This is a genomic window from Trinickia mobilis (assembly GCF_017315705.1).
GTDB lineage: Bacteria > Pseudomonadota > Gammaproteobacteria > Burkholderiales > Burkholderiaceae > Trinickia_A > Trinickia_A mobilis.
Genome location: NZ_JAFLRF010000017.1, coordinates 1 through 57671, shown reverse-complemented (window position 1 = coordinate 57671; position 57671 = coordinate 1). Strand labels below are relative to the sequence as shown.

Here is a 57671-nt window from a genome sequence, read left to right as displayed (position 1 = left end):
ACGATCATCCCTACCTGTTCTACCAGGCTCCGCGCCATTTCTTCATCTGGCGCCACGCACTCTCGCGCGGCCCGCCAGTACTCGACTGATGTGTGACGCCCGCCGGCGGGCATCGAATTTCCATTTTCATCGGCAAGCACCGCGGTCGACCGCGCCCGTGCATGGGCAGCGCCGCGCGCCGAAAACATCAATCTATCGAGTACTCCTATCATGTCGAAGAACCAACACCTCATTCGCCGCACCACGATCAGCCTCGCCGCAATCGCGGCCCTCGCCGCCGCCCTGCTCTCGTCGCCCGCGCACGCGCACGACGAACCCGGCGTCGGCCTCACGCCCGACAGCCACGCGCCCGCCGGCATGATGTACGACCACATGCACAAGAAGGGCGAGTGGATGTTCGGCTACAACTTCTCGACGAGCAGCACGGGCGGCGACGTCATGAACGGCGGCAACGCCGTCAGCGACGAGGCGCTCGCGGCGGCCGGCTACATGATGAAGCCGACCAGCATGAGGATGAACATGCACATGCTGCATCTCATGTATGCGCCGACCGACTGGTTCAACGTCATGCTGATGCCGATGTACATGGACATGCCGATGACCATGAAGATGGTGCCCGGCGCCGGCGGCGGCCACGGCGGCGGCGGCGGCGGCCATGGTGGCGGCCACGGCCCGATGCTTGCGGGCGGCATGGGCGGCATGGGCGGCGGAGAAATGTCGCACAGCACGTCGGGCATCGGCGACACCGTCGCGGCGGGCCTGTTCCAGCTTTACGACGACGGCCGCCATCACGTCCACGCGGGGCTCGGCATCAGCATTCCGACCGGCTCGGTCTCGCTCAAGAATCCGAACGGCAGCTTCGTGCACTACGGCATGCAGTTGGGCACCGGGACATGGGATGTGATTCCGAGCGTCACGTACACCGGCCACGCGAATCGCTGGAGCTGGGGTGCGCAGGCGCTCGCGCAGGTGGCGATGCAAAGCCGCAACAAATCCGGCTTCCGGTTCGGCAACAAGTTCGAGGCGAACGCCTGGGGCGGCTATCGCCTAACCAACTGGCTGAGCGCATCGGCCCGGCTGAATTACACCGCGCAAGGCACGATTCAGGGCGCCTACAACGGACCGAGCCATCAGATGAGCCCCGACGACGTGCAAAGCAATTACGGCGGCCGCGTGCTGAAGGCCGGCGTCGGCCTCAATGCCGTGGTCGGCTCGGGTCCGCTGAAGGGCAATCGCGTCGGCGTCGAGTATGTGAAGCCGATCACGCAGAGCCTCAACGGCTATCAGCTCGAGCAGCAGGATGCGTTGTACGTGAACTGGTCGATGGCGTTCTGACGCGCGGCAAGCTCATGCCTCCCGGCACTCTCCGGGAGCGATTCCCCCTTGGCCGGCGTACGGAACGATCTATCGTCCGGCGCCGGCCTTCCCCGCTTTGCTTTGCCGCGCTCTGTTTCGCCCTGTTGACGTCTGCCGTTCGCGCCGACACCCTCACCGACGAAGGCACCGCTGCCGGGCTCCAATGTACCGGCAGCGCAGTCAACGACAGCGGCATCGTCGCGGGCAGCTGTCTCAATTCCTCTGGTGTACGAAGCGTATTCGTCTCGCTCACGCCCGGCAGCGAAACGGTCTTGCCGCCGTTGGTTGCCGGACGGAATTGCGCGACGATCGCCATCACCCATGCGGGGCTCGTGATCGGCTCCTGCCAGGATGCGACCGGGCGCAATCAGGCCGTCATCTGGCAAGCGACTCAGCCTTCCGCCGCCCCCCGCGTGCTGAATCCATCGGGCGGGGTCGAGATGAATGCGTCCGGTGGCATCGTCGGCCAGTATCTGAGCGCGGACGACGTGTCGCTGCCGTTCTATTGGAACCCGGATGCGAACGATGTGCAGGCGATTCCCGCTTTAGGCAGCGGAGCGCCGGGCGCAGTAACAGGGATCAGCGATACCGCGGTGGTGATGGGCAACAGCGAAACCGATACCGGCGCGATCCACGCGTTCAAATGGACAGAGGCCGGCGGTATGACGGACCTGGGAACGCTGGCCGGAGGCAGCAGTAGTTCAATCTCGATGCTGTCAAGCAATGGGTGTTTTGCTGCGGGTACCAGCGAGATTGCCGGTCACGCCGATCATGCGTTTACCGATACGCTTTGCACCTCCAGTTCAGCTAAACGCTCAATCTCCTCGCTTGCCCCCTCTACAACTGGACTTGCAACCGATTTGAAGCCGATTCGGATAATCGGCGTCAAGCAGTTAGAGGAATGGCTGCGGCTACTGTCGGCCAATATCTGAGTACGGGCGAGGTGTCGCTGCCGTTCTATTGGTGACCTTGCCCCCGAAGAACGAATCCCTCGCCGAGCGCTAAAACTCAAGCACCGGATCTCGGTCACGCACTCGACATCGTCCGTGCGCCCGGAACGACGGCCGTCTTCCCAATGGACCACATCTACCGCTTTTACGGGCCGCTGATGCAGGCGCTGGGCGGCGCATCCAGCCTCACGATCGACGTGCTGTTTCCGCCGCACATCATGACCGGCGTGCTCGGCCCCGAGATGGCCCAAAACGGCCGCACGATCCTCCCGGTATCGAGCCAACAACATCACACTCAATGCGATCAGCATCGCCCGGCGCCAGCGATCCGCCGCGCGCGACCCTACGACCATCGGCATTCCGTTCTCTTTCATGTTCCGTTCGTCTCCTTCCTCGTGGCAACCGAACCGGCTCGGCAACGTCGCCGGGCGCCTGGATCGAGAACGAAGATGGTCGGAGAATGGAATCGGTTTCGTACATAGGACTCCTCCCTGCCTTCCGAGCGGATGACTCCGATAGTGAAATGCCGCCTCGAGGCGCCGCATCGTCTCGGCATAAGAAAAAGCGGCGCATCCTCTTATCGGGATGCGCCGCTCGTCATGCCGGCACGCGCCGGATCACCGGCAACGCCACTACCAGCGATAGCCTGCGCCGGCCCCCACCGCTACCGTGCCGCGGCTGTTGGTCGAACCGGAGCCCTTCAACACCCACTTGCCGTCGCGCGTGGCGGTCGACAGGCCGAACGCGACCGCCGATTGACCGCCGTACGTCCCGCCGGCGATCGATACCATGCTTTCGCCCGCAAGCGCTGCCTGCGGCAGGTTCGCAATGGCGATCGCCGAAGCGACGCCGCCGAACGAATCGCGCTTGCTGCTCTGCATCTCCCCGCGCAAGCTGTTGAGCTGCCGGACGTTGACGGCATCGGTGGCCTCGGTGCCGTCGGCGACGTTGGTAATCTGGCGTTCGTTGCCTGCGGAGCCGACCGACACGGTGTTGTCCCGGCTCGCGCTCGACCCTTCGCCGAGCGCGACCGAGTTATTCCCGCTCGCGTTCGCGCCTGAGCCGATCGCCGTGCTGTTCTCGCCGCTCGCCACCGAACCGTTGCCCAGCGCCGTGCCGTTGGCGCCGCTCACGCTCGCGCCGCTGCCCAGCGCCGTGCCGTTGGCCGCCGTCACCGACGCGCCCGAGCCCAGCGCCGTGCCGTTGTCGGCCGTCACCTTCGAACCGGAACCCACCGCCGTGCCGTTGTTCACCGCCGCGCCGTCCGGGCCCGCCACCGTCGCGCCGTTGCCCAGCGCCGTGCCGTTGTCGCCCACCACCGACGAGCCTTCGCCCACCGCCGCGCTGCCCGAGCCTGACGTGCTGCCTTCCTGAGCACCGCCGTTGCCGCCGCCGTTGCCCTGGCCAATCTCGTCGACCTTGCCTTCCAGCGCGTCGACCTTGTCGTTCAGCTGGTTATAGCGGTTCTCGAAGTCCTGCTGCATCGCGTACATCTGTCCGCCGTTCACCGCTTCCATGCTGCCCGACGCGATCAGGCCGTTCGCCAGGTTGCCGATCACGGTGCCATCCGTGCCGCCCAGCGTCGCCCGCGACAGCGACACGTCGTCGTACTGCAGCGCGCTCATCATCCGGCCTTCGATGTCGGTTGCGATCGTCGACCTCATCTGCGCGAGCGTCACCGCGTCGTGGTCGTCCACGCCGTTCGCCAGGCCGGTCAGCACGCGCCCGCCCGCCTCGCCGGAGAAGTCCACCAGCGCCCCACCCAGGCCCTTGGCCACCGTAATGTTGCCGGTAGCTTCGTCCTGCTTGACGAGACCGATCGAACCGCTGTTCAGGTCGTTGCCGATCTGCGTCAGCGTCGCCCTGTTGGTGCTCACCGCCGTGTCCAGCTTCGTCAGCGCGCCGCCGACCGTCTTGATGTCGCTCTCGCCCTGGATCGTGTAGTTCGGGCCCGTCACCGCGCCGGTCGTCGCGTCGATTTTGGCGCTGCCGCCCAGTGCGTCCACTGTAGGCTTCAGCTGGGCCACGTTCACGCCGTCGTCGTCTTCCGTACCCTTCGCCATGTTGACCAATTGGCGCTTTTTAGTTAGGGAACCGATCGACACCGTGTTATCTCGGGCAGCAGTGCTGTTGTGACCGATTGCCACGCTTTCCACTGCCGAAACACTTGCATTAGTACCTACCGCAACGCTGCCTTGGCCAGTGACCTTAGAAAACCCGCCGAAAGCATCTCCATTAAACCCACTTGGCACGTCCACTGTCGCTTGATATCCAATTGCAGTGCCGACGGAATTGGATTTGGTATCAACTTTTGCTTGATAACCGATCGCCACCGCACCGGTCGAAGACGCACTAGCTTCCTTGCCCATCGCGACAGCAAGTCTTCCGGTGGCTATCGCAAGCCCTCCCAGTGCCAATGAATCGTCAGCGGACACCGAAGCCCCATATCCCAACGCAACGCCATAGGTGGCAGTTACCTTGGCCGCATTGCCGACGGCAACTGCATTCATCCCGGTTTTGGGATTGCCATCCGTAGCAACGGCTCCCATCCCGAGTGCGACCGCCCCGCCGCCAGCGCTCGCGCTGTACCCCATCGCTAGCGCATAGGCTTGAACATCGGTGCCTCCAGGAGCGGCGGAAGAATCTGCTTTCGCACTGCGTCCGATTGCAATATCGCTAATACCCGTCGCCGATGCACCCGCGCCAATCACCACTTTGTTATCGTCCAAGCCAGACGCGATCGGTGCAATACCGAAACCTCGCGTGGAGGTCGAGGGCCGGCAAGCCCCATTTTCATCGATCTTTCCCGATTTCCCGTCCGCCGTCGTGCAGGCTTCCGTCGCGCCGTCCACAGGCTGCGCCAGCACTTCGCCACCCGCTCCAAGACCGATCAGTGCAGCGGTTATCACGACACCGCCCGACGCCTTCTTCCCCCGGCTCTTCGCCAGCTCAGACGCCACCACATAGCGCCCGGCCAGCGCATTCCAGACATTCCGATAAACCTTGTTCATTTGTTTCCAACCCATTGGATTTCCGCAACCGGAGGCAGGACTCTTCCTGCTCTCCGTGCATGCGTATCGGAGGACGGCGGCTGCCGCCGCCGCTCCGCTTCAAAGCATCGAAAGATTTACCGCTCGATCCATGCGTCGTCCCACGCCGAACCGACGCCCGGCTCATAGTGCGTCGGCGACTGGCTGCACCAGCCCGTGTACGGCCACGGCTTGCACTCGTACGACTTACCGTTGTTGCTGACGATGTCGCCGGCCTGGTACGCCGTGCCCGCGCTGTATTGCGGATGCGCCGAGCCATCACCGCCATTGCCGCCGCTATTGCCGCCACCGCCGTTATTACCGCCATCGGTCGGCGGCGTAACCTTGGCAGTCACCGTCACGCGCTGCTCGAGCTTCATCGTCTTCTCGCCGTCCGTCACCGTCACGGTGATCCGGCCGGACGTGTCCTGGTCGACGTCCGCGACCGCGTACTTGCCCGACGCCTTATTGCCGACCGCGCCGCTGAACGGCGGCGACGAGCGCGTCCACGTGTACTTCAGCGGCTTGCCGCTCGCGAACTTCGCCTCGACCGTCACGGGCAGTTCGCCGCCGGCCTCGACCGTCGCCGGCACCGTCAGCGTGCCTTGCGGCTGCCCAACGGCCTTGACCTTGACCTTCTGCGACAGATCGATTTCCTTCGCGCCGTCCGACACCTTCACGCTGATCGTGCCGGTCTTGTCCGCATCGACGTTGGCCACCGCGTAGCTGCCCGACGCCTTGTTGCCGACCGATCCGCCGAACAGCGACTCCGGTCGCGTCCATTTGTACGTCAGCTTCTTGCCGTCCTTGTGCACGGCGTTCACGCTCACGGCGAGCTGACCGCCCGACATCACTTCCGGCGCGATCGTCAGCGTGCCCGTGATCGGCTCGACGATTTCCTCCGGCGGCGGCTCGACCTGGGTCGCGGGTTTCGCGGTGATCACGACGTTGTCGGCCTTCGACAGGCCTTGCGGGTCCGTCACCGTCAACTGGAAGCGATAGACGGTTTCGGCACTCGCCTTCGGCACCGCGACGCTCGCTTTCGCGCGATCGGCGTTGACGATCTGCAATGCCGGTCCCGCCGTCTGCTTCCACGCATACGTCAGCAGCTCGCCTTCCGGATCGCGCGACGCGCTGCCGTCGAGTTCCACGGTCTGTGCGCTCGTGATCGTCACGTCCTTCCCGGCGCTCGCGATCGGCGGCTGGTTGACCGGCCTGCCGCCGGCGCCGAGATGGCCGAGGCCTTCGTGCATCGCATTCAGGATGTCGCCGTTGTCGGCGTCGATTTCCCACGAGAACACGCCGCCCAGGTTCTTTTCGCGCACGTAGTTGCCCTTCGCGATCGTCGAGCGCGCGTCGTCGTAGGTGATCAGGTCGCCCGTCGAGCTCTTGTAGAGATACGGCGCTTCCGCTGCGGCGTCATAGCCGTACTGGTAACCGTTGATGCCGGTGCCGTCCTTGCCGGCCATTTCCTTGACGATCTTCTTGTAATCGAGGATGCCCGGCTCCCAGCCGCCCGCGATCGGTCCTTTCGCCGTGCCCGTGAACGGATTCGCCGGGTCCTTCAGGTTCGACACGCCGGTCCAGCCGCGGCCATATGCGGCCACGCCGACCACCAGCTTCTTCGGGTCGACGCCCTGCGCGATGAGCGCCTGCATCGACTTGTCCGTCGTATGCGCGCCCGGCTTCCATTGGGTGCCGAACAGCGCCGTCTGGTGGCCCAGATCGGTCGTGCTCCACGCGCCGTAGAAGTCGTAGGTCATGTCGAAGATGTAGTCCATGTACTGCGTGGCCTGCTTGTAGTCGACCATCGAGATCTTCTCGGTGCTCGCGCCGATCGCCGACGTCAGCTGGTACGTCTTGCCGGTGTCCTTGCCGACGCGATCCATCATCTGGCGCAGCTCCTTCATCAGCGTGACGTAGGTCGCGCCGTCCTTCCTCGCATCGCCGAGCCGCGGATTCGCGCCGCCGCCGCCCGGGAATTCCCAGTCGATGTCGATGCCGTCGAAGAACTTCCAGGTGCGCAGGAACTGCTCCATCGAATCGACGAATACCTTGCGCTTCGCCGCGTCGCCGAAGTGGAAGAACGGATCGGACAGCGTCCAGCCGCCGACCGACGGCAGGATCTTCAGATTCGGATTGCGCTTCTTCGCGGCCATCATCTGGCCGAGCACGCCCTTGAGCGGCGACGCCTGGGTCTGGCCCGGCAGCGTCAGCGCGATTTCGGCCCACGGGTCGTGAATCGCGACGCTGAAATCGGGCAACCCCTTGCAAGCCGTCTGCAGCGCCTGGTACGGCGAGCCGGCGTCCTTCAGCGAATCGTTGATGCCGCTGCCGCCGCAGATCGGCACGAAGCCGTAGAGAATGTGCGTGAGATTTTCGACCGGCACGTTGTCGACCTTGAACTGGCGGCCGTACACCGACCAGGTCGCGAAATACGTGCCGACGACGTCGCCGGACGCGTTGTCGTATTTCTTGTGGTTCTTGTCCGCGTTGTCCGGCAGGTCGTCGGCGAACTCCGGCAACGTGTCGAATACCTTGACGTCGAGCGAGGGGCCGGTCGTGCATTCGCCGGCCGCATCGCAAGCGCGCACCGCCATTTTGCGGACGCCGGCCTTGCGAACGTTGGCGTTGACGGTGGCCTTGCTTCCCGACACCGTGATTGCGGACGCTTCGTCGACCACGCCGTCGACCACCGCATAGGCCTTGGCGGCAGCCGACCCGCTCCAGATATTGAACGTCAGCGGCACGACCACCTTGTCGTTCAGCTTGACGATATCTTTATAGGGCGCGGCCGAACCAGCAGCCTGCAGATCGATCTGCACAAAGCCGTGCGGCTTCGACGTGACTTCATAGGCGGAGATCTGCGGCGCGCCCGGCGCCGCGAAGGCCGGTGCCTGAAGCGCAATGAAGGCGGCGCTCGCGAGAGCGGTTCGCGCAAGGATGAATGAATTTCGTTTCGAAGGAATGTGTCGCATCGTCTATATCGGTATAAAGTTAAGTTCTACTATCCACATTGAATGGATCGTCGATTTGAATCCTTATGCGATTCTATGAATCGCCATTTCCGGATCAATGTTTCAAAACCGAATCTGAATTCGTGTCGTTATCCTGATTACAGGATCATTCATGAGCTGCGGGGGCGATCCATACGGACGCCGCCGTGCAAATCGCCTTCACAGCCCACGAGCCGATCGCGGCATGCCTTGACCGGCGCCGTTCAACTGCCCATCCGGCGCCTAGTTGACATACGCGGGCACCTTGACTTTCTGGCTGCGCTTCAGTTCCCGCACGCCGTCCGATACCGTGACGGAAATGGTTGCCGTCGTGTCCTTTTCGACCTTCTTCACGGTGTAGGCCCCGCTTGCGTTGTTTCCGACCGAGCCGCTGAACATCGAATCGGGGCGCCCCCATTTATAGGTCAACGGCAACCCATTCGCCGACCGTGCATCGGCGCGGACTTCGAGCCGCCCGCCCGGCACTGCGCTGTCCGCGACGCTCAACTCCGCCTCCAGCACCGGCTTGACGGTCACATACTTCATCTCAGTGACTTCGTTCTTGCCGTCGGAAACGCGCACCGTGATCCTGCCCTCCGTCTCCTTGTCGACCTCACCGACCGCATAGCTGCCGGCCGCGCTGTTGCCCACCGTCCCGACGAACAGCGGTTGCGTTCTCGACCAGCTGTATTTCAGCGCCTTGCCCGTCGGCGAACGGGTTTCCGCACGCACCTGCAAGCTGTCGCCGGAGTAGACCGTCGCCGGCACGTGTAACGAAACTTCCGGCAGCGCCGCCTTGACCGTCACCGAATGCTTGGCGGTCGACGATTTGGCGCCGTCATCCACCTTCACCTCGAACGGGTACGACTTGTCTTCGACGAGCGCCGGTGCGGTGAACGTCGCCTTGGCGCCGTCGGACTCGAGCACGACGCCTTCCGGCGCCGTCCACGTGTAGTTGAGCGCGTCGCCCTCGGGGTCGAACGATTGCGACGCATCCAGCGCGACGCTTGCATTCGGCCGGGCTTCTGTCGGCCCCGTCAACCGCGCTGTTGGCGCTTGGTTGACGGGCGCCACCACCTCGACATCGATGCTCTTGCGCACTTGATTCTTGCCGTCCGACACCATGACCTCGATCTTGGCTTTCGTGTCCTCCTTGACCGAGGGCGCGACCAGCGTCAGCGTGGGCGAATTCGACGGCGTGCCCTTGAACCCGGCCGGAACGGTCCATTCGTAGGCGAGCGTGTCCTTCTCCGGATCGGTGAAGCTCGCGTCCACCTGGAACGACTCACCGGCTTTCACGCTCGCCGGCGCCTTCAACTGCCCGTCCGGCGCCTGGTTGACATACGCGGGCACCGTGACTTTCTGGCTGCGCTTCACGCTCCGCACCCCGTCCGATACCGTGACGGAAATGGTTGACGTCGTGTCCTCTTCGAGCCTCTTCACGGTGTAGGTCCCGCTTGGGTTGTTTCCGACGGTGCCGCTGAAAGCCGAATTGGAGTACGACCATTTATAGGTCAACGGCAGCCCCAACTGTGACTGCGCATCGACACCGACTTCGAGTCGCCCGCCCGGGACTGCGCTGTCTGCGACGCTCAACGCTGCCACTACCCCCGGCTTGACGGTCACATACTTCTCCGCCTTGACTTGGTTCTTGCCGTCGGAAACGGTCGCCGTGATCCTGCCCTGCGTGTCCTCGTCGACCTGATCGACCGCATAGCTGCCGGCCGCGCTGTCGCCCACACTCCCGCTGAACAGCGGATTCGTTCTCGTCCAGGTGTATTTCAGCGTCGCGCCTGCCGGCGAATGGGCTTTCGCACTCACGTCCAAGCTTTCGCCGGAGTAGACCGTCTCCGGCACGTTTAACGAGACTGTCGGCAGCGCCGCCTTGACCTTCACCGTATGCTTGGCGGTCGCAAATTTGCCGCCGTCGCCCACTTTGACCTCGAATGTCAGCGGGGTGTCTTCGATTGCGGCGGGGGCGGTGAACGTCGCCCTGGGGCCGTCGGAAGCGAGCACGACGCCTTGCGGCGCCCTCCACTCATAGCTGAGCGCGTCGCCTTCGGGGTCGAACGATTGCGACGCATCCAGCGTGACGCGCGCATTCGGCTGCGCTTCGGACGGCCCCGTCAGCTTCGCGGTCGGTGCATGGTTCGTCGCGATTTGATAGGCGTGAGCGATGGCAGCTTTGTCCAGTTCGCTGAAGCCTCTCCGCTGCCCGATCTCGATTCCTTTCGGCGCGTCGATCGTCGGTTTGTTGTTTTTTGAAAACGCGTATCGCCCGTAGTGAAGTATCGAGCCGTAGTCGTAGTCGCCGTGCAACACGCTCGATGCATTCGACACGATGGCGAAGTTATTCTCATGACCTCCGGAAACGTTATCCAAATTCACCGTAACGTGGTTGTCGCGGTCCGGACGTTTCTGCTCGTGCATGAAGCCAACGGCATGCATCATCTCGTGCATGACCGTGCCCTTGACTGCGCAGCCTTGTGCGAGATGGATGTCCTGCCTGCCGCCTACCATGCCAAGACTCGACCAGCATCCCTTTGCCGCCCTGAAACGGAAATAGACGAAGTTCTCGTCCGACGACGTGCGCGGTACGAAGCGAATCGGCGTCTCGGCGTTGAATTCGAGAATCGCCGCCTTGATGATCGCCACGGCTTGTGCGGGAAATTCCGGGTCGAGCTCATACGGCACCACGCCATTCGGCCAAAACTGCGCGTTGACCCGCTGAGCCGCTCGTTCGTTGGCCTTCTCGCCGTCGGCCAGCACGATATCGCCGTCGAGCATCACTTTGCCGTTTTCCTGAAGCGCCTGGACGGACTGGCGCTCGCCGCTGACGGGATCGAACAGCGACAGCGAGACGACTTTGGGACGCACCGCGTTCGTTCGCTTCAGCACCGTTCCCGTCAGCTGCGAAGCGGCATCGGGATTCGCGCCATTCTCGATGGCGGCGAACGCTGCGTTGCCGATCACGTCGCTCGACATCTCGACGGACTGCGAACCATCGGAAATTTCGACTTTGACGGTTCCCGTCGCATCGTACGTCGCATCGGGCGCCCAGATCGTCAGCGAAGCGCCGTCGAGCGCGCCGTGCGCCCAGCCCTCCGGCACGCTCCAGGTGTATTTCACGGCGGCAGGGTCCATGCCCGCGGGCAGCGACGACGCGGCGTCGAACTTCAGTGCGGCGAGGCCGGAAAAGCTCGCGGGAATGCTGGTGTCCCATTGCTGGGCGTGGACGCCCGCATTGAGCAGTGCGGTTCCGGACAGCATCAACGCGGCAATCGCACTCAAGCGTTTCATTTTCATCATAGGTGGTGATCAACAGGGTTGGTCTGATTGACACGCGAACAGCGCGCACACAATTTCGTGGCACCGATTCTTACGCAAGCACCTGCCTGCACCTATGAATTTCAAGAGTATTTGAAACCGCCGGCGGGACATTGAGCGTCGCCGCCAGCATCCCCCGGCCCGGAAACCCGCCCCCGACGGCCGCGAAAGCCCATTTCGCATAAAAAATAAGAATCTGCGCCCGGAAATATCTCCCAATATCCTATTTTCAGGCCACCTTCGAGCAGCAAAAATAGCTGCGCGTCCATTGCAGATATGGAACACGACTTCGGCTTATCTTCACCATCGCCGAGCCGCGTGAATCGCCGGGACGCACGACGTCAATCTCTTACCTGAAATAGGATAAATCCATGAACAAGCAGTCTGTACTCCTGCCGATTGCACTGCTGACCGGTACCTTGTCCGCATCGGCATTCGCAGCCAACGGAACGGTCAACTTCAATGGCGAGGTGACCAACGCCACGTGCTCGATCGCCCCGCAGAGCCAGAACCAGCAGGTCTCGATGGGCTCGGTGAACGCCCGTTCGTTCAAGAACAAGGGCGATATCTCCGCGCCGGTTCCGTTCGAAATCAATCTTGCGGACTGCATCCTGTCCGGCAAGGACGCATCCGGCAAGGACTTCAGCTTCTCGACCGCCACCGTGACCTTCAACGGCGCGGCCGACACGACCGACAATACGGCGCTCGGGCTGACGAACGCGTCCAGCAACACTTCGGCGAAGGGCGTCGCCATTCAGCTGCGCGACCAGCAGGGCAAGGTCGTCGCGATCAACGGCAACAGCGATTTCGAGCTCGTTCCCGGCAGCAATTCGATCAAGCTGCAGGCGGCCTACGTGGCCACCGGAGACCAGAGCGGCGCCACCGCGGTGCAGGCCGGCCAGGCCAACGGCACGGCCGAGTTCAACCTGCAGTACAAGTAACTCGCGTCGGCACCGACGCGTCTTCGTCTCGCACCCGGCAAGCGGGACCCGGCCGGTCCCGCTCTTGCCGGCCTCGCGGCCGAATGCGGCCCTTCGCGTTCGTTTCGTCTCCGTCGCGCCTTCGTCAAGCATCCGGCTACGGGCCGCCTCGCAGCGCGCCCGGCGGATGCGCTCGTTCCGGTCCAGGCGATGCGTCGGCCTCGACCTCATCAAGGATACCGAACCACCATGTTGACTTCCCTCCTCCCGAGGCGCGCCCGGCTGCGTCCCGCGATCTGCGCGCTCACCGCCGTCGCGGCCGTCGCCACGGCGGCCGACGCGAACGCCGGCGCCGTGCTCGGCGGCACGCGCGTCGTTTTCCCCGGCGACGCGCGCGAGGCGTCGCTGTCCGTCAAGAACACGGGCGACGCGCCGTTCCTGATCCAGTCGTGGGTGGACAACCAACCCAGCGGCAAGCCGGCCTTCTTCGTCACGCCGCCGCTCGCGCGCCTCGACGCCGGCAAGGAAACGTTGCTGCGCATCCTGCCTGCCGGCGTCGACCTGCCTAAGGATCGCGAATCCGTGACGCGGCTCAACGTCAAGGAAATTCCCGCCAAGCCGAACACCGACGAAAACGTGCTGCAGTTCGCGGTGCGCTCCCAGATCAAGCTGTTCTACCGGCCGGCCGGCCTGAAGGGCAGCGCCGATCAGGCACCGGCGCAGCTCGTCTGGTCGATCGTGCCCGCGCAAGGCGGCGGCAACGCATTGCGCGTCGACAACCCGACGCCGTACCACGTGACATTCGCGCGGCTGACCGTCGAAGGCGCGCAACCGGCGGAAATCAAGGATGCCGACATGGTGCCGCCGCTCGACCACGTCAGCCTCCCGCTGAACGTGCGCGCATCGGGCACGCCGCTGACGGTCTCGTATACGACCGTCAACGACTACGGCGGCATTTCCGAACCCGTGTCGAAACCGGCCGCCGGCGCACCCGCCGTTCAGGTCCGTATGGGCAGTGCCGATACGAACGGCGCGCCCGCGATCACGCCTCGACGCTAAGCCGATGCCGCGTCGCCCCCGAATCGCGCGCTTCGGCCGCCGCCTGCTGCAAGTCGCGCTCTACGGCGCGCTGGCGCCGGCTCGCGCGTGGGCGGACGACGCACCGGCGGCCGAATTCAACGACGCCTTTCTGGAAATCAGCGGGGATGCGTCGCAACGCGCGGATATTTCCCAGTTCGCCTACGGCAATCGTGTGCTGCCCGGACTGTTTCGCGCGGACGTATTCGTCGGCGAGCGATCCGTCGGCCGCGAAGACATCAAGTTCGAGGCGACGGAAGCCAACGCGGATGCCAAACCGTGCCTGACACGCGAGAAGCTCGATGCATGGGGCGTCAACGTCGCGGCGTTTCCGTCGATCGCCGGCGCCGAGGCCGACGCGTGCATCGACGTGGCCGCCGTGATTCCCCAAGCGAAGGTCGATTTCGACGTCAGCAACCAGCGCCTCGTGCTTTCCATTCCGCAAGCGGCGCTCAAGCGCGTCGCGCGCGGCGCGGTGACGCCCGATCGCTGGACGAACGGCATCACCGCCGGCCATCTGAACTACCAGGTCAATCTGGCCCGGCAGGACGCGAACAGCGGCCGGCCGGCGCAGCAATCGCGCTATGTCGGGTTGCGCGGCGGCGTCAACGTCGGCGACTGGCGGTTGCGGCACAGTTCCAGCTACAGCGGCGGCAGCAGCCAGAAGGACGAATGGCAGCCGATCGCGACCTATCTGGAGCGCAACCTGCCGTCGGTCGATGCGCGGCTCGAGATCGGCGACAGCGCGACGCCCGGCGACCTCTTCGAAGGCATGCAGTTTCGCGGCGTGCAGATCGGCTCCGACGCCTCCATGCTGCCCGACAGCCAGCAGGGCTACGCACCGACGCTGTACGGCGTCGCGCGCACGAACGCGGAAGTCACGGTCAGGCAGAACGGCTATGTGATCTACAGCACGTTCGTCGCGCCGGGTCCGTTCGTGATCGACGATCTCTACCCGACCGGCGGCAGCGGCGATCTCGAAGTCTCGATCGCCGAAGCGGACGGCCAAGTCACGCGCTTCGTGAGGCCGTACGCCGCGCTGCCGACGATGGTGCGCGAAGGCGCGTGGCGTTTCTCGGCCACGGCCGGCCAATATCGGAGCGGCAACAGCGCGGCCAGGCCGGCGTTCCTGCGCGGCACCGTCAGCTACGGCGCGAACTCGTCGACGACGCTCTACGGCGGCGTGCTGGGTGCAAGCCGATATCAGTCGATCCTGTTCGGCGTCGGCGTGAACCTGGCCGGCCTCGGCGCCGTGTCCGGCGACGTGACGCTCGCGCGGACCGGTACGCCCGGCGGCAGGCTTCAGGGCCACTCGCTGCGCCTGCTTTACGCGAAGTCGCTCGCTCAGGTCGGCACGGATTTTCGGGTGCTCGGGTACCGCTATTCGTCGAGCGGCTTCCGGACGTTCCAGGAAGCCGCGCAGATGCAGGCCGACGACGCGGGCGTGCCGTTCCATAACAAGAAAAGCAAGATCGAAGGCTCGATCTCGCAGCGGCTCGGCAATTTCGGTTCGCTGTACGCGACGGTCGGCCTGCAGAGCTACTGGGGCACCGATCAGCAGGACAAGCTGATCCAGTTCGGCTACTCGGGCGGCTACAAGCAGTTCAACTACAACCTCACGTACAACCAGAGCGCCGTCACGGGCGGGCAGGTCGACCGGCAGGTCGGCGTCAGCGTGTCGATTCCGCTCGGCAGGAGCGCCTACGCCAGCTACGGCGTCACAATCCGGCAGCGTGCTGAGCGATCAGCGCCTCGGCTACAGCATGTCGGTCAATCATGCGGATCGCGCGGGTCTGAGCGGCAACGCATCGGCCAGCTACTCGGGCTCGTTCGGGCGCTTCGATGCCGGGCGCTCGCAGGGCCGTGGCTACGGGCAGACGACGTTCGGCATGTCGGGCGGCATGGTGGCGTCGACGCTCGGACTGACGCTCTCGCAGCCGCTCGGCGAGACGATCGCGCTCGTCAACGTGCCGGGCGTCAAGGGCGCAGGGTTCGAAGGTCACGGCGGCGTGCGCACCGACGGCAAAGGCAACGCGGTGATTCCGAATATCACGCCGTATCGGCTCAACCGGATCGCGCTCAATACCACGGATCTGCAGCAGAACGCCGAGGTGTCCCTGGCCGCGCAGGAGATCGTGCCGACGCGCGGCGCGGTGGCGCTGCTGCGCTTCGAGAGCAAGGTGGGGAACCGGTTGATGATGACTTTAAGGAATGCAGAAGGTAAGGCAGTGCCGTTCGGCGCGATCATTCAGGATGAGGACGGGAGCGAAGTCGGTGTCGTCGGTCCGGAGGGACAGGCTTATGCAGCCGGATTGCCGGAAAAGGGAACACTGGCCGTCAAATGGGGAAGCAATGTGGAGCAAACGTGCCATGTGCATTTCGATATGTCCATTGCGTCTGAAATCGCGGGTTATAGAATGCTTGACGGAATGTGCTCACAATGAAATTATTTAAAATTAACATAATTCCATCAGCAATTTTATTGATAGGAATCACCCCTTCCGCGTGGTCATCCGAATGGGCATGTTTTTATAGAGATATATATTACCAAGATTTGCTTTTTTGCCAATATTCCACTGGATTCTATAATGTTCCAGCGTCATATAATGACGAAGTCAGTTCTATAAAAGTTTCCTCTTGGCGTGTAAAACTCGTAATATACGAGCACTTCGATCGAGGCGGGAGATCGTTAACGATAAATAGAGATCTCGAGTCTCTCTCGCCGTGGGATTTCAATGACATTATGTCGAGTTACGATTTTTCATTCTCGACACCGCCGCCGAGCAACTGCAGTTTGACTTCATCGTGGACGGCAACCAAACGGAGCATCGACGTGGGCAGCGTATCGGTCCCATCGGACGCTGCGATCGGTTCGACATTGAAAACGGTCAGTGTGACGTTACCTGGCGTAGGGGATATAGTCACGGATTGCCCGGCGACAACCTATTTATGGTCGAGAACGACAACAGGTGCTTTGGTACCGGGATACTCCGACGTCTACAGCACCAACCTGGCTGGCGTCGGCTACAAGATCCGGTTCACGAATAGTTCGAATGGCGAATCGTTCACATCGGACACGAAGAGCGGAGGATTCAGCGACAGCTATTACTGGTATGGCGGAGACATCGAATTCTCCCTGATCAAAACAGGCTCGGTCACCGGGGGAAGTTTGACGACTGGCCAATATGGATATCTGAATTTCAGGACGCCGGTCGGCTATGCCGATGTGGTAGCGGCAAGCTTCGAAGTTGTCTCCGGCGCAATCAAGACCCCCACTTGCACCGCCACCGGGCCGCTCACAGTCAAGCTCGGGAACATCTCCGCGTCGACCTTCAACCGCATCGGCACCACATCGAGCGCAATGGACGCAAAGATCGCCTTCACCGGCTGCAACAGCGCGCTCGCCAGCATCGCATTCGCCGCCTCCGGCAACGTCGACGGCAACGACGCCACGCTGTTCGCGCTCAGCGGCGACAGCACCGCAAAGGGCGTCGGCATCGAGCTGCTGGACAAGGACGGCGCCAACGTCCCGCCGAATGGCACGGTCGACTGGACCACCACCCAATCCGGCGCACAGGGCACCGGCTACGCGTTCAAGGTGCGCTACAAGCAGACGCAGAACGTGGTCGCCCCCGGCACGGCGAACGGCGCCGTCACCATCAACATCGGCTATCGATAACGAATTGGACTCCCGACAAATGAACGCACTGGATGCAGCAACGATGAAACAGATTTTCGCTCGCGCCGTCGTTCCCGCGGTCTGGCTTCTGGCGGGCGCGCAATCCGCCCACGCTGACAGCGTGACGATCAACGTCGCCGGCACGATCACCGCATCGACCTGCACGATCGATCCGGGCAGCGCGAATCAAACCGTGTCGCTGGGCAGCATTGCCGCGGACCAGTTCACCGCCGTCGGCACGACGACCGCCGACAAGGAGTTCGCGGTCACGCTGACGAAATGCGGCGCCCATCAGAACATGATCACGTTCACGGTGAGCGGCACGGCCGATCCCGACAACGCCGCTCTGTTCCAGCTCGGCGAAGCGGCCGGCCCCAACACCGCGGCTGGCGTCGGCATCGAATTGTTGAGGAGCGATACGTCCGCGACGATCAAACCCAACTCGAACGCCGATTACCCGATCGCGAACAACGACGCGAACCGGACCTTCAAATTCACGGCGCGCTACAAGCAAACGCTGGCGAACGTCCGACCGGGCAAGGCCAATGCGACGATCACGATGGATATCGCGTACAAATAGAAAGGACGAGGTCCCGCGCTAGCGGGGCGCCCGAATTCAGATTTATCGATAGACGGCATTGACCGTGATCGCACCGTTCGCCGTGCCCGGTGTCACGCTTGGCCGCGTCTGCTTGTAGCGCACCTGGAACGTATAACCGTTGGACTGCGCATTCGTGGTCGCCGTGTCCCACTTGACCGCGCCTTTCGGCACTACGCCATTGCCGCCCGCGTCGAGCAGTTCGATGGCGATGCCTTTTGCCGTACTGGCGGTACTGAGGGCGAACAAGGCGACATTGTCGGTATCCGCGGTACCGGAAAGCGCGAACGTCACGCCGGCCAGACTGCTGTCGCAATTGGCGAAGCCCAGCTTCGCACTCACCTTGGCGGACGTCGTGCCCACCCCGGTGAACATGGATGCAGCGACGTTCCCCAGATTCACCGTTCCCGGCCCCGACATGCTGCAGGTTGGCAAGCTGACCTTCCCGCCCGATCGGACAGTGAACAGGAACGGCGTCACGTCGTTGTAGCTGATCCGGCCGTATTCTACGGCCGGGAAGCTGCCTGGCGAAATCGCACCGGTTTTTATCAGCGTCAAGGTCAGCGAGCCACCGTTCCATTGAAAATCGCCACTGCCGGAAAGCGTGTTCGACGCAGCGGGATTGGTATAGATCGTGCTGCTATCTGACAATCGATAACCGACCCCGGCAATCCCGGTATCGTATACGTTGCTTTGCCCGCTTACAGTACTGCGAGAGGCCGCTTTCCTTAACACCGTATTGGCCGGACACCCTGTCACGACCTTTCCACTCGACATGTCAATAGGAATCGTTTTGAGCACCGCTCCGACGACAGTATCGGACGGCACAGATAGATTTCCAATATCGATATATTTTATTAGTTGAGCTGCCGAAAGCTCACATGCCGCGGGTTTTGGTTTTTCGATGGTAACTTGTGTTTTTACACTCGCAGGGGAGAACGTTATACGAGCCGCGCCGCCGTTGGTTCCGGTCCACATAACCAACCCGCCAGCGAGAGGCACTTCCTGATTTTCATCAATTTTTCTTTTGACTGTCAACGCAGCCGTTACCGTTATATAGATAGTCTGACCCGCGCCTACGATCGAACTGCCCCAATCAGCACTGCCCTCCCATGAAAGCGCGGGGTCAGCATAGACATTAAAATTACCCACCGATGTTGTTGTCCGCGACACTGTCGCCGTACAACGTATTGCGATCGTCGCAGTAGTACGTGCGATCACATCCCCGATAGAGGCATCCGCCTTAACATAAACATTTTGAGGCGGAGAGAAATTCGTCTGAATCCATGACGTGCAGGGGTTCTTGGCAATTGCCGGATGACAAAAAAATAGAAACGAAAAAACCAGAAAAACTTCAACGAAATTGAATCGGCTTACTCGCATGCGCTATACCGGTCAGTTATACGAAACATTCACCATGACGCTGCGTTCACCACGCCCGGCGTCACGACCACTGCAGGGGAAAAGCCATAGATGACCAGCGTGCCGGCGAGTTCGCATGGATCGCTTCCTCTGGTGATGCCGACGGTCAGCCAATGGCGCCATTCGGCGGGAAGCGCTAACGGCATGGTCATTAGAGGTTCTTCGATGGGTGCGTAGCCGCATCGGATCGACGAAATCGGCGGCATCGCAAGTCGCGGGACGCGCGGGAACATGTCCAGGCGCGCATGGATGTGTCGAAACCGTGCCGTACGAGATCGCTCGCTCAATCGAGGCGGGACGCGGAACCGTTTTACGTGATGGATAGGTACGCGGTTTCGAGCGTCGATTCTTGCGCGATTTCCGATCGAAGCCCATGAACTTCAAGCGAATCTGAATCGGCTTTGCCGGTTGCAGGTGAATTCGACTGGGATTCGGATCGGGAATGGCGAGATATGTCGTCATGGAAAGGAATACTCTGAAACAGATACACAGCAAGCGTGTCGGATTTCAGCCGAATATCGAATCGGAGTTCTCCGATTCGATGGAAATTCAACGCAGACCGAACTTCCCGGCAGGAATCGATCTCATCACTTAAGTTATTCGTATTCCTACCTAAAATCGATGCAGATCAACGACATCGACATTCCAGCACGCCAGCCGGCACGCGATACGCTCGCGCCGCTCATTTCGACGCGAGCCGCCCTCCCTTTCCCGCCTTGCGCCGCCCGGCATCCGTCAGCCTCATGATTTCCATGCTCGACAGCAAGTCCGGCAAGCAGTCGCCGCAGACCGGGAAAACGCCGATGCCACTGTCCGCATTCATCGTCTGGGGCGAGGCGCGCGTGGTCTCGATCGCGTCGCCGGGAAGGACAAAGGAAGCGGACAGCGGGAGTTCGATTCCGGACGGCAACAGGCGCACCCTGGGCTGGAGCATCACGACGTACCCGCTGTCGTTCACCGCCTTGAGGCGACCGCCCGACATGCGCCAGCGCAGACCGAGCCACGGTGCGGCGGCCCGTCCCAGCCGAGCCGGATGGACGACGACGGGAACCCGCTGCCGGGTCGAAGCGGGGCGCAGCTTCGTCGATCCGCGCTGCGAGGTATCGATCACGAGATAGCGCAGCCGCTCGGTCCTGAGCTCGGCGCCGGGAGACAGAATCAGGCGAACCGGCTGCGTCTGGCCCGGCTCGATGCGTGCGCTCGACGGCGTGACCACTACGATCCGCTCGTCGTCGCCGGCCGGGTTCTGAATGCTGAAATGCAGCAGCATCGGGGTCTGGGTCCGATTGCCGAGCTCGATGGCTTGTTCGCCGTTCGTTTCGTCGACAGTGGGAAGTGGGCTTTGCAGCGTGACGCTCGCCGCACGCGCGCCGGATGTCGCGAGCAGGCCGGCAAGCAGGCATATTTCCAGCGCGAGAGAACGAAGCGATGCGGCCACGGCAGAGATTCCCGGAAATTGAATTCCGAGCCGCCTGTCATTAGACGGCTCCCCGCTTCACATCCGCAGCGCGCAACCTTGTGCGCGCCCGCGTCGGCTGAATTCCGATCGTGAAGCTGCAGGAATTCTCTCCATTCGACGCACAGCTACACATCAGCACAGCCTGCATTTTCGAATAGGATTCGCCCTATTCTTCCAAGAGAAAGATGTCCGCCCGAATGGCGCGCGCCCGCCGGAGCGACGCGCGATCGAAGAAAGAGCAGGATGCAAAGAGAGGAAGGAGGGCAACCCGTCAGCGGGCGGCGGTCATCGCCTCGAGTGCCGCGCCGCATCGGCGTTCGACATCCTGCATCGCTTCCCAGAAACGCGGCAGATCCGCCCGCACGGCATCGAGTCCGAGCGAACCGGCGCGATCGTGCAATTCGCCGCACAGGCGCGCCGCCTCGTCTTCCCCGACCACCCCCAACGCGCCCTTCACGCGGTGCAGGCGCCGCATCAACCTCCGCACATCGCCGGCCGCCGCGGCGCGCTGCAGCACGTCGTGGTCGTCGCGCCAGGTCGAGAGGAACGTCTGCAGCAGATCGGCATCGATGTGAGGCGCGGCCGGTCCGGCCGCGCCCGCCCCGGCGTCGCGCGCGGGACGTTCTCCCAACGCGGCACCGAGTACGTCGCGCAGCCGCTCCAGCGCGACCGGCTTGTGCAGCACCGCGAAAAATCCCGCCTCCGCCGCGCGCAGATCCTCGCTGGTGTTCGCACTGTTGACCACCACCGGCACCTCGATGCCCGCGCGCTGCAGTTTCTTCAGCAACGTCATGCCATCCATGACCGGCATGCCCAGATCGGTGATGACAAGGCCGTAGCGCTTCGCTCGGCACCGTTCGAGCGCGTCGCTGCCGTTCGCCACGCTGTCGACCCGCTCGTAGCCGAGCGCGCGAAGTTGCTGCACGAGCAGGATCCGGCTGGTCGGGTCGTCTTCCGCGATCAGAATGGCGGCATCGTGAGACGCGCGCTCCGCAGATTCTCCCGGCCCCTGCACCCCGCCCAACGTTTCGCGCGGCCGTCCGCATGCGTCGAGCGCGCGGCGCAGTGCGGCGGCGCTCAGCCCCGTGACGTGCAACGCGCCGTCGTCGCGCCACTCCGGGTAGAGCGGGCCGTCGGGCGATACGATCAGCACTTCGGCGAATCGGTTGCGCACCGCGGCCCACGCCACGTCGCGCAGCGCATCGGGCATCGTCGCGACCAGCAGGACGCCGCCGCCGGCTTCACGCGATCCGCCCGGATCGTCGCAAGGCGCGACGTCGACGGTCGGAAACCAGGTCGAAATCTGGCGGACGAGCATATCGCGCCACGCCGCCTGTTCGCACCACACGTCCACGCGGGGATAAGCGGCAGGCTGCGATTCCGTCGCGGGCGCGGCTTCCGTTTCCGCCCGCTTGAGCGGCAGCTCGACGCTGAAGATGCTGCCCACCTCCTCTTCGCTTTCGAGCGACAGCGAGCCGCCCATCAGGTCGACCAGCTTCTTGCAGAGCGACAGCCCCAGCCCGGTGCCGCCGAAGCGCCGCGCGATCCGGCCGTCCGCCTGCGCGAACGGCTCGAAGAGGGTCTGCCGGCTGGCCTCCGGAATCCCGATCCCCGAATCGGTCACGCTGATGCGAACGCGCTCTGCGCTCGCCGGCACGGCCCGCAGCACGATCGCCCCGGTCTCGGTGAATTTCGCGGCGTTGCTCAGCAAGTTCATCAACACCTGCGCGATCCGATGCGCGTCGCCGATCCGCGGCTGCGTCAAGGCCGGATCGATCAGGCAAAGAAAGCGCAGGCCTTTGGCGAGGATGACCGGCGCGAAGGTCTGCGCGCAGCGCTCGATCAAGGCGTCGATGCGCATCGTCTCGCACTGCACCTTGAGTTCGCGCGCCTCGACTTTCGACAGGTCGAGGATGTCGTTGATCAGCGCGAGCAGCGCGTCGAATGCGCCGCGAATCGTCGCGACGCGCGCCACCTGAGGCGCCGTGAGGCTTTCGCGTTCGAGCAGTTCGAGATTGCCGAGCGCGCCGTGCAGCGGCGTACGAATCTCGTGGCTCATCGTCGCGAGGAATATTGATTTGGCGCGATTCGCCTCGTCGGCGGCCTGTCGCGCGTCCTGCAGCAGCCGTTCGGCCCGCTTCCGGTCGGTGATGTCCGTCAGCGCGAACAGCACCACGTCGCTGTCCTGATAGCGCGCGTGGGACGACGTGACCGCCAGGTAGACCGTTTGTCCGTCGGCCGTGACCGATGCCGTTTCCAGGCGGCGCAGCTCGCCGTTGCGCGTGCCATTTGTCGGCGCGCCGCGCACGGCCTCGCCGGTCTGCCGCATGTCGCCGAACATCCGCGCGTAGAGATCGACCGCGTCCTCGTCGCGCGCGCCGGCCAGCGTCTGCGCGATGTCGTTCTGCATGACGATCGCCGCGCGCGTCGGATCGAGCACGGTCAGGCCGACCGGCGCGGTTTCGACCACAGTCCGGTTGAACGCCTCGCTCTCGTAGACGCGGCGCGACCTGGCCTGCAACGGCACGAGCACTTTCCGGTCGAACGCCACCACCAGCAGCCACTGGACGCCCAGCAGCCCCAGCAGCAGCGCCGCGACGATCGCCAGTTCCTTGCGGAAATGCCTAAGGATGGTCCAGCCGTCGAAAACATAAACGGCGATCCAGTCCGGCCCGGGGATTTTCTGCGTGATGTAGAAAACGCCGTGCTCACGCGCAACCTTCAAGGTATCGCCGGCCTCGCGCACGATCTGCGATGCGGAAGACACCGCGCGCGCCCACTCCGCTTCGCGCGGGTCCGTCATGTCGAGGCCGAAGATGTGCCGCCGATCGCGCGAGATCACGAAAAAATTCGGCTCGTGGACTGCGCTCTGAAACAACTGCTCGAATTTCGCGAAAGGAATCGTGACCACGATCACCGCGACGCGCTTCCCGTCATGGAAGATGGGGCTCGCGAAATGCGTGACCAGCGACTGGCTCATGGGATCGTCGTAGAGCGGCACCCACACGACGCGCTGATCGCGCAGCTGCTCGTCCGAATACTGCCGCATCGCCGCCTCGACGCGGCGGGTGCGTTCGGCGATCCGCGCCGCCACGCCGTCGCGCCGGGCATCGCGCATGATGGTCCCGGGCAGCGGCGGCACCGACGCGAGGAAGCGCCCATCCGGACTGTAAGTAAAGCCGCCGAGAAAATAGCCCATGTCGCGGATGCGCAGCAGCGGGAACGGCGACACCTCCCGGATCACCCGCAACAGCATCGCGAGTTGCGCTTCGTCACGAGGGTGATCGAGCGTCGACAGAATCGAAAACGGCGTGGCGGTGACATCGGTATCCGTCACCGCCACGCCTCGGCCATATTGCAGCAAGCGCCGGTAGCGCTCGACCGGCACGGCGTCGCCCTGCCGCAGGTTCCAGATCGTCTCGTAGGCCTCGGCCGTCTGCTTGAGACGCGCCTGATAGCGATCGACCTCGGCTTTCGCCAGATCCCGCTTCGCCTGGAAAACCTGCTTGCGCTCCTCGATGAAGCGATCGGCGCGCAAATAGACGCCGAACAGCGCAATGCCGACGATCGCCGCGCTCAGGAGCGCCGAGCCGCCGTATAGGAGCCGTCGCGCGTACCGGCTCGACGAATCGGGCGAGCGGCCAGACGCCGGCTGCGAGATTCCGGCATGCAGCCTTGTCGTCGCACCGCGAACGGCCCGCATCAGCATCGCCGCGACCGGCATCAGGTCAGCTGCTTGACCGCATTGATCAGTTCGACGTTGTTGCGTGCGCCAAGCTTCCTCATCGCCTTGCGTTTCTGCGTGCTGATGGTTTTGAGGCTCCGGTTCAGCGAGTCGGCGATTTCCGACACCGTCATGCCCTTGGCGAACATCCGGACGACCTCCAGTTCGCGCGCGGAGAGCTCCGAGAGCGACGCCGCGGCCGACAGGACCTGCTGGTTCTCGAACATGTGACGGACGACGAGGTTCGAAGTGGCGGCGTCGACGAATCGCTCTCCGCGCATCACCGCCTCGATGACGGTCGGGAGCTTCGAGAAATCGCTGCTCGATTTGCTCAGGAAGCCGACCACCCCATGCTTCATGGTTTGCTGAACGGTAGCGATGTCGTCGACGGCCGTCAGCATGACGAGCTTGATCTCGGGATACTGACGGCGCAGCCGCTCGATCAGACGAAGACCGTCCGGCTTGGGATCGTCGTCGAACGAGTAGTCGCAGATCAGCACGTCGATCGTGTCCGGAGAGCGCTCCAGGATCGCGTCCAGCTGCGAGATCGACGTCGCCGCCGCCACCAGATGAATGTTGCCGAAAGGCTCCAGCACCTTGCTCAGCCCTTGTGTCACGACGGGATGATCGTCCGCCACCACGACGTTGTAGCGTCGGGTACGGAACACCGGCTCGTGCGCATCGTCATCGGGTGCGGGGGAAGCGGGCTGAAGGGAGATCATGAATCACTCTTGTGTGTACTGACGGCGGTCGGTTAGCTCGAAATTTTGAGAATAATCTCACAAATCAACCATCTCAATGAATTTGACCCGCCCCCATCTCGATATTGAGCATCGCAGCGCTGTTGACCAAGGCGGGGCGCGCATTCGATTACGAGTTGAAAAGCCGCCATATTGCCCGCACGCCGCGCATCGGACCCCCCCCCAAAACTCCGAATCGAGAATAGGATAATTCCCATCCTCGATTCGGCGAATAAAATCCAGCTCGATATCCGCACCGCAAAAGCAATCCGCGTCTGATTCCGGATCACGGCCGACTTTTCCTATAGATAGCCTGCCCCCCAGAAATCAGAAGCCGGCCGGCGAACCCAGGTCGACCGGCGCGCGCTCCATGAGCGCAACCGATTCGGTGCCGCCCGCCTGCGCCACGGCGGCCAAAGCCGAACGCACTTGTTGCCAGGAAGCCTCACTGTAGTCCGGCAGGCTCTTTGCATACTCCTGCGCGACGGCGAGCCAACGCCACATCGCATCCCCACTCGCGGAACGCGTATAGAGGATGCCCAACCGATGGCGTAACGCGGAAGCCAAATCCGGAACTGTCAGCTCGCATGCGTCCGCATACGACTGCATGGCCGACAGCGCATACGGATCACTCGCCGCATCGATAATGAATCTCCCTTTGCCCAAATCGACGTACATAAATGCCCCCTCTCAGGTAGTTATTGGCAGTCCGGTTGCCTTCCTGGAATCGTCGGGGAAGCACGCTCCGCGGAAAGTGTGGTCATTCTATTAATTGCATCTCCCACGCAGAAATGCATGCGGGCTCATTTTCCAAGTGGAATACTCCTAAAAGAAAACGCGCCGTCGCAGGATTTGCGGCGCAAATTCGCAAATTTTCGATCTGATTTTGGTCACTTTGCTCCCGCTACAAGGTCCATGGCGACCTGCGGGTAGAGCGCCTCGATCGGGCAATTTCAAGCGCGGCATCAGCTTCATGCCACACCGCCATTCGCACGCAGAATCTGGCCATTGACCCAGCCGGCATCCGCGCTGGCGAGGAACGAGACCACCGAGGCGATGTCCTCCGGCTGGCCGAGGCGTTGCAGCGGCGGCATGTTCGCGAAGGTCCGGATCTGCTCTTCAGTCTTGCCGTCGAGAAACAGCGACGTCGCGATCGGGCCCGGCGCAACCGCGTTCACGCTAATGCGGCGACCGCGCAGTTCCTTCGCGAAGACGTGGGTGAATGCCTCGACAGCGGCCTTGGTCGCGTTGTAGACCGCGTAGCCCGGCATGTTCAGCGCGAGCGTCGTGCTCGAGAAGTTCACGATGCGGCCGCCTTCGTTCATCCGCCCCGCTGCTTCACGCAGCGTGTTAAAGGTGCCGCGCACGTTGATGTCGAAGGTCTGGTCGTACAGCGCGTCCGAGGTATCGGCGAGCGGCACCGTTTTCAGCACGCCGGCGTTGTTCACGAGCACGTCGATCGTGCCGAGCTGCTGTTCGGCGATCTCGAACATCGTCCGGATTGCGCCGGCGTTCGCGACGTCTGCCTTGACTGCAATGGCCTTCACGCCTTGCGCCGACAGCTCGGCGACCAGCGCCTCGGCCTCCTTCGAGCTCGACGCATAGTTGATGGCGACGGCGAAACCGTCGCTGGCGAGGCGCCGCGCAACCGCCGCGCCGATCCCACGTGATGCGCCTGTCACGATGGCAACCTGGCTGTTCTTGATGAGGGTCATGATTCGCTCCTTTTCGGCGGGTGATTCAGGCAGTGAGTCGGTGAGACGAATATTCGACGATTCGACGGCAAAGATAATTGCCAACGAACTGATATCATCATTCCATTTACTTTAACAATTGGCCTCGACGCGCTCATATGGACCGTTTCCAGGAAATGCAGGTTTTTATCCGAATCGCCGAGCGCGGCAGTTTTACCCGCGCGGCGGACGACCTGCAGATTCCGCGTGCCACCGTCACCAATCTGATGAAGCGGATGGAGGAACGGCTCGGCACGCGGCTCTTGGAGCGGACGACGCGCACGGTGCGCCTGACCCATGACGGCGAGGCGTTCTATCGCCGCTGCGTGCGCCTCGTGGCCGATCTGGAGGAAGCGGAAGGCTCGTTTCGCAACGCCGCCCCAAAGGGACTGCTGCGCGTGAATGTACAGGGGACGCTGGCGAAGCACTTTGTCGTGCCCGCATTGGCGGATTTCGTCGCGCAGTATCCCGGTATCGAGCTCTACATCGGCGAGGATGACCGGCTGGTCGATCTGGTGCGCGAGGGGATCGATTGCGTGCTGCGGGCGGGGACGCTGCAGGATTCGTCGATGGTCGGGCGGCGCGTCGCTTCGCTGGAACAGGTCACCGTGGCGAGTCCCGCCTATCTCGCGCAATTCGGCGAACCGGCGACGCTGCAGGCGCTCGAGGCCCACCGCGCGGTGAATTACCTCTCCAGCGGCTCGGGAAGGGCGCTGCCGATGGAATTCACTGTCGACGGAGAAGTGATCGAGATGCAGCTTGCGTCGATCGTGTCGGTCACGGGGGCGGATCTGTATACGGGCGCCGCGGTGGCGGGCCTCGGCATGGTTCAGGTGCCCCGCTACCGCGTGTCGGGCGAATTGGCTGCCGGAACACTGAGGGTTGTGCTCGCCGCCTTTGCGCCGCCACCGATGCCCGTGTCGGTGCTGTATCCGCACAACCGTCAGCTTTCGTCGCGAGTCAGGGTATTCGCGCAGTGGCTGCGCGATATCTTCGAGGCAGCGGGGTAACGAATTTGCCTCCCGACAGCGAGCGCGAACGCTCGTACGCCTGACCGCCGGCGATTCGGGTCGGTGTTACGATGGCCTCACACCCCATAGGAGGGCGTCATGCACAAACCCATCATCACCCCGGAAGAATTCGTCAACGAGATCAACCGGCGCCTGCCTGAACATGATTGCTACTCGACAGGATTACAGATGTTTCTCGTGCCCAGGAACGGTCGTTGCGAAGACGCCATCGGGATTGACTGGGAGCCCCGCACCGCGCGCAATGGCGTGATCGCCGTGAGTGAGATTCACAACGAGGTCGCAAACGAATTCGTGGTGAGCAAGCATCTGAGGCGCCGGCACTAATGAGCGATTTTCGTGCGCGAACGAGTCCGCGATGCAGCCGAACGAAATAGCTTGACTCTCTACCTGTTTAGGCGCAGCCTGACCGGCTGAAGTCTTCAAGAAGTGCGATAGCTGTTCATCATTAGCCGCGGACCGCGGTACTCGTTGCCCTCTCCCTCCTTGATTCTTTTCCCCGCGCCTATTTCGAGGCGCACGTAGTTGTTCATTTCCAGGAGAATTCCATGGACACCGGTACCGTAAAGTGGTTTAACGACAGCAAGGGTTTTGGTTTTATTACGCCTGATGCGGGCGGCGACGATTTGTTCGCGCATTTCTCCGAGATTAGTGGCGACGGATTCAAGACGCTCGCCGAAGGTCAAAAAGTCAGCTACGAGACGAAGCGTGGCCCCAAGGGGCTGCAGGCGTCCAACATCAAGCCGCTGTAAAGTCTCTTCGCGTCCGCCTTTACCGGCGCGGGCGCCGACTCGCAGGAAATGCTTGCCGCCTGGCCTGTTTCAGGCCAGCCGGCGCATGTTGCTGCCTGCATCCATCATTGAGCAAGCCCTGACATCTTATTGGATCAGCTTCCCGCATGGGACGGCCGACTCCAGCGTTTTTTTCTAAAGGCAATAGTGCAAATTCCTGTCCCCAGACACTACCGCGGTTACGCGGTCAGGCCGTCGGTCCATCGTCTGCCTGACGGCGGTTATTCCTCAAACCTGACACTCAAGCGCTCCGACGCTCGTAGCGAGCGAATGTGTTACGAGTTTTACTCGCTCGGATACTTCACGACTGAAAAAGAAGCCCTAGGTTATTCGGACCGGTGGGCGCGCGAGTGGATCGACACTCGCGGCTGAACCCTCCCGCTGCACCATTGCGTCCTCTTAAGGGCGGCTTCGCAATCTGCTTCAAAGACTTACAGCGCGCGGACAATGCCGCCGTCCACCCGGATGTTCTGTCCGGTGATGTAACCAGCGCCTTCCGACAGCAGGAAAGCGACGGTCTTGGCGATTTCCTGCGTCTTGCCGAAGCGGCCGGCGGGAATGCGAGCGACGATCTCGGGCGTCTCCGGCCAGCTGTCGATGAAGCCGGGCAGAACCGAGTTGATGCGGATGTTCTCGGCGGCGTAACGGTCCGCATAGAGGCGTGTGTACGCGCTCAGAGCCGCTCGCAGTGCCGACGAAACCGGCATCGCTTGCTCCGGCGCGTCGGCCGCGAAGCTCGAGATATTGACGACCGCCCCGCCCCCTTGAGCTTGGAAGACCGGCGTCACACGGCGCAGCACACGCGCGACATTGAGAACGATCAGATCGAGAGCGGCATGCCACTTCTCGTCCTCGATCGACAACAAGTCACCCTTCGGCGGATGCCCCGTATTGTTGACGACGGCATCGATACGGCCGTACCTGGCGAGCGTTTCGCGCACGAGCCTGTCGATATCGGCTTCTTCGGTCACCGAACCCGCAATGCCAAAACCGCCCAGTTCCTCCGCGAGCTTCGCGGCGCTGCCCGACGGCGACATCAGCGCGACCCGGTAGCCGCTCGCTGCGAGTTCTTTTGCGATCGCCGCCCCCATGCCTTTGCCCGCTGCCGTGATCAGGGCCACTTTCTCTACCGTCATGCTTTTCTCCCAAATGAAGACTGGATAGGCGAAGCGCCGGCGGCCAGCGCCGCGTCGTACGCGTGCTTCAACCGCTTCACGCCTTCCTGAATTGCCTCGACGCCCGGCGCTGCAAAAGAGAGGCGCAGCGATGCCGCGTCGAGCTTGTCCGCGAAGAACGCTTTTCCCGGAACAAAGACGACCTTGCTTTCGACGGCGTGCTTGAGCAGTTCCGATGCGTCGATGCCGTCGATTCTCGCCCACACGAACATGCCGCCTTCAGGCTGATGGAACGCGATGGCGCGGCCAAGTTGCGAGCGTAGTTCGCGGCACAATATATCGCACTTGAGCTGGTACCTCGCCGTGATGGCCGGCAGATGCCGTTCGAGCGAGCCATCGGCCAGATATTCCGCTGCGATCGCCTGGGTCCACGGGGAACTGCAGAGGTCGACAGTCTGCTTCGCAATGATGCAACGGCGCGCGATTTCAGCGGGAGCAATCGTCCAGCCCACTCGCAGTCCGGGAGCCGCGATCTTCGACAGGCTCGCAAAATGCACGACCCGGTCGCGCGAGCCTTCAACCTCTGCCGTCAGCGCGAGAATCGAGGGGACGGGTTCGCCCGCAAAGCGAAGGTCGCCATACGGATCGTCCTCGACAACGAGGAACTTGTATTTTGCAGCAAGCTTAAGCAGCGCAACGCGGCGCTCCCGCGTGAGTGTCGCCCCGGTCGGATTCGCGAAGGTCGGCACGGTATAGAGCAGCTTCGGCCGCACTACCTCGCCCGACGCGAGGAGCGCGGCAAGCTTGTCCACGTCGAGCCCTTCGCCGTCTACCGGCAGCGTGACGATTTCAGCCTGCTGGAGTTTCAGCGCCTGCAACGTGGCGGGATACGCGGGTTGCTCGGTGAGCACCACATCGCCTGGATTGACGAAGACTCGCAGCAGCAGATCCAATCCTTGCTGAGAGCCGGTCGTCACCAGCAATTCGTTCAGGCCGCACTCAACCCCGCGGTGCCCCATCAGCTTCACGAGCTCGCGCTTCAATTCGGGAAGCCCATCGGTAGGTCCGTACTGCAAGCAGCGGCTCGACGCCTGATACGCGCGTGCCGCGGCCGATTGCAATCCGTCGACGTCGAAAAGGTCGCTGGCCGGATAACCGCCCGCGAAGGAAATCATTCCGGGTTCGCTCAAATACTTGAACAGCTCTCGAATCGGAGAACCCGAGGGGTTCTGAAAAGGAGCGGTGAATTCATACATGGATGGGCCTGTCCTGCTCATACGACGTCCTTTTCGAAAATGGGCCGGTTGTCGAGCACGCGCTCCCAGCTCAATGCCGAGAGGTCGAGCGTCGTGTACTTCCCGCTGAGAATCAACTCGCTCACTCCGCGCCCCGTTGCCGGACCCTGTTGAAGCCCGTGGCCCCTATAGCCGTTCGCAAACACGCAGTTCTCGATTTCCGGGTGATAGCCGATGATCGCAAGAAGTCAGCGATAGAACTGCCGATGACCCCGCCGCCGACGATAACGACTTGAGAACTCACGACTTGATCCAGATTCAGCTTGTTGCCCAACATGCGCACCAGCTCTCCCGGGCGCGGCGCGGGCACGTTGCGCCACACTTGGTAAGCGGCCTGCGCTTTCGCGAGGGCGGCGTCGACATCGGCAACCGAGTGGCTCGCGGCGCGGCCGATGAGCTCGCGATCGATCGGCGAATGAACGGCGATGGCGCAGGTCTCCGTGAGGTGAGCAATGCCGAGTTCGGAAAGAATGGTCGATGCTTTCACTGAGGTTCCTCTACGCTATTTCCAATTCGAAATTCAAGCTCCGGCGGTCGCGACGGTAGCGGACACACCCTGGGCGAGCGCCTGCTGCACGAGTTGCGCGACGTGAATGGGCTGCCTGCCCGCGCCCTGCTGAATCTGCTCGCGGCAGCTAAAGCCGTTGGTGACGACAATGGCATTAGCCGAAGCGCTGCGCACGAGCGGCAGCAACTTGTCCTCCGCGATCTTCATCGACAGCGCATAGTGTTCGGCATTGAATCCGAACGAGCCCGCCATCCCGCAACATCCCGTATCCAGAAGCGACCAGCGCACACCGAGCTTGTCGAAAAGCGCCGTCTCCCCTTGCATGCCGAAGAGCGACTTCTGGTGGCAGTGCCCATGGACGACGACCTCGGCGTCGAGCTGAGGCCACTCGAAATCCGCGCGCGCGACAAAATCGGCGAACAGGAACGTTTGTTCCGACAGCTTCTTCGCCGTCGCATCATCGGGCTATTGCTTCAGCAATTCATCCTTGAAGACTGACAAGCAACCGGGCTCCAATCCGACAACCGGCACACCTGCGCGAATGTCGTCGGAGAGCTCGTGCACCGCGCTTTGCAGCAGTGCACGCGCTGCGTCGAGCAGACCGTAGTCATACAGCGGTCTGCCGCAGCAAAGACGCTTGCGCGGCAAGACCACGTCGAAGCCGATCCGCGTCAGTACGTCGAACGCGGCGGTTGCGATCTCGGGCGAGAAGTGGTCGTTGAAGGTATCGACCCAGAGGATGACCTTGCGAGCCGGCTTCGCTATTGGCGGCGCGCCCGCCGTCCCGCGCTGCCTGGCTATGGCCCTGAACGTGCGCGGCGCGAATGCCGGAAGGCGCCTCTCCTGAGCGACGCCCGCGGCCCACTTGCCGATACGCGCCAAGGGCCGGGCCGAAGTCATGAAATTCATCAACCCTGGAAAACGGCTCGCGATCGGCGCCCATTGTCCAATCCTCCCCATGAACATCGCCTGCCGCGGCCGGCGACGATTTTCGTAGTAGTGCGACATGAATTCAGCCTTGTACGACGCCATATCGGTATGCGTCGGGCACTCCGACTTGCAGCCCTTGCAGGCCAGGCACGCGTCGAGCGCGGCTTTCACCTCGGTGCTGTTCCATCCGTCGGTGATGATTTCGCCCTGCAGCATCTCCCAAAAGAGATGCGCCCGGCCTCGCGTCGAAAATGTCTCCTCCCTCGTCGCGCGAAAGCTCGGGCACATCGTGCCGCCGTCGAGCGAGCGGCACTTGCCCATGCCGATACAGCGCTCGACCGCACGCTGCAAGCCATCGCCTTCCGGACTCGAGAACGTCAGCTTGGTCGCGAGCTTCACGGGCTTGTAGGCAGGCCCCAAGCGCAAATTCTCGTCCGCCCGGTACGCGTGGACGACCTTGCCGGGATTCAGGCGATTCGCCGGGTCCCAGATGGCCTTGAACTCTTCCATCGCCCGCATGATCGCGGGGCTGTACATGATCGGAAGAAATTCGGCCTTCGCCTGGCCGTCGCCGTGCTCACCCGATAGCGAGCCGCCGAAATCGACGACGAGCTGAGCGGCCTCGCGCAGGAAGCTGCGCCACTTCAGGACGCCCTCCGCAGTGCGAATGTCGAACGTGATCCGTGCGTGCACGCAGCCGTCGCCGAAATGGCCGTAGAGGCAAGTTTCGTAGCCGAAGCGATCGACGAGCGCCTGAAACTGGCGCAAATAGTCGCCGAGCCGCAGCGGGTCGACGGCAGCGTCTTCCCAGCCCACGATCGGGTCGGGCTTCGACGGGTCGACGGACAGCGCCACGGCAGACGCCCCCGTCTCGCGGATCGACCAGATCTTCTGTTGCTTGCCCTTCTCCTCGACGATGACGCCGGCGATGCCGGCGCCGCCTGCGCAGGACTTGAAGTACGCGTCGGCCTCGAGCGCCTGCTCGCGCGCTTGCGCGGCGGAGTCGGCGCCGAACTCCAGCACGACCCATGCGTCGCCTTCCGGCAACGACGCAATCTCGTCCTTCTTTAGCCCGCGTGCCTGCAAACCGCGAATGATGCCGCGGTCGAGCCCCTCGATCGCGATCGGTGCGAAGCGGTTGAAGTGAGGGACGGCGTCGGCGGCCGTGTAGATGTCCTTGAAGCCGAGGACAAGCAGCACCCGGCTTGACGGGCTATGCACGAGCCGCACCTTTGCACGTAGCGTGACGGCGCAAGTCCCTTCCGTGCCCACGAGCGCGCGAGCCACGTTAAAGCCGTTCTCCGGGAGAAGCTGGTCCAGGTTGAATCCCGAGACCCGCCGCTTGATTTGCGGAAACGCGTTGCGGATGTCTTCGGCGTAACGGTCGCGCAGGTCGCGCAGCTTGCGGTAGATCTCGCCGCGCCGGCCGCCAAGCGCCACGATCGCTTCGAGTTCCGGCTCGGCGGTCGGGCCGACCCAGAAGCGCGCGCCGTCGTACGTGGCGATTTCAAGCGCCTCGACGTTCTCGACCGTCTTTCCCGCCATCACCGAGTGCGCGCCGCACGAGTTGTTGGCGATCATGCCGCCAAGCGTGCATCGGCTGTGCGTCGCGGGATCCGGCGCAAACGTCAGTCCGTGGACTTGCGCCGCGTCGCGCAACGTGTCGCAAACGACGCCTGGCTCGACGATTGCGCTTCGGTTTTCCGGGTCGACGTGAATCACCCGGTTCACGTACTTGCTTGCATCCGCAACGACCGCCACGTTCACGCACTGCCCGTTTTGCGAGGTGCCGCCGCCTCGCGTCAGAAACGGAACGTCCATGCGCCGGCACGCGTCCAGAGCGGCAACGAGGTCGTCGACATCGGCGGGAACGACCACGCCCAGCGGAATCTGGCGGTAGTTCGACGCGTCGGAGGCGTACAAGGCCTTCGCTCCGGAATCGAAGCGAACCTCCCCGCGCATGGCTGCGCGCAGTTCGGCTTCGATGCCCTGCAACAGGCTTTGGCTTGCCTGGAACGGTGTGGCGGCTTTCACGTCACTTGGCTGCGTTGTCCGTCATCTTGAAGATGCCCTGGGCGTTGCCGGCGTCGAAACGCAGGTCGATGACCCAGCTGCGCGTCGCTTGGTCGAAGTTGCGCTTGCGAGTGATGAATTCGTAAAACGACCCGGGAACATTGCGCGTTACGACCTTGCCGTCACGCGACTTGAAGTCGCGCGAAACCGTGTCGGCACGATATGCGGTCTGAAAGACGCGCCCCGAGCGCGAACGCTCGACTTCGGGCTTCATCGGCCGCCCCTTCGCCCTTTCTTCATCCGAGAGCTTGAAGACGTCTTCGACGCGGTCGGTCGCGTGATTGAACGCGTTGCCTTCGGTCGCAATCCAGGCCATTTCCGCCGACTCGAGGAGCAGCGCTTCGTAATCCGCCTCGCTCGGAACCTCGTGCTGGCGAGCAAACGCGCCGACGATGACGGGCAGCAGTTCTTGCGCCGTCTCGATCGGCAGCGAACCCTCGCGCTCGAGCTCCCACAGTTGCGCGACCGCGGCCGGCGTCAGCGGATCTTTCGACGAGCCGGCCACGTTCGTCACGGCCTGCTGGAATGCCTTCGAGAAACGCTCCGGGTGAAGTTCGCTGACGAAGAACTGCGCGATTTCGTCAGGCGCGTCTTCGTGCGCGTAGGCACGGCCCGTCATGCCCAGCTTGTCCAGCGGATAGCGCCCATTCAGCCGGAAACCGAGCGGGCGCAGGATGCGCGTGAATGCCGCTTCGCCCGGCGGCAACGCGCCGTTCCTTGCCCATCGGACGGTGCGCAGCGCGCCGTGGTCGAAATACACCGAGCCGCCCTTGGCGATGGCCTCGTTCGTGTAGCTGCGGCCGTTCGGCGAGCGCTCCAGGAGTCCCTCGAACAGGGCCATGTTCATGGCCTGCGCCAGTTCGGCGCGCGTCACAATGCTGTCCTCCCAGTCTTGAAGGACGACAGGGAAATTCAGCGTCGAAAACAGAAAGTCCGTCTTCGCGGGGCCAAGCAGTTTCAGCAACAGGCGTTCAACGTTCGAATTGCGCATCGTTTTTCTCACAAGCCACGACCGTTCAAAGGCGGTCAATCATTCACCCGCCGGCCCCCGGACGAGCAGCCGGCCTTTCGTGAGACGCATTATTCAAACGGTTCCGAGCCGTGTAAAGCGAGATAAAATTGTGACTTGATGACTTTTTGGAACTGACATGCGCAAGTTCAAGATTCCGAACATGGGCGCGCTGATGGCGTTCGAAGCGGCGGCCCGGCACGAGAGCTTCACGCATGCCGCCAAGGAAATGTTTCTCACGGAGAGCGCCGTGTCCCGGCAGATCGCGACGCTCGAGGCGAATCTCGGCGTGCGGCTGTTCGTTCGCGCCAAGCAGCGCGTCGTGCTCACGCGCGCCGGCCGGCTGTACGGCACCCAGGTTCGCCGCGCATTGGAGAATCTCGACCGCGACACGCTGTCGATCATTGCGCACGGCAGCGGCGGCGGCTATCTCGAGCTCGCGGTGCTCCCGACCTTTGCCTCCCAGTGGCTGATTCCGAGGCTCAAAGACTTCTACGACCACAACCCGGATGTGCGCGTGAACATGGGTGCGCGCACGGACATGTTCTCGTTCGAGGAGTCGCACTTCGAGGCCGCGATTCACTACGGCAAACCGACGTGGCCCGGCACGTCGTCGGATTATCTGTTCGGCGAAGAGGTGGTGCCGATCTGTTCGCCGTCGCTCTTGACGAAGCCTGTCAAGAAGGCGCACGAGTTGCTGAGCTACCCGCTCCTGCACTCGACGACACGTCCCGACGCCTGGCCTCAATGGTTCGCCAACCTCGGCGTGGAAGACCACGCCGCCATGCAAGGCGTGCGATACGAGCTGCATACGATGCTCATTGCGGCGGCGGCGGCGGGACTCGGCGTGGCGCTGGTGCCGAAGTTTTTTGTCGAGGGGCAGCTCAAGCCGCTCGGCATCGTCATCCCCTTCGACGCGGCAGCGGTCGCCGACTCCGCGTATTACCTCGTCTATCCGACGGAACTGAGCCACGGCAAGCCGCTGGAATGCTTCAGAGCGTGGCTGCTCGAGCAAGCCGGCGCTTATCACGCTGGGCAGCGCTGAGCACGCCCCCCCTTCTCTCGCCCCCGCATCGCAAAAGACTCGCCAACCATTTCGCGCTTTACATCACGTTGTGATATATATACGGCTCGAACGCTACCGATCTTCGGCTACCAGGCAAGGGAAATCATGGGCGAGCACAAGGGCGATTTCGCAACGGATGTCCGACTCCTGCGCATCAGTGTCATCGCTGCCGCCGGCGGCGCGCTGAGCACCGTCGCCGCCGATTTTCTGCTGCACCTCATCCGCTTCTTCACGAACCTGTTCTTCTTCCAGACGATATCGACGGCGAACCATTCTCCTTCTCAGAACACGCTTGGGCTGTTCGTCGTCGCGGCACCTGTGATCGGCGGGCTGGTGGTGGGATTGATCGCCCGGTTCGGTTCCGAGCAGATTCGCGGACATGGCATACCGGAGGCCATCGAAGCGATTTTGTTCGGAAAGAGCAAGATGTCGCCGAAAGTTGCCGTCCTCAAGCCGCTCGCCTCGGCGATCGCGATCGGCAGCGGCGGCCCCTTCGGCGCGGAAGGCCCGATCATCATGACGGGCGGCGCAATCGGTTCGCTCGTCGCGCAGTACTTCCATCTGTCGAGCGCCGAACGCAAGGCGCTCCTGGTGGCGGGCGCGGTGGCCGGCATGACCGCGGTGTTCGGCACGCCGGTGGCGGCCGTGCTGCTCGCTATCGAGCTTCTGCTGTTCGAACTGCGGCCCCGCAGCCTCTTGCCGGTCGCCATCGCCTGTGCCGTGGCAGGCTTCACCCGGCCGCTGCTGTTGGGGAGCGGCCCCTTGTTTCCGCTGCACACGATGCCGCTCGGCCCGATCGGTATCGTGTCGTCGGCCATCGCGGGATTGATCGCCGGTGCATTGTCCTGGGGATTGTCCACGTGGCTCTACAAAGTGGAAGATCTCTTCGGCAAGCTTCCCATCCATTGGATGTGGTGGCCGGCATTGGGGGCCATCGTCGTCGGCATCGGCGGATATTGTCAGCCGCGCGCCCTCGGTGTCGGCTACGACGTCATCGGCGACTTGCTGCAAAACCACCTTGCCGTGCACGCCGTGATCTCGATCGTCCTCGTCAAGGCCGTCATTTGGGTCATCGCGCTGGCCTCGGGCACATCGGGCGGCGTCCTCGCTCCTTTGCTGATGATGGGCGCAGGCGTGGGCGCCCTTGCCGCGCCCTACATGCCCGGAGGCGATCCCGCGGTCTGGCCGCTCATCTTCATGGCCGCCGCGCTCGGCGGCATGATGCGTGCGCCCGTGATGGCAGCCGTGTTTGCATTCGAGCTGACGGGCGACGCCAATGCCTTGCTTCCCCTGCTGGCGGCCGCCGCAGTCGCCTATGGCTTTACGGTCCTGTTCATGCGCCGCTCGATCCTGACCGAGAAGATTGCCCGTCGCGGCTATCACATCTATCGCGAGTACAGCATCGACCCGCTCGAAAGACATTATGTCGACGAGGTCATGACCCGCGCGGCCCAGACGATCGATGCAAAAACGACCGTCGCCGACGTGCTGCGCGACTATTTCGGGTCAAGCCAAAAGTATCGGGCCTATCCCGTTGTCGCCTCGGGGATCCTGGTGGGCATGGCAGACCGGACGCTGCTCGATCGGATTCCCCCCGGAAAGACCGATACCCCGATTGGCTCGTTCTTCGCGCAAGGGCGGCCCGAAATCGCGCTGCCTGGCGAAACCTGCAGAAACGTGGCCGCTCGTCTGGCCATCACGGGACTCGACCGCGTTCCGGTCGTCGAAGACGAGAACACGTTTCGGCTGCTCGGCATCGTATCGCGGCACGATCTGGTCAAGCCGTCATTGTCGGTGTTCACCGAGGAGCGTGAGCTGGAGCAATTCCGCCGCGTGTGGGTTCCGCGGAGCACGCGCTTCGCACCGACCAGCAAGCGGCAAGACGCACCGGGCGAGCACGCCGATGCAGACCACTGAATAAAACCAACACAACGGAGAGACAGATGCCTCATGACAGAAAGGTCACGCGGTGGTTCAAGTCGGTTGCGGCGAACCTGCTGCCGGAGCGCGACAGGTACCTGCGCGACGTGTCGAACGATTACTACGCGATGTGGCTGGACCCGCGGATGGTCTATTCGTGCGCCTATTTCGAGAACGGCGACGAAGATCTCGCAACCGCCCAACTTAAAAAAATCGACCACGTCCTTACGAAAATCGGACTCAGGCCGGGCCACAGCCTGCTCGATGTCGATTGCGGCTGGGGGGCGCTGGTCATTCGGGCTGCCGAGAAGTTCGGCGCGCGTTGCGTCGGCATTACGCTGTCGAAAAATCAGTTCGACTGGGCCAACGAGTGCGTCAAGGCAGCAGGCCTTGCGGACCGCGTCGAGATTCGATTGCAGGCCTATCCCGACGTCGAAGGCCGGTTCGACCGGATCACGAGCCTGGGCATGTTCGAGTACGACGGCCGCAGCGATCTGCCTGAGTACGTCGCGGCCTTGCAGGAACGTCTTGCAGCGGACGGCGTGCTCGTCAGTCACGGCATCATGTCGACCGGGCCGGGCAGCGGCGGGTTCGGGATCGACGACAGCGCGTTTCCCAGCCGATACGTGTTCCCGGACGACGAACTGCCCGATCTTGGCTACGCGTTGACTGCAATGCGGGAAGGCGGACTCGAGGTGTCGACCATTCAGAACCTGCGCCGGCATTGTGTGAGGACGCTGCGTTTGTGGGAGGCGAACTTCAGGGCGAAGGAGACGGCGCTGCGACAACTCGTCGATGACCGGAGCTTTCAGACCTGGTGCAACTATCTGAGTGACTGGGCCGCGGCATTCGAGCATGATGACGTGTCGATCTACGAGATCGTCGGGCGTAAGACGGGCACGCGCGCCAGTGCGCTGCCGTGGCCCGGCGGCTCAACGAACGCCCAAGGAAAACTCTAAACTTCGATACGCCGGCTGACCGATTTTATCGATCTGTTGCATCGACCGGTTGAATCCGCAACCCGCAAGCGACACTCGACCGTCTCCATAACGGACGAATCGGGCAACCCTCGACACACGTCATTCGGAGCGAGCAAGAAATTGGTGAACGGCCTGAATGGCGGCTGCGCCCTCTCCCACCGCCGCTGCCACTCTCTTAACTGAACCGCTGCGCACGTCGCCGGCTGAAAAGACGCCAGGCCGGCTCGTCTCGAGATCATGCGGCGGCCGATCCGCTTCCCACTTGTCGCTGGTATCGGCTCCGGTCAGCACGAACCCATCCTTGTCCAGGGCGACGCAATCGCCAAGCCACCGGGTATTGGGCTGGGCTCCAAGAAAAAGGAAAACGTGTTGAATGGGCTTGAGTTCGATTTGCCCTTGCCGGTCCCACCTTATCGCCTCAAGTTTCGACTCGCCGCATAACTCAACGATCTGTGTCCTCGTGTGAAGCGTAATGTTGGCCGTCGCGCTGATCCGCCTGATCAAATAGTCCGACATACTCGCACTGAGTCCGTCGCCGCGAATGGCGACGTGGACATGACGTGCGAACCTCGCGAGGAATACCGCAGCCTGTCCCGCCGAATTCCCACCGCCAACCACGATCAACTCCTCATTGTTGCAGAACGCACCCTCCATGAATGTTGCGCTGTAGTAGATGCCGCGACCCTCGAAATGCTCCAGGCGGGGAAGCGCAGGCTTCCGATAACGCGCACCGGTAGCAATGACTACAGCGCGAGCGTAAACGCCCTCGTCATGATCCAGTCCGATGTGAAACGATTGGGCGTCCGCACAGTCAAGCTTCAGTGCCTCGATGGGCACGCCGACTTCGGCTCCGAACTTGCGACATTGAGACAGGCCGCGGCCGGCCAGCGCCTGCCCCGATATGCCAGTCGGAAAGCCGAAGTAATTTTCGATCTTGGAACTGGTACCCGCCTGCCCCCCTGGCGCCTTGGCGTCCAGAACAGCCACCTTCAATCCCTCTGATGCGGCATAAACCGCGGCCGCGAGCCCTGCCGGCCCCGCGCCGACCACAACCAGGTCGAAACGCAGGCCATTCAGCCTGTCCGGACTCAGGCCGATCGCGTCTGCAACCGCCCTGTTGCTGGGTTGCCTGAGAACGGTGCCTTGCAACGTGACCACAACCGGGATGTCGGCTGCCGTTGCGCCATAACGCATCAGGAGTTCTTTTGTCTCGGCGTGTTCGACAACATCGAAGTAGGCCGCAGGCTGGCCATTGCGGCTCAGGAAGTGACGCAACCGAAGCGTAGGGGCGGAGGCGGTACTGCCGATCACGATCAACCCTGCGTGCTCGCCCTGGATAAAAGCAACGCGGCGCAGGATATAGGCGCGCATGATGGTTTCGCTTAACTCTGCCTCAGTAATCACGAGTGCGCGGAGTGACTCCTCATCGATGACGATAACCTCGCAATTGGAGACGGCGCGTGTCGTTGCCGCTGCGGCTCGACCGTCGAGCGTTCCAACCTCGCCGGTGAAAGTTCCGGCGCCGAATCTGCCCAGCACATGGGGTCCGAGAACGGACGCCCTCGTCGCCTCGATTGTTCCGGAGAGAATGACAAACATGGAGATGTGCCGATCGCCTTCGGAATAGAAAATGTCGCCGGCTTTGAGCTTGCGTCGCTCGCCGTATCGCTCCAATATCGCCAGCTGACTTTCGTCGAGCTTCGGATACACCTGATGGTAGCGGCTGCCGCCTGAGGACAGCTCGTGGGGATTACCTGAAGAGTCGTTGCTCATGGCGGGCTCCATCAAGCCAAGACGCGATCCTTGCGGTGGAACTGCCGCGTACAGCGCGGGTACGGTATCCCGATTGTCGACGAATTATTTGCCACTGTCGAATGGCTGTTCGTGGCCGTACCGAGCCCGATGGCGACTGGCCCTTTCAATGAATAGTAGTTTTACATCGGCGCTAACAGGGCACTGCTCGATTCAATCCGTGTCGTGGGCACCTTCACGTCCTCTCCGAGACAATCGGCACGGTATTTCAACCTGAGCCGCGCTTGCGCCAACTGGATGTCCGATGGATAGTAGCTTTCGTCGCCAGCCGCCGGATCGTAGCCGACCGATTCCAGTTCGCTGAGTTCTTGCATCAGTTGAGCATGCGTGACCGATTTGCTCAACGGCGTGAAAGGATAGTCGTTGCATTCGGCCGGCGTCAGCTTGCTGGCCGCCGACGCCACGCCGCTTGCCAGCAGCACGCAAAGCGCCACCGCAGTTTGGCTCCAGAAGGGTTTCATGTCGTCCGCTCCTTGCGCGGTGTTGTGACGATGCAATATTGGGCCGCGCAACGTATCGAACTGCAATGAAAAAGATGAACGTTTTGTTAGCCTGCGGCGCGCCGCTTCGATAAAACAAGTTTCACCATTTCATTGTCGCCCTCTGTCGATCGAGATAAATTAGTCATCCTTGACGAATCGAACAGCGAGAGCGAAGCATGGACATCGGGCCTCGATCTTGAGGACAGCGCTCGCGCTCGCCGGCCGGGCCGACAACGATTGGGAAACGTTAGGGCTTAATGTGCACCGAAGTAGATCGGTTTCATGCCGTCATTGGGGTCGGGGCGAATCGACGAACGGATCGCATGTCCCATCGAGTGAATCGAATGATCCAGTGCTTGAAGCGGATGATGCGAACCCGACGCCGACGTGTCATCGGCCACACCACCGTAGCCGGACGCACCGGAGTTCTGCACGGCGGCGCTGGCAACAGGCGCGTCCGACTGAGCAAACGAAACGGCCGGGACGCTGAGTACCGCGGCAACTGCAATGGCTTGAATGAGCGATTTCATGGCGAACCTCCAGTCTTGGCTTCGCTGCGGACTGTTGTCCGGAGCAGGTGATTCCAAGTCTAGGTAAGAGGTCGCTCACAATTAAGTACCTTGTGCGCAAAGGATAATTTCCATTTTAGGGGTTAACCCTAGACTGCTCTGATCCCAATCTGAGTCGTGGCCGCACTCTGCCTCATGAGTCGACCACGCCCGCTCGATCGAGCATTGTGCAAAAGGCAGCTTGCGACCGATCAGTTGCCCTCGCGTTCTTTAAGCCGCTTCCGGTGAGCCGCAACCTTCGCGCGGTTACCGCAGATCGCCATGCTGCACCAGCGCCGCGCGTGGCCTCGCGTGTGATCGGCAAACAGCAACGTGCATCGCGGGCCTTCGCATGCCTTCACATGCGTGAAGTCCTCGTCGCATACGAGTCTCGCGAGCGCTTCGGCGATGGGCATCAGCAATGACTCCGGCGACTTCCAGCGTCGACTCGCGAGGAATTCAAAGGCCGGCTCTCCGTCCGTGTCGTCCGCCACGATTTCTCCGTATTGCTCGTCCCGCTCGAGCAGTTGATTCAGAGGTTGGAGCTCACGCAAATCCCTGGCGGCCAGCGGACGCCCTTTCCTCTTCCGGACAAATCCCCTGAACCACTCGCGCAGCGCGCGCGCCTGTTCGGCAACGGCGTCGAGCTCGGCCGGCGCAGACTGCGAGCGCATCTGGGCGAGCACCGCACCCGGCACCATCCCCGCCTGCTCCAGCCAGGCCAGCAAACCTTCTCCGTCGCGAATCCAGTCGACTTCTTCATCGACCGGCGTCGCGAGCGAGTTCAGGAAATCGAGGCCCGGGGCATCGGCCACGAATATCGCGGGAATCTGACGGTAGTCCATTTCTCATGACAAGTATGAAATAACGATGACCGCATCGTAACCACTAAAAAAGCATTTGACAAGTTACATCAAGCACGAATAACCTGCCTAACATCAACAAAACGGTTACCAAAACAGGGCCGATCGATGTGCCTCGCGCAGGCAGCCGGATCGGTTTGCGCTCGCTAACTTTTGCTGCGAGCTACGTGCGACCTGCGATGCAGAAAATCGCACGCCGCCTTTATCCGCCGCATAACCTTGTTCCCTGTGGAGGGAAGTCATGACTTCCATCGCCTATCGCAACGCCGACGTCGACGGCTTCAAGGTGTTCTACCGTGAAGCCGGCCGCTCGGGCGCCCCGAAGCTGCTGCTGCTGCACGGCTTTCCGAGTTCGAGCCACATGTTTCGCGACTTGATCCCGAAGCTTGCCGGCCGTTTCCATATCGTCGCGCCGGATCTGCCAGGATTCGGTCAGTCCGACATGCCGGGCCGGGACCGCTTTGCGTACACGTTCGACAACCTCGCGAACGTCATCGACCGCTTCACCGAGGTGATCGGTTTCGATCGCTTTGCGATCTACGTCTTCGACTATGGCGCGCCGACCGGCTTGCGCCTTGCGCTCAAGCACCCGGAGCGGATCGCCGCGATCATTTCGCAGAACGGCAATGCCTACGAAGACGGACTGAGCGACGGCTGGAATCCGATTCGCGCCTATTGGAAAGACGCAACGCCTGCCAATCGCGAAGCGCTTCGCGCGCTGCTCACGCACGAGACGACCGTCTGGCAATACACGCATGGCGTGCCCGATGCGGCGTCCGTGTCGCCGGACGGCTACTCGCTCGACGGCTTCTATCTGAACCGGCCCGGCGCGGACGAAGTTCAGCTCGACCTGTTCCGCGACTATCGAAGCAACGTCGCGCTGTATCCCGCGTTTCAAGACTATTTCCGCACGCATCGGCCGCCGTTCCTCGCGGTGTGGGGCAAGCACGATCCGTTCTTTTTGCCCGCGGGCGCAGAGGCATTCAAGCGCGACATGCCGGACGCCGTCGTCCGCTTCTTCGATACCGGCCACTTCGCGCTGGAGACACACGCGGCAGAGATCGCCGCTGCCATTTCCGATTTCCTCATTCGCTGACCCCTGGTGCTCAGGTCAGCAGCGTCAACCCCTCTCGTCAGTCAGCAGGAGAAAGTCATGCGTGCAATCGTGCTCGACAAGTTCGGCGGCCTCGATAGCCTCGTCTACACGGAACTGCCGGAACCCGAGCCACTGGAAGGTCATGTGGTCATCGAAATCAAGGCATTCGGCATCAACCACGCCGAGATGCATATGCGGCGCGGCGAGTGGGCCGAAGCGGCCAGAGTCAGCGGGATCGAATGCGTGGGCATCGTGAAGTCGTGCCCCGGCGGAGAATTCCCGGCCGGCGCGAAAGTCGCTGCGTTGATGGGCGGACTCGGGCGAACCATCAACGGCAGCTACGCGCAATACACGCGGGCGCCGGTGTCGAACGTCGCGCTGATCGAGTCCGATCTGCCGTGGGCGGAGCTCGCTGCGATTCCGGAAACCTACGCGACCGCGTGGACGTGTCTATTCCGCAATCTCGAGATCGAGCCAGGGCAAACGGTGGTCATCCGCGGCGCGACGTCGTCGTTCGGACAGGCGGCCGTGAAGCTCGCCGTCAACGCCGGCGCAAAGGTGGTCGCCACGACGCGCAATCCGGCGCGCTTCGCGATGCTCGAAGAGATGGGCGCCTCGCGCGTCGAGATCGAAGGCCCCGAGCTGGGCAAGCGCATCCCCGAGGCAAAGCGGATCGACGCGGTGCTCGACCTCGTCGGCAACAGCACGATCCTCGACTCGCTCGCGATGTTGCGGCGCGGCGGCCGCGCCTGTCTCGCGGGCTTTCTCGGCGGCCTCGCGCCCATCGCCGATTTCAACCCGCTGCTGCAAATGTCGAGCGGGGTCTATCTGACATTTTTCGGCAGCTTCGTGTTCGGCACGCCCGGTTTTCCGCTCTCGGACGTGCCGCTGCAAAAGATCGCCGAAGACGCCGCCGCCGGCCGGCTCGACGCCAAGCCGTCCCGGGTGTTCGGGTTCGATGAAATCCGCGAAGCGCATCGCGTGATGGAAGCGAACGAGGCCGGCGGGAAGATGGTCGTGGTCCACTGATGCATGAAGCCGCATCGCGGCCCGCGATCGCGCGCATGACGCGCGCTCAATGGTGCGCGTAGGTCGACTGCGCGTCGTTCAGCGCGACGAGCGGCGCGCCGGCCTGCGAAGCGCCCGTCGTCGGCGCACCGCCGACCGACGCCGCCGCGGGCGTTTGGCCTTGCGCCGCGATCTTCGCCTCGACCGCCTGAATGTCGTCGGGATAGTACAGATCCTTTCCTCCCGGACGATAACCGGCTTGTTCGACGCGGACGAGATCCGCTTTGACTTCGGCGCGGGTCACCGGCCCGTTGGTCGCTTGAGCGAACGCGAAGGCGGGCGCCGACAGCGCGCAGGAAATCAGGACGGCCTTGATCAGTGCTTTCATGATGTGTCTCCTTCGAGAGCATAGCGGCCGCATTCACCATGAACGAAGCCTTGAGCCTCTCCATCGGTGTCGATGAAGAGTTGCCTTCATTCTCGGCAGCGCGCCCTGTCCCGATGCTGACTCGCTCATTACAAGCTTGTCATCTTTCTCGCCCCGCGAGCGCCCCCCTTAGCGCCCCCCTTAGCGCCCCCCTTAGCCCCCAGAACCGCGAGCCGCCGCCGCTTCGGACAACAAGCCAGATAACAGACTTGTAATTTCCCGGTCAGTCACGGGTAAATGCCCGCCAGTCAAACTTGCCGCCACGTGAAGCCCCCGTTGCACGCCGCTGCGCCGGAGCGCTGCAACAAGCCTCTTTCCAAGGAATCGTCATGTGGATCGTCAGACTGGCCCTGCGGCGGCCCTATACCTTCATCGTTCTCGCCGTCCTGCTGTTCATCCTCGGGCCGATCGCGATCATGCGCACGCCGACGGACATCTTTCCGAACATCGACATTCCGGTCGTCAGCATCGTGTGGACGTACAACGGTTTCTCGGCGGAGGACATGGCCCAGCGCATCACGTCGAACTACGAGCGCGCGCTCACGTCCGACGTCGACGACATCGAGCACATCGAATCGCAATCGCTCAACGGCGTGTCGGTCGTCAAGATCTTCTTTCACCCCGGCGCCGACATCAACCGCGCCATCGCCGAAGCCGCATCGAACTCCGCATCGATCCTGCGCGTCCTGCCGCCCGGCACGCTGCCGCCGAACATCATCACGTACAACGCGTCGACGGTGCCGGTGCTGCAGCTCGGGCTCTCCAGCGACACGCTGCCCGAACAGACGCTCTACGACCTCGGCAACAGCTTCATCCGCACGCAGCTCGCGACCGTGCAAGGCGCCGCGGTGCCGCTGCCGTACGGCGGCAAGATCCGCCAGATCATGGTCCAGCTCGATCCGCGCGCGATGCAGGCGAAGGGGCTGGCGCCGATCGACGTCGTCAACGCCGTCAACGCGCAAAACCTGATTCTTCCGGGCGGCACGGCGAAGATCGGCTCGCGCGAGTACAACGTCGAGATGAACGGCAGCACGCAAACGGTCGAGGCGCTCAACAATTTGCCGATCAAGACCGTGAACGGCACCGTGGTCTACGTGCGCGACGTCGCGCATGTGATCGACGGCTATGCGCCGCAAACCAACATCGTGCGCAGCGACGGCAAGCGCGCCGCTTTGCTGCAGGTCGAGAAGACCGGCAGCGCGTCGACGCTGACGATCATCCAGCAGGTCAAGGCGATGCTGCCGAAGATCGCAGCCGGCCTGCCGAAGGCGCTCAAGATCACGCCGCTGTCCGATCAATCGGTGTTCGTGAAGTCCGCGATCTCGGGCGTCGTGCGCGAAGCGCTGATCGCCGCGTGCTTGACCGCCGCGATGATCCTGCTCTTTCTCGGCAGCTGGCGCGCGACGCTGATCATCGCGGTATCGATTCCCCTCTCGGTGCTGACCTCGTTGATCGCGCTCGCCGCGCTCGGGCAGACGATCAACATCATGACGCTCGGCGGCCTCGCGCTCGCGGTCGGGATACTCGTCGACGACGCGACCGTCGCGATCGAGAACATCACGCATCACCTCGAAAACGGCGCGCCGCTGCACGACGCGATCCTCAACGGCTCGGGTGAGATCGCGGTGCCGACCTTCGTTTCGACGCTCGCGATCTGCATCGTGTTCGTGCCGATGTTCCTGCTGTCGGGCGTCGCGCGCTATCTGTTCGTGCCGATGGCGGAGGCCGTGGTGTTCGCGATGTGCGCGTCGTACTTCTTCTCGCGCACGCTGATTCCGACACTCGCGATGTACTTGATGCGTGCACGATCGAAGCACGCGAAGGCGGCAAGCGGACGCTTCGGCGTGTTCGTGCGGTTCCAGGCGTCGTTCGAACGCCGCTTCGAAGCGCTGAGAAACGGCTACCGCGCCGTGCTGCAGCGCGCGATCTCCGGCCGCCGCCGCTTCCTTCCGATCTATCTGGCGCTGTGCCTCGGCTCGCTCGCGCTGATTCCGTTCGCCGGCCGCGACTTCTTTCCTGCGGTCGACACCGGCGAAATCCGCCTGCATCTGCGCGCGCCGACCGGCACGCGCATCGAACAAACCGCGCGCATCACCGACGAAGTCGAAGCGAAAATCCGCACGGTCATCCCGAAGTCCGAGCAGGCCGCCGTGCTCGACAACATCGGCGTGCCGGTGAGCGGCATCAACCTCACCTACGATTCGTCCGCGCCGGTCGGCCCCGAAGACGCCGACATCCTGCTCACGTTGAAGCCCGATCACCGCCCCACGGCCGAATACGTCGCCAAGCTGCGCAACGTGCTGAATGCGTCGTTCCCGGGCGTGACGTTCGCGTTCCTGCCCGCCGACATCGTCAGCCAGATCCTGAACTTCGGGCTGCCCGCGCCGATCGACATCCAGATCGTCGGCAACAAGCTCGCGGCCAACCGCGTCGTCGCCAATCGTCTGCTGGCGCAGTTGCGCGGCGTGCGCGGCCTCGTCGATGCGCGCATTCAGCAGCCGGGCGACGAGCCGACCATCAACGTGGACGTCGACCGCACCAAGGCGATGCAGGCGGGGCTCACGCAGCACGACGTCGCGCAGAACCTCTTGATCGCGCTGTCCGGCAGCTCGCAGACGACGCCGAACTTCTGGCTCGATCCGAAGAACGGCGTGAGCTATCCGCTGATGGCCCAAGTGCCGCAGTACGACATCCATTCGCTGCAGACGCTCGCGAACATTCCGCTGACGACCAGCCTGCCCTCGGTCAATCCGCAGAATCAGCTCGGCACGCTCGGCACGATGTCGCGCAGCATGCAGCAGGCCGTGGTCTCGCACTACAACGTGCAGCCCGTGCTCGATATCTTCGCGTCGGCGCAGGGGCGCGATCTCGGCGGCGTCGCGTCGGACGTGACGCGCCTCGTCGACCAGGCGCGCGCGCAATTGCCGCCCGGCTCGTCGATCGTGATCCGCGGCCAGGTGCAATCGATGAACCAATCGTTCGAAGGGCTCGGCGCCGGCCTCGTGTTCGCGATCGCGCTCGTGTACCTGCTGATGGTCGTGAATTTTCAGTCGTGGATCGATCCGCTCATCATCATCTGCGGCCTGCCCGGCTCGCTCGCGGGCATCGCATGGATGCTGTTCTCGACGCACACGACGCTGAGCGTGCCCGCGCTCACGGGAACGATCCTGTGCATCGGCATCGCGACGGCCAACAGCATTCTCGTCATCAACACCGCGCGCGAGATGTTGAGCGACGGCGTCGAACCGCTCGTCGCCGCGCTCGAAGCCGGGTTCAGCCGCTTCCGTCCGGTGCTGATGACCGCGCTCGCGATGCTGATCGGCATGCTGCCGATGGCGCTCGGGCTCGGCGACGGCGGCCAGCAAAACGCGCCGCTCGGCCGCGCGGTGATCGGCGGGCTCGCGCTCGGCACGGTCTCCACGCTGCTGTTCGTGCCGGTGGTGTTCGGGCTCGTGCACACCTGGCTCGCGAAACGCCGTGAATCCCGCGCACGCAAGGCCGCCGCCGAAACCGCCAGCGAACACGCTCAATAAATCAAAGCTCTCAAGGAATCGCCATGACTACGCCTGACGCGCCGTCGAACGATCGCGACGTTTCTCCATCGACTGGACTGGTCCCTGTCGCTCACACGGATTCCGGCGCAACAACGCGCGGTACGAAATCGCGCCGCCGCCGCGTGATGCTGCCGATCGCCCTCGCCTGCGCGGCCGCCGCGCTGCTCACCATCGGCATCGTGCCGCGTCTTTCCGCGAGCACCGCGCTCACGAAGCAGGTCGATGCGCAGCGCGAGCCGGTGGTCCAAGTCGTCGCGCCTCGCCGCGCACCGGCCTCGCAGGAACTACTGCTGCCCGGCTCGGTGATGCCCTATGCCGACGCTTCGATCTACGCGCGCACGAGCGGCTATATCCAGCACTGGTACACGGATATCGGCGCGAAAGTGAAGACCGGGCAGACGCTCGCCGACATCGAAACGCCCGAACTCGACGCGCAACTCAAGCAGGCGCGCGCGGACGAAGCCGTCGCGCAGGCGAACTCCGACTACGCGGCGAGCACGGCGAAGCGCTGGCAGACGATGCTGCAAACGCAGTCCGTCTCGCAGCAGGACGCCGAGACGAAAACGAGCGACATGCAGGCGAAGCGCGCCGCGCTCGAATCCGCTCAGGCGAACGTCGCGCGGCTGGCCGAACTGGTGTCGTACGAAAAGGTGACCGCGCCGTTCGACGGCGTCATCACGACGCGCAACGTCGACGTCGGCTCGCTCGTCACCGCCGGCGGTTCGCCGGGCCTCGCGGGCAACCCCGGCGAACTCTTCCACATCGAGCAGACCGACAAGTTGCGGATCTTCGTGAACGTGCCGCAGGACGACGCCGCTTACGTCACCTCGGGCACCCAGGTCTATCTGACGACCCAGCAATATCCCGGCCGCGAATTCCCCGCCACCGTCGCGCGCAGCGCCGACGCGATCGACTCCGTGAGCCGGACACTGCGTGTCGAAATCGACATCGACAACCGCGACGGTGCGCTGCTGCCGGGCGCCTACGCGCAAGCGCATCTCGCGCTGCAGACGGCGCATCCCGCGCTCGATCTGCCGGTGAGCGCGCTGCTGTTCCGGCCCGATGGCGTGACGGTCGCGGTCGTCGGCAGCGACAACAAGGTGCGACTCAAGCAAGTCACGATCGGCCGCGATTTCGGCACTTACGTCGAAGTCGCGACCGGCGTGGCCGAAGGCGATCGCGTCATCGACAATCCCGGCGACGCGATCGTCGACGGCGAAGCGGTGCGGATCGCTTCGGCGGCGGCGCCCGCAGCCGCGGCCAAGCAAGGCTGAGCGCCGTTCAAAGGAGACCGACAATGCCAGCTCTGCCCGCCCCCCTCGCCCGCACCACGGCCGTCATCGGCCTCATATGCGCCCTGACCGCCTGCTCGACGTTGCCGCCGTACACGAAGCCCGGCGTCGCCGTGCCCGATCACTACGCGGGCGCGCCGCAAGCGTCGGCGGGCTGGTCGGTCGCGGCGCCCGCCGATGCCAAGCCGCGCGGCCCGTGGTGGACGCAGTTCGACGATCCCGAACTGAACCGCCTCGAAGCGCGCATCGACATCTCGAACCAGTCGGTCCAGAAAGCCGTCGCGCAACTGCAGGCCGCGCGCGCGATGGTCGACTATCAGCACGCCGGCTACTCGCCGACCGTCACCGCCGGCATCGCGCAATCGCGTACGCGCCTCTCGCAGAACGTGCTCGGGCATTCGCTCGCGGGCAAGACCGTGCCCGACTACTCGGTGGGCGTCGGCGCAAGCTGGGAGCCGGATCTGTTCGGGCGCGTCAAGGACGCGACCGTCAACGCGCGCGACACCGCGCAAGCGAGCGAAGCGGACCTGCAATCCGTGCGCCTGTCGATGGCGAGCGACCTCGCGACCGATTACTTCGACCTGCGCTCGCTCGACATCCAGAAGAAGCTGCTCGACGACACCGTCGCCGCCTACGCCGCGTCGCTCAAGATCGTGCAGCAGCAATTCAAGGACGGCGGGATCGACGCGTCGGCCGTCGCCGAGGCGCAGACGCAGCTCGAGAGCACGCGCACGCAGGACACCGATCTCGACGTCGAGCGCGCGAAGCTGCAGCACGCGATCGCGACGTTGATCGGCGTGCCGGCGTCGTCGTTTGCGCTGCCGCCCAGCACAGCTGCCGTCGCGCTGCCGCAGATTCCCACCGGCCTGCCCTCGCAATTGCTCGAACGGCGCCCGGACATCGCCGCCGCCGAGCGGCGCGTCGCGGCCGCCAACGCGCAGATCGGCGAAGCGCACGCGGCGTTCTATCCGGATTTGACGCTGTCGGCGTCGGCCGGGCTCGAAAGCACGTTCTTCGCGCCCTGGCTCACTGCGCCGAGCCTGTTCTGGTCGCTCGGCTCGCAGCTCGCGGGCACGCTGTTCGACGGCGGCCGCCGCGACGCGACGCTCAAAGGCGCGACCGCGCAATACGACGGCACGGTCGCCGATTATCGTCAGACAGTGCTGGTCGCCTTTCAGCAGGTCGAGGACAACTTGTCGGCGCTGCAAACGCTCGCGAGCGAAGGCGATACGCAGCAACGCGCGACCGACGCCGCGCAACAGTCGCTGCAACTCACGACGAACCGCTATCAGGCGGGCGCCGTCAGCTATCTAGACGTGGTCACGTCGCAGACGATCGCGCTCGCCAACGAGCGGACCCTCGACCAGATCGAGGCGCGCCGCATCGATGCGAGCGTGGCGTTGTTGGAGGCGCTGGGCGGCGGGTGGGATCGCGCATCGCTTGGCAGTGTGGAAACTGCTAGGTGAAACGGCCCGTATTCGACGGAGCCGACCTCTATTCCATCGTCGCGGGCCGGCATTATCTGTAACTGACTCTGATTCGCGGCAAGGGCGGTCCGGCAGTAAAGGAGGTTCAGGTCGAAAACCGACCCTAGACCGATCACTACTTATCCTGAATCGAGAACTGGAACGGAACCTCTGGATGGGTAAATCGGAGCCGAATCTCGTTACGAACTGGGGCGAAGCGCCGGTCCTCGAACGCGTAATACGACACCAGCAACCCGACGCGGGACTCCTGCGCGTCGTCAAGCAGATAGCTATTCTTCGGAAAGGCGAGCTTCCCGTCTTTCGTCTCCAATACGGCCCGGCACGATGAGAGCAGGCTAGGCAAATGCGGAAACGTCACCTTGCGCTTCGGTGCCAAGGGATTGATCAGCAAATAGATTTGCGTGTACCGATCGGATTCACCCGATCCATTGCTGCCGCCTTGTAGGCAGAGGACGGCAGGGTGGGCGCTAGTTCGCCCGGCGAGGAACACGTCGGCGGTCAGCGGATAGATATTCGATGGATGTTCTCCAGGGAAGGTCGCCGCGCTTGCGTAACGATAGGTCTTGCCGTCGATCGTTATGCGATTCCCTGCGAGCGTAATGTTCACTGCTCGCCCTTCCAAGATGGCTCGCAGTTCCGTGTAAACGCCTTGCTCGCCTGGGGAGGAATAGGCAACGCCAGGCTTGGACTTAATCGCATCACCGAACACCGCGCCAGGTCGGGCGACGTAAAAGGCGTCATAGCTCTCATAGGTTTCAGCGGCACAAGCGCCGCCCGCAAAGGCGGCCAGCGCCGCCGCCAGCACGATCGGGAATCTCATCGGTATGACTTTCCTCCAGTTGCCTTCAGATAGTCCGGATTGTGCTGCCAGAATACGGTGCCGCCATGCGTTGCAGTCGAAACCCACACCGTATCGTAGCGGCCGCGTTCCGCGCCATCCACGATCTTTCCGGTCTTCTTGTTGCGGATTTTCCACCGCACAATAATCTCAATCCGGTGCTCCGGCACGCCAAAAATATTGTGGGACGGGTTGCTAAAAGTGTGCTGCGCCAACAGCTTCCCGCTCTTCGCATCGCATAACCGTCCAACGTATTCCGAGTTCCCTCCCGGAACCCAATTCAGCAGACAGCGCTCGCCTATGTAGACACCATCAGGTGATGTCGATTTGTGACATTCGGTACCGCGCGGGGTGTGGTCGGTGAGGCAGAAGGAAAGCATGGCGACGACCACGGCAAATAGTGCGGCCCGCTTGAACGAGAGCTTCATAGGCGTAGCGATCTGAAATCAAAATCGGTCGGGCCTGCACTCGACGCGCTTGCAGCGCCAGCATTATCTCCAACTGACCGAACTCAGATCGGCAGGCCGGAGTTCAGATCCCTCTGAATTCATTGCGTCGATGGCCGGCGAATCACTCGCTCTCGTCGCCACCGCTCTTACTTGCTCGCCATCAAAAGCTCAGCGCAAACCACAAGAAGAATTCCAACCACGGCAGGAGAAGAACAAGGAACAGAACGACCATCGATCTGTTTTTCTTGTCAACCACAGCAAACCACGTTGCGATAGCAATCGTTGCCAGCCACCCGGCCAAACCGTAAAACGAAAGCTGAACGCTTGGGGGCCATGTTTTCTCTGCTCCCTCAAAAATGTCGATTTCTCTCCACGAAGCCCGTCTAATCCAGCCGGACAGGGAAATCAAAAGCAACTGAACAACGCCAAGGGTAAGGTAGCGCTTCTTCACTCGTTGGCCTGCTTCGGGTAATAATTCTTCTTTGTGAGGCGCTTGGATTTTTCGAGTGCGGCATCTAATTCTGCTGGCGTTATCGGGGTTGGGAGCCAGCGTGGATCACGAGCTAAAATTCCTATCATTTCGAGTGCATCGGCCACATTCGAAGAACAACTATTGCCAAATATGCTGTATGCACTTTCATTCGGATGCGCCCGCTTGAATGCTTGATCCACACCTACACGTCGCTCTAGTTCGCGTTTTACCTTTTCCTTTTCGGCCGGGGATACTCTGAGCACCAAGCCCACGTTGTCGCGCCACAAATTCCCGCCGGTTCGTATCGACCGGTTGGTCAAGTTGACGTTGCCACCATAGAAATAGGTGCGTTTATCTATTTTTACGTATTCTTCATTAGCGCGACTATAGACGATTCCGTCAATTTCTATAGCGACATGCCCCCACTGAGAACCCCTACTGAACAGCCGAGAGTCACTAACAATGACTTCAATGCTGGTGGAATCCACAATGATTTCTTTTGCCGAAGTATCTTTCGTCGGCGTTGTCGTTTTGGATGCTACCAACCGGTATTTCACCCCGTCCGGGGAGACGTGAATTTTCTCTGGCATGACTATCCTGCAAGGTATACATCGATATTTTCTGCGGAAGCAACGGAAGCAAGCAGATGCGTATGCCCATCACCATCCGTTTCGCCGTACTCGAAAATGCCGCTTTCTCGCTGCACCGTGTAGGCGACGTGAGCTAACGCTTGTCCGCTTGCATTTCGCATAACGAAGCGATCGTCGTATCTCGCTTGCCCAGCATGGTCGCCGGAAACAGCCATTCCGGCATGATCGCCAGTTGCAATTCCAGCACTCGTTGACGATGCCGGTTCCGACTGTGAACTGGTTTTCGTCAGTCGTCCGTCGCCAATGAAAACATTCGGCGACCCCGCCGTGATCGCTGCCCCGCATGAGGTCGGACTACCGACGAAGACGGCCGGTACGTTGTTGATGAACACCGTGCTGGAACCTTGAACCACGGCCTGGCCCGAGCAATGGACGGGACATGAAGTCGTGCTGCAACCCGCGAAGGCCGCTGGACTGCCGTTGATAAAGACATTGCCGGAGCCGTTAAGCACGGCCCCACCGTGGGCGGTTGGATCGCCTTGCCTGGCGGCTGGAAATGACATGTTTGGTCTCCTCTCTTGGCGACGCCGGCAGGGAAGCTGACGACGACTGTCCAATAAACGATGGTTTGATGAATGCCGATTGCCTGAACGCGCGACATCGCCGGAAGCTATGCGAAACGCATCCAATATCAGCTTCCATTTATCAATATTCGACTATATCAAACTTCTATCGGATAACTGATAATTGATATGTCCATTGACTACCTGCCGGTTTCGATTACAGGTTGCTCCAGCTAGGGAAACGTCGGGGGCAGCTAGCGCGGAAACGTCAGAATGAACCGCGTGCTCGCGGCATCGCTTTCCGCATGCGCGCGCCCGCCGTGCAGATCCATGATGGTGCGCACGATCGCGAGCCCGAGGCCGGTGGAACCCGCCGTATTCGCCTCGCGCTTGCGCGACGGGTCGACGCGATAGAAGCGGTCGAAAATGCGCTCGAGCAATTCAGGAGCGATCGGCGTGCCCTGATTGGCGACGCTCACGCGCACCGCGTCCGGCGCTTCTTCGGCGAGGAGCGTGATGTCGCCGCCGCGCGGCGTGTAACGCAGCGCGTTCGCGAGCAGGTTGCTGACCGCGCGCCGGAACAGCTCGGCATCGGCGCGCAACTGCGCACTGCCGCTCACGCGCAACTGCACGCCGGCCTCGTCGGCGAGGCCTTCGAAGTAGTCGGCGATATGAGCGAGCTCCTTCGCCACATCCAGATCGCCGCGCCGCGCGACGAACTGCGGATGCTCGGCGCGCGCGAGAAACAGCACGCTTTCGATCATCCGCGAGATGCGGTCGCACTCTTCGAGGTTCGAAGCGAGCGCCGCCTGATATTCGTCGATGGAACGGGGCCGCGCGAGCACCACTTCCGTCGCACCGCGCAGATTGCCAAGCGGCGTACGCATGTCGTGCGCAAGATCCGCCGTGTATTGCGACAGACGCTGAAAGCCGTCGTGCAGCCGGTCGAGCATCCGGTTCAGCGAGGCGACCAGCGCCTCGAGTTCGCTCGGCACGTTGTCGGCCTCGATGCGCGTGCTGAGCCGGTCGACCGTCACCGTCCCCGCTTTTCTCGCGATCTCGCGCAGCGGCCGCAGCGATTCGCGCACGAGCATCCAGCTCATCAGGAACGCGAGCAGCACGCCGGCGAGGCCCACCCAGTACAGGCGGTCGCGGTAGTAGTCGAGCAAGAGCCAGCGGTCGGTCATGTTGCGCGCGATGATCAGCGTGACCGGCGTGCCGTCGCGCAGCACGGCGTCGGCGGCGAGACCGCGCACCGGCACGCCCTCGGACGTGTGCCACTCCGCGATGTCGCTTTGCGTGATCCGCTGCGTCGCGCCGACGCGCCGCGACAGCGCGGGCGAAGGCATCGAAGGATCGGCGATGCTCTCGGTGTTGTGATCGACGAGCACGTGCTGGCCGGCGTCGCGTATCTCCATCGAGAGCGCCGCGTTGCCGAGCACTTGGCTCGTCAGGCGGTCGGCGTGATTGCGCAGGTCGCCAAGCGTGCCGAGTTCTTGCGCGAGCCGCCGCGTATGGCGAGAGATCAGCACGATATCGAGATCGTCCTGCTGCTTGACCTGACGGTCGAGCGCGAAGTCCAGCACGCTGCCCACCAGCGCGAACACGGCCAGCGTCGTGCCGGCAAAGGCCAGCGCGAGCGTGGCGGTCAGCGAGCGCGACGCCATCATTCGGCCTCTTTGGCTTCGATCACGTAGCCGACGCCTCGCACCGTCTGAATCAGCTTGACCGGAAAATTGTCGTCGATCTTCGCGCGCAGCCGGCGGATCGCCACTTCGACCACGTTGGTGTCGCTGTCGAAATTCATGTCCCAGACGTAGGACGCGATCTGCGTGCGGCTCAATACCTCGCCCTGACGGCGCGCGAGCAGTTGCAGCAGCGCGAATTCGCGCGGCGTGAGATCGATGCGCGTCGAGCCGCGGCGCACGCGCCGCCGGTTGACATCGATCTCCAGGTCGCCCACTTTCAGCAACTCGCTTTCGCGCGGCGGGCCGCGCCGCGCGAGCGTGCGCACGCGCGCGAGCAGCTCGACGAAGGCAAACGGCTTGACGAGGTAGTCGTCGGCGCCGAGTTCGAGGCCGTGCACGCGGTCGGCGACATCGTCGCGGGCCGTCAGGAACAGCACGGGGGTCGAGCGCGTGGCGCGCAGCGTCTTGAGCACCGCCCAGCCGTCCATCGTGGGCAGCATGACGTCGAGCACGATCACGTCGAAGTTCTCCTCTTGCGCGAGGATCAGGCCTTCGGCGCCGTCATTCGCCACGTCGACGTGATAGCCCGACTCCTCCAGGCCTTTCTTGAGGTATGCCCCCGTCTTCGGCTCGTCCTCGATGACCAGAATGCGCATTTGATGCTCCGCAGGCGGATTGATCGATAACGCGATTCTAAGCGCAATGAGGCGCGCTCGCGGCGATCACGCGCATGCCGACCGGCGTCAACTGGCCCGAACCGAGCTTCATCACCCGGCG

Annotated in this window: 46 protein-coding genes and 5 pseudogenes (1 of these 51 running past the window's edge); 22 read left to right on the top strand and 29 right to left on the bottom strand. The window is 62.9% G+C overall.

What is annotated here, in order from left to right; translation table 11 throughout:
- The 4 genes from J3489_RS22135 to J3489_RS22120 form a co-directional block, all read left to right on the top strand.
- Positions 1-89, top strand: the final stretch of a protein-coding gene (locus tag J3489_RS22135; protein ID WP_207001649.1) for a DUF2946 domain-containing protein. 367 nt of this gene lie to the left of the window's left edge; 89 of the gene's 456 nt are visible here — the last part of the coding sequence; its start codon lies off the left edge, out of view; it ends in the stop codon at positions 87-89.
- A gap of 121 nt (positions 90-210) precedes the next feature.
- Positions 211-1335 (top strand): transporter family protein, encoded by a 1125-nt coding sequence (locus tag J3489_RS22130; protein WP_207001647.1) that lies wholly within the window; start codon positions 211-213, stop codon positions 1333-1335.
- A 125-nt stretch (positions 1336-1460) separates the two neighbouring features.
- Positions 1461-2288 (top strand): hypothetical protein, encoded by an 828-nt coding sequence (locus J3489_RS22125; RefSeq protein ID WP_207001645.1) that lies wholly within the window; start codon positions 1461-1463, stop codon positions 2286-2288.
- Positions 2289-2431: 143 nt separating this feature from the next.
- A complete protein-coding gene (locus J3489_RS22120) occupies positions 2432-2788 on the top strand; it encodes a hypothetical protein (protein WP_207001644.1) in 357 nt (118 codons plus the stop codon).
- Positions 2789-2938: 150 nt separating this feature from the next.
- Here J3489_RS22120 and J3489_RS37765 read toward each other — a convergent pair whose 3' ends face one another.
- The 3 genes from J3489_RS37765 to J3489_RS22105 form a co-directional block, all read right to left on the bottom strand.
- Entirely contained in the window at positions 2939-5317 is a 2379-nt protein-coding gene (locus tag J3489_RS37765) for a YadA-like family protein (protein WP_374193475.1), read from the bottom strand.
- Between the two features lie 116 nt (positions 5318-5433).
- Positions 5434-8313 carry a glycosyl hydrolase family 18 protein gene (locus tag J3489_RS22110; RefSeq protein ID WP_207001640.1) on the bottom strand — a complete coding sequence of 960 codons (2880 nt, stop codon included), beginning with the start codon at positions 8311-8313 and terminating at the stop codon, positions 5434-5436.
- A gap of 261 nt (positions 8314-8574) precedes the next feature.
- Positions 8575-11631, bottom strand: coding sequence for a M12 family metallopeptidase (locus J3489_RS22105; protein WP_207001639.1), 3057 nt, complete (start codon positions 11629-11631; stop codon positions 8575-8577).
- Positions 11632-12029: 398 nt separating this feature from the next.
- On the opposite strand from J3489_RS22105, the gene J3489_RS22100 reads away from it, so the two are divergent.
- From J3489_RS22100 to J3489_RS22075, 6 genes and pseudogenes are all read left to right on the top strand, one after another.
- Positions 12030-12599, top strand: coding sequence for a fimbrial protein (locus J3489_RS22100; RefSeq protein ID WP_207001638.1), 570 nt, complete (start codon positions 12030-12032; stop codon positions 12597-12599).
- A 228-nt stretch (positions 12600-12827) separates the two neighbouring features.
- Positions 12828-13637, top strand: coding sequence for a fimbrial biogenesis chaperone (locus tag J3489_RS22095; RefSeq protein ID WP_207001637.1), 810 nt, complete (start codon positions 12828-12830; stop codon positions 13635-13637).
- A gap of 4 nt (positions 13638-13641) precedes the next feature.
- A pseudogene (locus tag J3489_RS22090) lies at positions 13642-15766 on the top strand (fimbria/pilus outer membrane usher protein); the annotation flags it as partial.
- Positions 15767-15850: 84 nt separating this feature from the next.
- Positions 15851-16099 (top strand): FimD/PapC C-terminal domain-containing protein, encoded by a 249-nt coding sequence (locus tag J3489_RS22085; RefSeq protein WP_207001738.1) that lies wholly within the window; start codon positions 15851-15853, stop codon positions 16097-16099.
- Between the two features lie 389 nt (positions 16100-16488).
- The gene (locus J3489_RS22080) at positions 16489-17334 is read left to right on the top strand and encodes a fimbrial protein (protein ID WP_207001635.1); all 846 of its coding nucleotides are present in this window, start codon (positions 16489-16491) and stop codon (positions 17332-17334) included.
- Positions 17335-17377: 43 nt separating this feature from the next.
- Positions 17378-17914 carry a fimbrial protein gene (locus J3489_RS22075; protein WP_207001634.1) on the top strand — a complete coding sequence of 179 codons (537 nt, stop codon included), beginning with the start codon at positions 17378-17380 and terminating at the stop codon, positions 17912-17914.
- A 42-nt stretch (positions 17915-17956) separates the two neighbouring features.
- Here J3489_RS22075 and J3489_RS22070 read toward each other — a convergent pair whose 3' ends face one another.
- The 7 genes from J3489_RS22070 to J3489_RS22040 all read right to left on the bottom strand — a co-directional run bounded on the left by J3489_RS22070 (position 17957) and on the right by J3489_RS22040 (position 26992).
- Entirely contained in the window at positions 17957-19315 is a 1359-nt protein-coding gene (locus J3489_RS22070) for a fimbrial protein (RefSeq protein ID WP_207001632.1), read from the bottom strand.
- 29 nt (positions 19316-19344) lie between these two features.
- The gene (locus J3489_RS22065; RefSeq protein WP_207001630.1) at positions 19345-19506 is read right to left on the bottom strand and encodes a hypothetical protein; all 162 of its coding nucleotides are present in this window, start codon (positions 19504-19506) and stop codon (positions 19345-19347) included.
- Between the two features lie 530 nt (positions 19507-20036).
- Positions 20037-20792, bottom strand: a complete 756-nt coding sequence (locus J3489_RS22060) for a fimbria/pilus periplasmic chaperone (RefSeq protein WP_207001628.1) — start codon at positions 20790-20792, stop codon at positions 20037-20039.
- 292 nt (positions 20793-21084) lie between these two features.
- Positions 21085-24537 (bottom strand): ATP-binding protein, encoded by a 3453-nt coding sequence (locus J3489_RS22055; RefSeq protein WP_207001626.1) that lies wholly within the window; start codon positions 24535-24537, stop codon positions 21085-21087.
- Positions 24537-25259 (bottom strand): response regulator, encoded by a 723-nt coding sequence (locus J3489_RS22050; protein ID WP_207001623.1) that lies wholly within the window; start codon positions 25257-25259, stop codon positions 24537-24539. The genes J3489_RS22055 and J3489_RS22050 overlap by 1 nt, the downstream gene beginning before the upstream one ends.
- Positions 25260-25604: 345 nt before the next feature.
- Positions 25605-25955 carry a hypothetical protein gene (locus J3489_RS22045; protein WP_207001622.1) on the bottom strand — a complete coding sequence of 117 codons (351 nt, stop codon included), beginning with the start codon at positions 25953-25955 and terminating at the stop codon, positions 25605-25607.
- Between the two features lie 293 nt (positions 25956-26248).
- Positions 26249-26992, bottom strand: coding sequence for an SDR family oxidoreductase (locus J3489_RS22040; protein ID WP_207001620.1), 744 nt, complete (start codon positions 26990-26992; stop codon positions 26249-26251).
- Positions 26993-27129: 137 nt separating this feature from the next.
- Between J3489_RS22040 and J3489_RS22035 the strand changes: the two genes are divergently transcribed.
- The 4 genes from J3489_RS22035 to J3489_RS38610 all read left to right on the top strand — a co-directional run bounded on the left by J3489_RS22035 (position 27130) and on the right by J3489_RS38610 (position 29201).
- Positions 27130-28020, top strand: coding sequence for a LysR family transcriptional regulator (locus J3489_RS22035; protein WP_207001617.1), 891 nt, complete (start codon positions 27130-27132; stop codon positions 28018-28020).
- Positions 28021-28119: 99 nt separating this feature from the next.
- Complete coding sequence (locus J3489_RS22030) at positions 28120-28365, top strand: hypothetical protein (RefSeq protein WP_207001615.1); 246 nt, start codon at positions 28120-28122, stop codon at positions 28363-28365.
- 221 nt (positions 28366-28586) lie between these two features.
- Complete coding sequence (locus tag J3489_RS22025) at positions 28587-28790, top strand: cold-shock protein (RefSeq protein ID WP_207001613.1); 204 nt, start codon at positions 28587-28589, stop codon at positions 28788-28790.
- A gap of 186 nt (positions 28791-28976) precedes the next feature.
- Positions 28977-29201: a hypothetical protein gene (locus tag J3489_RS38610; RefSeq protein WP_309491404.1), complete on the top strand. Its 225-nt coding sequence runs from the start codon at positions 28977-28979 to the stop codon at positions 29199-29201.
- Positions 29202-29260: 59 nt separating this feature from the next.
- On the opposite strand, the gene J3489_RS22020 is transcribed toward J3489_RS38610, so the two are convergent.
- The 6 genes and pseudogenes from J3489_RS22020 to J3489_RS21995 all read right to left on the bottom strand — a co-directional run bounded on the left by J3489_RS22020 (position 29261) and on the right by J3489_RS21995 (position 35741).
- Positions 29261-29965, bottom strand: a complete 705-nt coding sequence (locus J3489_RS22020) for an SDR family oxidoreductase (protein WP_207001611.1) — start codon at positions 29963-29965, stop codon at positions 29261-29263.
- On the bottom strand, positions 29962-31200 hold the full coding sequence (locus J3489_RS22015; protein WP_207001737.1) for an aminotransferase-like domain-containing protein: 1239 nt from the start codon (positions 31198-31200) through the stop codon (positions 29962-29964). The genes J3489_RS22020 and J3489_RS22015 overlap by 4 nt, the downstream gene beginning before the upstream one ends.
- Positions 31201-31217: 17 nt before the next feature.
- Positions 31218-31421: pseudogene (locus tag J3489_RS22010) on the bottom strand (FAD-dependent oxidoreductase); the annotation flags it as partial.
- A gap of 23 nt (positions 31422-31444) precedes the next feature.
- Positions 31445-31726 (bottom strand): annotated as a pseudogene (locus tag J3489_RS37760) (aldehyde dehydrogenase family protein); the annotation flags it as partial.
- 33 nt (positions 31727-31759) lie between these two features.
- Positions 31760-34711: pseudogene (locus J3489_RS22000) on the bottom strand (FAD-linked oxidase C-terminal domain-containing protein).
- A 1-nt stretch (position 34712) separates the two neighbouring features.
- On the bottom strand, positions 34713-35741 hold the full coding sequence (locus tag J3489_RS21995) for a DUF1338 domain-containing protein (RefSeq protein ID WP_207001607.1): 1029 nt from the start codon (positions 35739-35741) through the stop codon (positions 34713-34715).
- A 157-nt stretch (positions 35742-35898) separates the two neighbouring features.
- Here J3489_RS21995 and J3489_RS21990 point away from each other — a divergent pair, with 157 nt between their 5' ends.
- Positions 35899-36804 (top strand): LysR substrate-binding domain-containing protein, encoded by a 906-nt coding sequence (locus J3489_RS21990; RefSeq protein WP_207001605.1) that lies wholly within the window; start codon positions 35899-35901, stop codon positions 36802-36804.
- Positions 36805-36897: 93 nt separating this feature from the next.
- Here J3489_RS21990 and J3489_RS37755 read toward each other — a convergent pair whose 3' ends face one another.
- Positions 36898-37098, bottom strand: a complete 201-nt coding sequence (locus J3489_RS37755; protein WP_242540198.1) for a hypothetical protein — start codon at positions 37096-37098, stop codon at positions 36898-36900.
- Between the two features lie 45 nt (positions 37099-37143).
- On the opposite strand from J3489_RS37755, the gene J3489_RS21985 reads away from it, so the two are divergent.
- Together J3489_RS21985 and J3489_RS21980 are read left to right on the top strand one after the other, a co-directional pair.
- Positions 37144-38742, top strand: coding sequence for a chloride channel protein (locus J3489_RS21985; RefSeq protein WP_309491401.1), 1599 nt, complete (start codon positions 37144-37146; stop codon positions 38740-38742).
- A gap of 95 nt (positions 38743-38837) precedes the next feature.
- A pseudogene (locus tag J3489_RS21980) lies at positions 38838-39668 on the top strand (class I SAM-dependent methyltransferase); the annotation flags it as partial.
- A gap of 156 nt (positions 39669-39824) precedes the next feature.
- Here J3489_RS21980 and J3489_RS21975 read toward each other — a convergent pair.
- From J3489_RS21975 to J3489_RS21960, 4 genes are all read right to left on the bottom strand, one after another.
- The gene (locus tag J3489_RS21975; protein ID WP_207001598.1) at positions 39825-41498 is read right to left on the bottom strand and encodes an FAD-dependent oxidoreductase; all 1674 of its coding nucleotides are present in this window, start codon (positions 41496-41498) and stop codon (positions 39825-39827) included.
- A 161-nt stretch (positions 41499-41659) separates the two neighbouring features.
- Positions 41660-41998: a DUF4148 domain-containing protein gene (locus J3489_RS21970; protein ID WP_207001597.1), complete on the bottom strand. Its 339-nt coding sequence runs from the start codon at positions 41996-41998 to the stop codon at positions 41660-41662.
- A gap of 275 nt (positions 41999-42273) precedes the next feature.
- Positions 42274-42549 (bottom strand): hypothetical protein, encoded by a 276-nt coding sequence (locus tag J3489_RS21965; protein ID WP_207001596.1) that lies wholly within the window; start codon positions 42547-42549, stop codon positions 42274-42276.
- Positions 42550-42779: 230 nt separating this feature from the next.
- Positions 42780-43412, bottom strand: coding sequence for a CGNR zinc finger domain-containing protein (locus J3489_RS21960; protein WP_207001595.1), 633 nt, complete (start codon positions 43410-43412; stop codon positions 42780-42782).
- A gap of 259 nt (positions 43413-43671) precedes the next feature.
- Here J3489_RS21960 and J3489_RS21955 point away from each other — a divergent pair, with 259 nt between their 5' ends.
- Both J3489_RS21955 and J3489_RS21950 read left to right on the top strand, forming a co-directional pair.
- Positions 43672-44526 (top strand): alpha/beta fold hydrolase, encoded by an 855-nt coding sequence (locus tag J3489_RS21955; protein ID WP_207001594.1) that lies wholly within the window; start codon positions 43672-43674, stop codon positions 44524-44526.
- A 57-nt stretch (positions 44527-44583) separates the two neighbouring features.
- On the top strand, positions 44584-45555 hold the full coding sequence (locus tag J3489_RS21950; protein WP_207001593.1) for a zinc-binding alcohol dehydrogenase family protein: 972 nt from the start codon (positions 44584-44586) through the stop codon (positions 45553-45555).
- 46 nt (positions 45556-45601) lie between these two features.
- Here J3489_RS21950 and J3489_RS21945 read toward each other — a convergent pair whose 3' ends face one another.
- Positions 45602-45922 (bottom strand): DUF4148 domain-containing protein, encoded by a 321-nt coding sequence (locus J3489_RS21945; protein WP_207001592.1) that lies wholly within the window; start codon positions 45920-45922, stop codon positions 45602-45604.
- 368 nt (positions 45923-46290) lie between these two features.
- Here J3489_RS21945 and J3489_RS21940 point away from each other — a divergent pair, with 368 nt between their 5' ends.
- From J3489_RS21940 to J3489_RS21930, 3 genes are read left to right on the top strand one after another with little or no spacing between them, the layout of a single operon-like run.
- Entirely contained in the window at positions 46291-49494 is a 3204-nt protein-coding gene (locus J3489_RS21940) for an efflux RND transporter permease subunit (protein WP_207001590.1), read from the top strand.
- Positions 49495-49517: 23 nt separating this feature from the next.
- Entirely contained in the window at positions 49518-50789 is a 1272-nt protein-coding gene (locus J3489_RS21935; RefSeq protein ID WP_207001588.1) for an efflux RND transporter periplasmic adaptor subunit, read from the top strand.
- A 23-nt stretch (positions 50790-50812) separates the two neighbouring features.
- Positions 50813-52273: an efflux transporter outer membrane subunit gene (locus J3489_RS21930; RefSeq protein ID WP_207001586.1), complete on the top strand. Its 1461-nt coding sequence runs from the start codon at positions 50813-50815 to the stop codon at positions 52271-52273.
- 136 nt (positions 52274-52409) lie between these two features.
- Here J3489_RS21930 and J3489_RS21925 read toward each other — a convergent pair whose 3' ends face one another.
- From J3489_RS21925 to J3489_RS21890, 7 genes are all read right to left on the bottom strand, one after another.
- Positions 52410-53114, bottom strand: a complete 705-nt coding sequence (locus J3489_RS21925; RefSeq protein ID WP_207001584.1) for a hypothetical protein — start codon at positions 53112-53114, stop codon at positions 52410-52412.
- The gene (locus tag J3489_RS37750; protein WP_242540197.1) at positions 53111-53560 is read right to left on the bottom strand and encodes a hypothetical protein; all 450 of its coding nucleotides are present in this window, start codon (positions 53558-53560) and stop codon (positions 53111-53113) included. Before J3489_RS37750 ends, J3489_RS21925 begins: the two co-directional genes overlap by 4 nt.
- 181 nt (positions 53561-53741) lie before the next feature.
- On the bottom strand, positions 53742-54032 hold the full coding sequence (locus tag J3489_RS21910) for a hypothetical protein (RefSeq protein ID WP_207001583.1): 291 nt from the start codon (positions 54030-54032) through the stop codon (positions 53742-53744).
- Positions 54029-54643 (bottom strand): hypothetical protein, encoded by a 615-nt coding sequence (locus J3489_RS21905; protein WP_207001581.1) that lies wholly within the window; start codon positions 54641-54643, stop codon positions 54029-54031. The genes J3489_RS21910 and J3489_RS21905 overlap by 4 nt, the downstream gene beginning before the upstream one ends.
- A gap of 2 nt (positions 54644-54645) precedes the next feature.
- Entirely contained in the window at positions 54646-55206 is a 561-nt protein-coding gene (locus J3489_RS38905) for a PAAR domain-containing protein (protein WP_207001578.1), read from the bottom strand.
- Between the two features lie 254 nt (positions 55207-55460).
- Positions 55461-56873, bottom strand: a complete 1413-nt coding sequence (locus tag J3489_RS21895; protein WP_207001735.1) for a heavy metal sensor histidine kinase — start codon at positions 56871-56873, stop codon at positions 55461-55463.
- The gene (locus tag J3489_RS21890; protein WP_207001576.1) at positions 56873-57550 is read right to left on the bottom strand and encodes a heavy metal response regulator transcription factor; all 678 of its coding nucleotides are present in this window, start codon (positions 57548-57550) and stop codon (positions 56873-56875) included. Before J3489_RS21890 ends, J3489_RS21895 begins: the two co-directional genes overlap by 1 nt.
- Positions 57551-57671: the final 121 nt, after the last annotated feature.

Bases quoted from the DNA above. Each gene is read 5' to 3' on its own strand.
- J3489_RS22130 (WP_207001647.1), top strand. From the start codon at position 211: ATGTCGAAGAACCAACACCTCATTCGCCGCACCACGATCAGCCTCGCC.
- J3489_RS22120 (WP_207001644.1), top strand. From the start codon at position 2,432: ATGGACCACATCTACCGCTTTTACGGGCCGCTGATGCAGGCGCTGGGC.
- J3489_RS37765 (WP_374193475.1), bottom strand. From the start codon at position 5,317: ATGAACAAGGTTTATCGGAATGTCTGGAATGCGCTGGCCGGGCGCTAT.
- J3489_RS22110 (WP_207001640.1), bottom strand. From the start codon at position 8,313: ATGCGACACATTCCTTCGAAACGAAATTCATTCATCCTTGCGCGAACC.
- J3489_RS22105 (WP_207001639.1), bottom strand. From the start codon at position 11,631: ATGAAACGCTTGAGTGCGATTGCCGCGTTGATGCTGTCCGGAACCGCA.
- J3489_RS22100 (WP_207001638.1), top strand. From the start codon at position 12,030: ATGAACAAGCAGTCTGTACTCCTGCCGATTGCACTGCTGACCGGTACC.
- J3489_RS22095 (WP_207001637.1), top strand. From the start codon at position 12,828: ATGTTGACTTCCCTCCTCCCGAGGCGCGCCCGGCTGCGTCCCGCGATC.
- J3489_RS22085 (WP_207001738.1), top strand. From the start codon at position 15,851: ATGATGACTTTAAGGAATGCAGAAGGTAAGGCAGTGCCGTTCGGCGCG.
- J3489_RS22075 (WP_207001634.1), top strand. From the start codon at position 17,378: ATGAAACAGATTTTCGCTCGCGCCGTCGTTCCCGCGGTCTGGCTTCTG.
- J3489_RS22070 (WP_207001632.1), bottom strand. From the start codon at position 19,315: ATGCGAGTAAGCCGATTCAATTTCGTTGAAGTTTTTCTGGTTTTTTCG.
- J3489_RS22065 (WP_207001630.1), bottom strand. From the start codon at position 19,506: ATGACCATGCCGTTAGCGCTTCCCGCCGAATGGCGCCATTGGCTGACC.
- J3489_RS22055 (WP_207001626.1), bottom strand. From the start codon at position 24,537: ATGCCGGTCGCGGCGATGCTGATGCGGGCCGTTCGCGGTGCGACGACA.
- J3489_RS22050 (WP_207001623.1), bottom strand. From the start codon at position 25,259: ATGATCTCCCTTCAGCCCGCTTCCCCCGCACCCGATGACGATGCGCAC.
- J3489_RS22045 (WP_207001622.1), bottom strand. From the start codon at position 25,955: ATGTACGTCGATTTGGGCAAAGGGAGATTCATTATCGATGCGGCGAGT.
- J3489_RS22040 (WP_207001620.1), bottom strand. From the start codon at position 26,992: ATGACCCTCATCAAGAACAGCCAGGTTGCCATCGTGACAGGCGCATCA.
- J3489_RS22035 (WP_207001617.1), top strand. From the start codon at position 27,130: ATGGACCGTTTCCAGGAAATGCAGGTTTTTATCCGAATCGCCGAGCGC.
- J3489_RS22030 (WP_207001615.1), top strand. From the start codon at position 28,120: ATGCACAAACCCATCATCACCCCGGAAGAATTCGTCAACGAGATCAAC.
- J3489_RS22025 (WP_207001613.1), top strand. From the start codon at position 28,587: ATGGACACCGGTACCGTAAAGTGGTTTAACGACAGCAAGGGTTTTGGT.
- J3489_RS22020 (WP_207001611.1), bottom strand. From the start codon at position 29,965: ATGACGGTAGAGAAAGTGGCCCTGATCACGGCAGCGGGCAAAGGCATG.
- J3489_RS22015 (WP_207001737.1), bottom strand. From the start codon at position 31,200: ATGTATGAATTCACCGCTCCTTTTCAGAACCCCTCGGGTTCTCCGATT.
- J3489_RS21995 (WP_207001607.1), bottom strand. From the start codon at position 35,741: ATGCGCAATTCGAACGTTGAACGCCTGTTGCTGAAACTGCTTGGCCCC.
- J3489_RS21990 (WP_207001605.1), top strand. From the start codon at position 35,899: ATGCGCAAGTTCAAGATTCCGAACATGGGCGCGCTGATGGCGTTCGAA.
- J3489_RS37755 (WP_242540198.1), bottom strand. From the start codon at position 37,098: ATGGTTCGCCGTCGATATCGTCTGGAAGAAGAACAGGTTCGTGAAGAA.
- J3489_RS21975 (WP_207001598.1), bottom strand. From the start codon at position 41,498: ATGAGCAACGACTCTTCAGGTAATCCCCACGAGCTGTCCTCAGGCGGC.
- J3489_RS21970 (WP_207001597.1), bottom strand. From the start codon at position 41,998: ATGAAACCCTTCTGGAGCCAAACTGCGGTGGCGCTTTGCGTGCTGCTG.
- J3489_RS21965 (WP_207001596.1), bottom strand. From the start codon at position 42,549: ATGAAATCGCTCATTCAAGCCATTGCAGTTGCCGCGGTACTCAGCGTC.
- J3489_RS21960 (WP_207001595.1), bottom strand. From the start codon at position 43,412: ATGGACTACCGTCAGATTCCCGCGATATTCGTGGCCGATGCCCCGGGC.
- J3489_RS21955 (WP_207001594.1), top strand. From the start codon at position 43,672: ATGACTTCCATCGCCTATCGCAACGCCGACGTCGACGGCTTCAAGGTG.
- J3489_RS21950 (WP_207001593.1), top strand. From the start codon at position 44,584: ATGCGTGCAATCGTGCTCGACAAGTTCGGCGGCCTCGATAGCCTCGTC.
- J3489_RS21945 (WP_207001592.1), bottom strand. From the start codon at position 45,922: ATGAAAGCACTGATCAAGGCCGTCCTGATTTCCTGCGCGCTGTCGGCG.
- J3489_RS21940 (WP_207001590.1), top strand. From the start codon at position 46,291: ATGTGGATCGTCAGACTGGCCCTGCGGCGGCCCTATACCTTCATCGTT.
- J3489_RS21935 (WP_207001588.1), top strand. From the start codon at position 49,518: ATGACTACGCCTGACGCGCCGTCGAACGATCGCGACGTTTCTCCATCG.
- J3489_RS21930 (WP_207001586.1), top strand. From the start codon at position 50,813: ATGCCAGCTCTGCCCGCCCCCCTCGCCCGCACCACGGCCGTCATCGGC.
- J3489_RS21925 (WP_207001584.1), bottom strand. From the start codon at position 53,114: ATGAGATTCCCGATCGTGCTGGCGGCGGCGCTGGCCGCCTTTGCGGGC.
- J3489_RS37750 (WP_242540197.1), bottom strand. From the start codon at position 53,560: ATGAAGCTCTCGTTCAAGCGGGCCGCACTATTTGCCGTGGTCGTCGCC.
- J3489_RS21905 (WP_207001581.1), bottom strand. From the start codon at position 54,643: ATGCCAGAGAAAATTCACGTCTCCCCGGACGGGGTGAAATACCGGTTG.
- J3489_RS38905 (WP_207001578.1), bottom strand. From the start codon at position 55,206: ATGTCATTTCCAGCCGCCAGGCAAGGCGATCCAACCGCCCACGGTGGG.
- J3489_RS21895 (WP_207001735.1), bottom strand. From the start codon at position 56,873: ATGGCGTCGCGCTCGCTGACCGCCACGCTCGCGCTGGCCTTTGCCGGC.
- J3489_RS21890 (WP_207001576.1), bottom strand. From the start codon at position 57,550: ATGCGCATTCTGGTCATCGAGGACGAGCCGAAGACGGGGGCATACCTC.